General features: G+C 71.8%; 43 protein-coding genes and 2 tRNA genes (2 of these 45 cut by a window edge). 35 read left to right on the plus strand and 10 right to left on the minus strand.

Going from position 1 to position 57,671, the window contains the following annotated elements; translation table 11 throughout:
• On the plus strand, window positions 1-2,295 hold the 3' portion of the coding sequence (gene pepN, locus CUT44_RS28520; RefSeq protein ID WP_100205254.1) for an aminopeptidase N. The gene continues 276 nt to the left of window position 1, outside the view; only the last 2,295 of its 2,571 coding nucleotides appear in the window; the start codon falls outside the window, past its left edge; the stop codon is at window positions 2,293-2,295.
• Window positions 2,296-2,393: 98 nt separating this feature from the next.
• Here the strand turns inward: pepN (CUT44_RS28520) and CUT44_RS28525 are convergent, their stop codons facing one another.
• Complete coding sequence (locus CUT44_RS28525) at window positions 2,394-3,437, minus strand: TerC family protein (RefSeq protein WP_100204837.1); 1,044 nt, start codon at window positions 3,435-3,437, stop codon at window positions 2,394-2,396.
• Window positions 3,438-3,611: 174 nt separating this feature from the next.
• Entirely contained in the window at window positions 3,612-6,215 is a 2,604-nt protein-coding gene (gene pepN, locus CUT44_RS28530) for an aminopeptidase N (protein WP_100204838.1), read from the minus strand.
• Between the two features lie 242 nt (window positions 6,216-6,457).
• On the opposite strand from pepN (CUT44_RS28530), the gene CUT44_RS28535 reads away from it, so the two are divergent.
• On the plus strand, window positions 6,458-7,105 hold the full coding sequence (locus tag CUT44_RS28535; protein ID WP_100205255.1) for a mycothiol-dependent nitroreductase Rv2466c family protein: 648 nt from the start codon (window positions 6,458-6,460) through the stop codon (window positions 7,103-7,105).
• 282 nt (window positions 7,106-7,387) lie between these two features.
• On the opposite strand, the gene CUT44_RS28540 is transcribed toward CUT44_RS28535, so the two are convergent.
• A complete protein-coding gene (locus CUT44_RS28540) occupies window positions 7,388-8,809 on the minus strand; it encodes an amino acid permease (RefSeq protein WP_100204839.1) in 1,422 nt (473 codons plus the stop codon).
• 220 nt (window positions 8,810-9,029) lie between these two features.
• Here CUT44_RS28540 and CUT44_RS28545 point away from each other — a divergent pair, with 220 nt between their 5' ends.
• From CUT44_RS28545 to CUT44_RS28555, 3 genes are all read left to right on the plus strand, one after another.
• Window positions 9,030-9,638, plus strand: a complete 609-nt coding sequence (locus tag CUT44_RS28545; RefSeq protein ID WP_100204840.1) for a biotin transporter BioY — start codon at window positions 9,030-9,032, stop codon at window positions 9,636-9,638.
• Window positions 9,639-9,664: 26 nt separating this feature from the next.
• Entirely contained in the window at window positions 9,665-10,153 is a 489-nt protein-coding gene (locus CUT44_RS28550) for a ribose-5-phosphate isomerase (protein ID WP_100204841.1), read from the plus strand.
• A gap of 89 nt (window positions 10,154-10,242) precedes the next feature.
• On the plus strand, window positions 10,243-11,088 hold the full coding sequence (locus tag CUT44_RS28555; RefSeq protein WP_100204842.1) for an Fpg/Nei family DNA glycosylase: 846 nt from the start codon (window positions 10,243-10,245) through the stop codon (window positions 11,086-11,088).
• Window positions 11,089-11,108: 20 nt separating this feature from the next.
• Here the strand turns inward: CUT44_RS28555 and CUT44_RS28560 are convergent, their stop codons facing one another.
• Entirely contained in the window at window positions 11,109-12,365 is a 1,257-nt protein-coding gene (locus CUT44_RS28560) for a GNAT family N-acetyltransferase (RefSeq protein ID WP_100204843.1), read from the minus strand.
• Window positions 12,366-12,489: 124 nt separating this feature from the next.
• On the opposite strand from CUT44_RS28560, the gene CUT44_RS28565 reads away from it, so the two are divergent.
• From CUT44_RS28565 to CUT44_RS28575, 3 genes are all read left to right on the plus strand, one after another.
• A complete protein-coding gene (locus CUT44_RS28565) occupies window positions 12,490-13,644 on the plus strand; it encodes a PP2C family protein-serine/threonine phosphatase (protein ID WP_100204844.1) in 1,155 nt (384 codons plus the stop codon).
• Window positions 13,645-13,658: 14 nt separating this feature from the next.
• Window positions 13,659-14,384, plus strand: coding sequence for an endonuclease V (locus CUT44_RS28570; RefSeq protein WP_100204845.1), 726 nt, complete (start codon window positions 13,659-13,661; stop codon window positions 14,382-14,384).
• A gap of 231 nt (window positions 14,385-14,615) precedes the next feature.
• The gene (locus tag CUT44_RS28575; RefSeq protein ID WP_100204846.1) at window positions 14,616-14,810 is read left to right on the plus strand and encodes a hypothetical protein; all 195 of its coding nucleotides are present in this window, start codon (window positions 14,616-14,618) and stop codon (window positions 14,808-14,810) included.
• A gap of 63 nt (window positions 14,811-14,873) precedes the next feature.
• Here CUT44_RS28575 and CUT44_RS28580 read toward each other — a convergent pair.
• Window positions 14,874-14,947 (minus strand) — tRNA-Gly (locus CUT44_RS28580).
• Window positions 14,948-15,086: 139 nt separating this feature from the next.
• Between CUT44_RS28580 and CUT44_RS28585 the strand changes: the two genes are divergently transcribed.
• The 5 genes from CUT44_RS28585 (at window position 15,087) to clpX (ending at window position 19,825) form a co-directional block, all read left to right on the plus strand.
• Window positions 15,087-15,163 (plus strand) — tRNA-Pro (locus CUT44_RS28585).
• A 97-nt stretch (window positions 15,164-15,260) separates the two neighbouring features.
• On the plus strand, window positions 15,261-16,691 hold the full coding sequence (tig, locus tag CUT44_RS28590) for a trigger factor (protein WP_100204847.1): 1,431 nt from the start codon (window positions 15,261-15,263) through the stop codon (window positions 16,689-16,691).
• Between the two features lie 280 nt (window positions 16,692-16,971).
• Window positions 16,972-17,574 carry an ATP-dependent Clp protease proteolytic subunit gene (locus tag CUT44_RS28595; protein WP_100204848.1) on the plus strand — a complete coding sequence of 201 codons (603 nt, stop codon included), beginning with the start codon at window positions 16,972-16,974 and terminating at the stop codon, window positions 17,572-17,574.
• 64 nt (window positions 17,575-17,638) lie between these two features.
• Window positions 17,639-18,325, plus strand: coding sequence for an ATP-dependent Clp protease proteolytic subunit (locus tag CUT44_RS28600; RefSeq protein ID WP_100204849.1), 687 nt, complete (start codon window positions 17,639-17,641; stop codon window positions 18,323-18,325).
• A 210-nt stretch (window positions 18,326-18,535) separates the two neighbouring features.
• Window positions 18,536-19,825, plus strand: coding sequence for an ATP-dependent Clp protease ATP-binding subunit ClpX (clpX, locus tag CUT44_RS28605; RefSeq protein ID WP_100204850.1), 1,290 nt, complete (start codon window positions 18,536-18,538; stop codon window positions 19,823-19,825).
• 121 nt (window positions 19,826-19,946) lie between these two features.
• Here the strand turns inward: clpX and CUT44_RS28610 are convergent, their stop codons facing one another.
• Entirely contained in the window at window positions 19,947-20,882 is a 936-nt protein-coding gene (locus CUT44_RS28610; RefSeq protein WP_100204851.1) for a hypothetical protein, read from the minus strand.
• 134 nt (window positions 20,883-21,016) lie between these two features.
• On the opposite strand from CUT44_RS28610, the gene CUT44_RS28615 reads away from it, so the two are divergent.
• From CUT44_RS28615 to CUT44_RS28660, 10 genes are all read left to right on the plus strand, one after another.
• On the plus strand, window positions 21,017-23,665 hold the full coding sequence (locus CUT44_RS28615) for a valine--tRNA ligase (RefSeq protein ID WP_100204852.1): 2,649 nt from the start codon (window positions 21,017-21,019) through the stop codon (window positions 23,663-23,665).
• Between the two features lie 106 nt (window positions 23,666-23,771).
• On the plus strand, window positions 23,772-25,325 hold the full coding sequence (gene folC, locus CUT44_RS28620; protein ID WP_100204853.1) for a bifunctional tetrahydrofolate synthase/dihydrofolate synthase: 1,554 nt from the start codon (window positions 23,772-23,774) through the stop codon (window positions 25,323-25,325).
• Window positions 25,326-25,655: a DUF4233 domain-containing protein gene (locus CUT44_RS28625; RefSeq protein ID WP_100204854.1), complete on the plus strand. Its 330-nt coding sequence runs from the start codon at window positions 25,326-25,328 to the stop codon at window positions 25,653-25,655.
• A gap of 124 nt (window positions 25,656-25,779) precedes the next feature.
• Window positions 25,780-26,193 carry a nucleoside-diphosphate kinase gene (gene ndk / locus CUT44_RS28630; protein ID WP_100204855.1) on the plus strand — a complete coding sequence of 138 codons (414 nt, stop codon included), beginning with the start codon at window positions 25,780-25,782 and terminating at the stop codon, window positions 26,191-26,193.
• Window positions 26,194-26,477: 284 nt separating this feature from the next.
• On the plus strand, window positions 26,478-27,497 hold the full coding sequence (locus tag CUT44_RS28635) for a rod shape-determining protein (protein WP_100205256.1): 1,020 nt from the start codon (window positions 26,478-26,480) through the stop codon (window positions 27,495-27,497).
• A 159-nt stretch (window positions 27,498-27,656) separates the two neighbouring features.
• Window positions 27,657-28,616, plus strand: a complete 960-nt coding sequence (gene mreC / locus CUT44_RS28640) for a rod shape-determining protein MreC (protein ID WP_100204856.1) — start codon at window positions 27,657-27,659, stop codon at window positions 28,614-28,616.
• A 9-nt stretch (window positions 28,617-28,625) separates the two neighbouring features.
• Window positions 28,626-29,342 carry a rod shape-determining protein MreD gene (gene mreD, locus CUT44_RS28645; RefSeq protein ID WP_100205257.1) on the plus strand — a complete coding sequence of 239 codons (717 nt, stop codon included), beginning with the start codon at window positions 28,626-28,628 and terminating at the stop codon, window positions 29,340-29,342.
• Window positions 29,343-29,427: 85 nt separating this feature from the next.
• Entirely contained in the window at window positions 29,428-31,542 is a 2,115-nt protein-coding gene (mrdA, locus tag CUT44_RS28650; protein WP_100204857.1) for a penicillin-binding protein 2, read from the plus strand.
• Window positions 31,543-31,598: 56 nt separating this feature from the next.
• Window positions 31,599-32,732: a rod shape-determining protein RodA gene (rodA, locus tag CUT44_RS28655; RefSeq protein ID WP_199185900.1), complete on the plus strand. Its 1,134-nt coding sequence runs from the start codon at window positions 31,599-31,601 to the stop codon at window positions 32,730-32,732.
• Window positions 32,733-32,912: 180 nt separating this feature from the next.
• The gene (locus CUT44_RS28660) at window positions 32,913-34,844 is read left to right on the plus strand and encodes a TIGR03960 family B12-binding radical SAM protein (protein WP_100204859.1); all 1,932 of its coding nucleotides are present in this window, start codon (window positions 32,913-32,915) and stop codon (window positions 34,842-34,844) included.
• A gap of 93 nt (window positions 34,845-34,937) precedes the next feature.
• Here the strand turns inward: CUT44_RS28660 and CUT44_RS34335 are convergent, their stop codons facing one another.
• Window positions 34,938-35,216: a DUF6087 family protein gene (locus tag CUT44_RS34335; RefSeq protein WP_332888301.1), complete on the minus strand. Its 279-nt coding sequence runs from the start codon at window positions 35,214-35,216 to the stop codon at window positions 34,938-34,940.
• Between the two features lie 324 nt (window positions 35,217-35,540).
• On the opposite strand from CUT44_RS34335, the gene CUT44_RS28670 reads away from it, so the two are divergent.
• The 8 genes from CUT44_RS28670 (at window position 35,541) to obgE (ending at window position 44,762) form a co-directional block, all read left to right on the plus strand.
• Window positions 35,541-36,278, plus strand: coding sequence for a dienelactone hydrolase family protein (locus CUT44_RS28670; protein ID WP_100204861.1), 738 nt, complete (start codon window positions 35,541-35,543; stop codon window positions 36,276-36,278).
• 86 nt (window positions 36,279-36,364) lie between these two features.
• Window positions 36,365-36,544 carry a hypothetical protein gene (locus CUT44_RS34760; protein WP_146252316.1) on the plus strand — a complete coding sequence of 60 codons (180 nt, stop codon included), beginning with the start codon at window positions 36,365-36,367 and terminating at the stop codon, window positions 36,542-36,544.
• Between the two features lie 86 nt (window positions 36,545-36,630).
• Window positions 36,631-37,212 (plus strand): GNAT family N-acetyltransferase, encoded by a 582-nt coding sequence (locus CUT44_RS28675; protein ID WP_100204862.1) that lies wholly within the window; start codon window positions 36,631-36,633, stop codon window positions 37,210-37,212.
• Between the two features lie 110 nt (window positions 37,213-37,322).
• Entirely contained in the window at window positions 37,323-38,111 is a 789-nt protein-coding gene (locus tag CUT44_RS28680) for a TIGR03936 family radical SAM-associated protein (RefSeq protein WP_408646821.1), read from the plus strand.
• A 92-nt stretch (window positions 38,112-38,203) separates the two neighbouring features.
• Entirely contained in the window at window positions 38,204-42,250 is a 4,047-nt protein-coding gene (locus tag CUT44_RS28685; RefSeq protein ID WP_456300520.1) for an Rne/Rng family ribonuclease, read from the plus strand.
• Between the two features lie 274 nt (window positions 42,251-42,524).
• Window positions 42,525-42,848 carry a 50S ribosomal protein L21 gene (gene rplU, locus CUT44_RS28690; protein WP_100204864.1) on the plus strand — a complete coding sequence of 108 codons (324 nt, stop codon included), beginning with the start codon at window positions 42,525-42,527 and terminating at the stop codon, window positions 42,846-42,848.
• A gap of 14 nt (window positions 42,849-42,862) precedes the next feature.
• The gene (gene rpmA, locus CUT44_RS28695; RefSeq protein ID WP_100204865.1) at window positions 42,863-43,120 is read left to right on the plus strand and encodes a 50S ribosomal protein L27; all 258 of its coding nucleotides are present in this window, start codon (window positions 42,863-42,865) and stop codon (window positions 43,118-43,120) included.
• Between the two features lie 202 nt (window positions 43,121-43,322).
• Window positions 43,323-44,762 (plus strand): GTPase ObgE, encoded by a 1,440-nt coding sequence (gene obgE, locus CUT44_RS28700; protein ID WP_100204866.1) that lies wholly within the window; start codon window positions 43,323-43,325, stop codon window positions 44,760-44,762.
• Between the two features lie 130 nt (window positions 44,763-44,892).
• Here the strand turns inward: obgE and CUT44_RS28705 are convergent, their stop codons facing one another.
• Entirely contained in the window at window positions 44,893-48,498 is a 3,606-nt protein-coding gene (locus CUT44_RS28705; RefSeq protein WP_100204867.1) for a bifunctional glycosyltransferase/CDP-glycerol:glycerophosphate glycerophosphotransferase, read from the minus strand.
• Between the two features lie 21 nt (window positions 48,499-48,519).
• Window positions 48,520-50,760, minus strand: a complete 2,241-nt coding sequence (locus CUT44_RS28710; RefSeq protein WP_100204868.1) for a bifunctional glycosyltransferase/CDP-glycerol:glycerophosphate glycerophosphotransferase — start codon at window positions 50,758-50,760, stop codon at window positions 48,520-48,522.
• Between the two features lie 307 nt (window positions 50,761-51,067).
• Here CUT44_RS28710 and galE point away from each other — a divergent pair, with 307 nt between their 5' ends.
• Window positions 51,068-52,048 (plus strand): UDP-glucose 4-epimerase GalE, encoded by a 981-nt coding sequence (gene galE, locus CUT44_RS28715; protein WP_100204869.1) that lies wholly within the window; start codon window positions 51,068-51,070, stop codon window positions 52,046-52,048.
• Between the two features lie 87 nt (window positions 52,049-52,135).
• Here galE and CUT44_RS28720 read toward each other — a convergent pair whose 3' ends face one another.
• A complete protein-coding gene (locus tag CUT44_RS28720; RefSeq protein ID WP_100204870.1) occupies window positions 52,136-54,268 on the minus strand; it encodes a hypothetical protein in 2,133 nt (710 codons plus the stop codon).
• Between the two features lie 302 nt (window positions 54,269-54,570).
• Here CUT44_RS28720 and CUT44_RS28725 point away from each other — a divergent pair, with 302 nt between their 5' ends.
• The 3 genes from CUT44_RS28725 to CUT44_RS28735 all read left to right on the plus strand — a co-directional run.
• Entirely contained in the window at window positions 54,571-55,734 is a 1,164-nt protein-coding gene (locus tag CUT44_RS28725; RefSeq protein ID WP_146252317.1) for an acyltransferase family protein, read from the plus strand.
• A 178-nt stretch (window positions 55,735-55,912) separates the two neighbouring features.
• On the plus strand, window positions 55,913-57,079 hold the full coding sequence (gene proB, locus CUT44_RS28730) for a glutamate 5-kinase (protein ID WP_100204872.1): 1,167 nt from the start codon (window positions 55,913-55,915) through the stop codon (window positions 57,077-57,079).
• A gap of 237 nt (window positions 57,080-57,316) precedes the next feature.
• Window positions 57,317-57,671, plus strand: partial view of a hypothetical protein gene (locus CUT44_RS28735; RefSeq protein ID WP_233221731.1) — the 5' portion only. Its footprint extends 119 nt past the window's final position; only the first 355 of its 474 coding nucleotides appear in the window; it begins with the start codon at window positions 57,317-57,319; its stop codon lies off the right edge, out of view.

Raw genomic sequence — 57,671 nt, forward strand, 5'->3', positions numbered from 1 at the left:
CGCAACGAACTGCGGGTCGCCGCCGACTGCGCGTACACCAACACCGGTGAGGGTCTGCACCGCTTCGTCGACCCCGTCGACCAGCAGGCGTACCTCTACACCCAGTTCGAGGTGCCCGACGCCCGCCGGGTCTTCGCCGTCTTCGAGCAGCCCGACCTCAAGGCGTCCTTCGCCTTCACCGTCACCGCTCCCGAGGGCTGGACGGTGATCTCCAACTCGCCCACCCCGGAGCCGCGCGACAACGTCTGGCGCTTCGAGCCGACGCCGCGCATCTCCTCCTACATCACCGCGCTGATCGCCGGCCCGTACCACTCGGTGCACAGCAGCTGGGAGGACGGCAAGGGGCGCAGCGTGCCGCTGGGCGTCTACTGCCGCCCGTCGCTGGCCGAGCACCTCGACTCGGACGCGATCTTCGCCGTCACCCGGCAGGGCTTCGACTGGTTCGAGGAGAAGTTCGGCCTCCCCTACCCCTTCGCCAAGTACGACCAGCTCTTCGTCCCCGAGTTCAACGCGGGCGCGATGGAGAACGCCGGCGCGGTCACCATCCGCGACCAGTACGTCTTCCGCTCCAAGGTGACGGACGCCGCCTACGAGGTGCGCGCCGAGACCATCCTCCACGAGCTGGCCCACATGTGGTTCGGCGACCTGGTCACCATGGAGTGGTGGAACGACCTGTGGCTGAACGAGTCGTTCGCCACCTACACCTCCATCGCCTGCCAGGCCGCCGCCCCCGGCAGCCGCTGGCCGCAGGCGTGGACCACCTTCGCCAACTCCATGAAGACCTGGGCCTACCGCCAGGACCAGCTCCCCTCCACCCACCCGATCATGGCCGAGATCCGGGATCTGGACGACGTCCTGGTCAACTTCGACGGCATCACCTACGCCAAGGGCGCCTCCGTCCTCAAGCAGCTCGTCGCCTACGTCGGCGAGGAGGCGTTCTTCAGCGGTGTGCGGACGTACTTCAAGCGCCACGCCTGGGGCAACACCCGGCTGACCGACCTGCTCACCGCGCTGGAGGAGACCTCCGGCCGGGATCTGAAGACCTGGTCGCGGGCCTGGCTGGAGACCGCGGGCATCAACATCCTGCGGCCCGAGCTCACCGTCGGCGAGGACGGGACGATCGCCTCCTTCGCGGTGCGCCAGGAGGCCCCGGCCCTGCCCGAGGGCGCCCAGGGTGAGCCGCTGCTGCGCCCGCACCGCATCGCGGTGGGCTCCTACGAACTGGAGGACGGGAAGCTGGTGCGCACCGGCCGCGTCGAGCTGGACGTGGACGGCGAGCTGACCGAGGTGCCCGAGCTGGCCGGCACCCGCCGCCCGGCCGTGCTCCTGCTCAACGACGACGACCTGTCGTACGCCAAGGTCCGGCTCGACCCCGAGTCGCTGGCCACCGTCACCCAGCACCTGGGCGACTTCGCCGAGTCGCTGCCGCGCGCCCTGTGCTGGGCCTCGGCCTGGGACATGACCCGGGACGGCGAGCTGGCCACCCGCGACTACCTGGAGCTGGTGCTCTCCGGCATCGGCAAGGAGTCCGACATCGGTGTCGTGCAGTCCCTCCAGCGGCAGGTCAAGCTCGCCCTGGACCTGTACGCGGCCCCCGCCTGGCGCGAGACGGGGCTGCTGCGCTGGTCCGACGCGGCACTGGAGCGGCTGCTCGCCGCCGAGCCCGGCAGCGACCACCAGCTCGCCTGGGCGCGGGCCCTGACCGCGACCGCCCGTACCGAGGAGCAGCTCTACCTGCTCGCCGGACTGCTGGGCGGCAGCGAGGAGATCGAGGGCCTGACCGTGGACACCGAGCTGCGCTGGGCGCTGCTGCACCGCCTGGCGGCCACCGGGCGCGCCGACGAGGCGGCCGTCGAGGCCGAGCTGGCGCGCGACCGGACCTCGGCCGGCGAGCGGCACGCGGCCGCCGCCCGGGCGGCCCGGCCCACCGAGGAGGCCAAGGCCGAGGCCTGGGCCCAGGTCGTGGAGTCGGACAAGCTGCCCAACGCCATGCAGGAGGCGGTCATCTCCGGCTTCGTCCAGACCGACCAGCGCGAACTGCTCGCCCCCTACACCGCGAAGTACTTCGACGCGCTCAAGGGCGTGTGGGAGTCGCGCAGCCACGAGATGGCGCAGCAGATCGCGGTCGGGCTCTACCCGTCCCTCCAGGTCTCCGAGGAGACCCTGCGCGCCACGGACGCCTGGCTGGCGGCGGCCGGGCCCAGTGCCGCCCTGCGCCGGCTGGTGGTCGAGTCCCGCGCCGGGATCGAGCGTGCCCTGAGGGCACAGGCGGCGGACGCCGCCGCGGCGGTCTGACACCGGGAGCGGGAGGAGCCGGAGCGCGTACGGCGCACACGGAGAGGGGGTGGCGTCCGGGCGCCACCCCCTCTCCGCGTCCCCCTCCGCCCGGGCGGTCAGTCCGGCGCCGCGCGGCGCGGCTCGGGCCTGCCGCCCGGTGGGCCGTCCCCGCTGTCCTCCCCGCTGTCCTCACTGCTGTCCTCCCCGCTGTTCTCACTGCTGTCCCCGCCCCGGGAGCGGGTGGACACCAGGGAGGAGACGACGGAGACGGTGATGGTGACGACGATGACCCCGAGGGTGAGGGGGATGGGCAGCTTGCCCACGGGGGTCTCGGACAGGATCAGCTTGGCGCCGGCGAAGGCGAGCAGGAACGCCAGACCGTAGTGGAGGTGGACGAAGCGCCGCAGCAGCCCGGCCAGGCAGAAGTACAGACTGCGCAGGCCGAGGATGGCGAAGGCGTTGGCCGTCCACACCAGGAAGGTGTTGGTGGTGATGGCCAGGACGGCCGCGACGGAGTCGACGGCGAAGACCAGGTCGGTGGCCTCGATCGCGACGAGTGCGACGAACAGCAGGGTGACCACCCGGCGGCCGTCGAGCCGGACGAGGAACCGGCTGCCGTGGTACCGGGGATCGGTCGGGACGACCTTGCGGATCAGGCGCACCACCGGGTTGCGGTCGGGGTCGACCTCCTCGTTGTGCGAGAAGGCCATCTTCCAGCCGGTCCAGATCAGGAACGCGCCGAGGAGGTAGGCGGTCCAGAAGAAGATCTCCAGCAGCCGGGCCCCCACGAAGATGAACGCCAGACGGGCGGCGAGCGCGCCGATCACACCCCAGAAGAGGACCTTGTGCTGGTAGGCGTCGGGGACGGCGAAGAACGAGAAGATCAGCGCGAAGACGAAGATGTTGTCGACCGACAGCGCCTTCTCGATCAGGTAGCCCGAGTAGTAGGTGCCGGCCGTCTCGCCCCCCTGCCAGGCCCACAGCACCAGGCCGAAGCCCAGGCCCACGGCGATCCACACCGCGCTCCAGATCGTGGCCTCGCGTAGGCCGATCACGTGGTTGTCGCGGTGGGCGAGCAGGTCGACGGCGAGCATCACGGCGATGCCGACGGTCAGCGCGGCCCACACCCACAAGGGGGCGGTGAAAGACGGATCGTTCATTGGAACCGCGTTCCTTGCGCGGCGGCGGCCGAAACGGCTGAGGCGACCGAAACGGCCGGAACGGTCGCCGGCCTGGCGCGGTGCGTGTCACGTCGGCGGAGAGCCGGAGGAGCCGGGGGGCGGGAGACGACCTCCCGGGCGGTGCCCGCCACCCGCCGTCCCGCCCCGCCCCGGTCAGACGCGGGCGCGCGCGTCGCACTCCTGGGCGCGCAGCGCCCGGGCGGTGTCGTCGCGGGCCTCCAGCACCAGCCGGCGCAGCGCCGGGGCGGCGTCCGGATGGTCCGTCAGCCAGGCGTCGGTCAGCTCCACCACGGCCCCGGCGTCCTGCAGCGCCGGGTACAGGCCGCGGACGACCGCCATGCCGATCTCGATGGACCGCTCGGCCCAGACCCGCTCCAGCGCCTCGAAGTAGCGCGGCGCGTACGGCGCCAGCAGCTCCCGCTGCCCCGGCTGGTCGAAGCCGGAGATGGTCGCCTCCACCAGCGCGTTGGAGAGCCGGTCGGAGTCCACCACGTCCGACCAGGCCCGCTCCTTGACCCGGGCGGAAGGCCGCGCGGCCAGGCAGCGCACCTGGTGGCGCCGGCCCGAGGCGGTGTCGTCGCGCGCCAGCTCGGCCGCCAGCCGCGCCTCGTCGGCCGCGCCGTGGGCGGCCAGCGGCTCCAGGAAGGTCCAGCGCAGCTCCTGGTCGATCTCCAGCCCGTCGATCCGGCCGGTCCCCGCCAGCAGCCGGTCCAGCATCTGCAGGTCGTGCTCGTCGTGCGCGAGGGAGGCGAAGAACCGCGCCCAGGCGAGCTGGTGGTCGCTGCCGGGGGCGGCCTGCCGCAGATGCCGCAGCGCGCCCTGGGTGAGCTCCCGGGCGCTCTCCCCGCGCGCGGCGGGCGCCACGTAGTGCACCAGGGCGGTGCGCGCCCAGGCGTGCAGCATCTGCACCACGCCGATGTCGCTCTCCTCGCCCGCGAAGCGCAGCACCAGGCCCAGGAAGTCGTGCGCGGGCATCAGCGCGTCACGGGTGAGGTTCCACAGCGCCGACCAGCACAGCGCGCGGGTCAGCGGCTCGGTGACCGAGCCCAGATGGTCGCGGAGGGTGGCCAGGGAGGTCTCGTCGAAGCGGACCTTGCAGTACGTCAGGTCCTCGTCGTTGACGACGATCAGCTCCGGCCGCCCGGCCCCGGCCAGCTCCGCCACGACCGTCCGCGCCCCGGTGACGTCCACCTCCGCGCGGGCGTAGCGCTCCAGTGCCCCGCCCGCGTCCTGCCGCCGGTACAGGCCGACCGCGACCCGGTGCGGGCGCAGCACCGGGTGTTCCTCGGGCGCCTCCTGGGTGATCGCCAGCTCGGTGATCCGGCCCGCGGCGTCGCAGACGGCGTGCGGGGTCAGGGAGTTGACCCCGGCGGTCTGCAGCCAGGCCCGCGACCAGGTCGCCATGTCCCGGCCGGAGGTCTCCTCCAGGACCGACAGCAGGTCCGCCAGCCGGGTGTTGCCCCAGGCGTGGCGCTTGAAGTAGCGGCGCGCGCCCTCCATGAACGCGTCGCGCCCGGCGTAGGCGACGAGCTGCTTGAGGACCGAGGCGCCCTTGGCGTAGGTGATGCCGTCGAAGTTGAGCTTGGCATCCTCCAGGTCCCGGATGTCCGCGGTGACCGGGTGGGTGGAGGGGAGCTGGTCGGCGCGGTACGCCCAGGACTTGCGGCGGTTGGCGAAGGTGACCCAGCCGTCGGTGAACCGGGTGGCCTCCGCCAGCGACAGGGCGCCCATGAAGTCCGCGAAGGACTCCTTGAGCCACAGGTCGTCCCACCACTCCATGGTGACCAGGTCGCCGAACCACATGTGCGCCATCTCGTGCAGGACGACGTTGGCGCGGCCCTCGTAGGCGGCGTCGGTCACCTTGCCGCGGAAGACGAACTCCTCGCGGAAGGTCACGCACCCCGGGTTCTCCATCGCCCCCAGGTTGTACTCGGGCACGAACGCCTGGTCGTACTTGCCGAACGGGTACGGGTAGTCGAAGTGGTCGTGGAAGAAGTCCAGGCCCTGCTTGGTGACGGTGAAGACCTCCTCGGCGTCGAAGTACCGGGCCAGTCCCTTGCGGCACAGCGCCCCGAGCGGGACCACCAGCTCGGTACCGTCCGCCAGGACGCGCCGGTAGACGTCGGTGACATGGTGGTACGGGCCCGCGACGACCGCCGTGATGTACGTGGAGATCGGCTTCGTGGGCGCGAACCGCCACAGGGCCGCCCCCTCGCCGACCGGCCGCGGCCCGTCCTCGGGAGCGCTGTTGCTCAGCACCGTCCAGCCGGCGGGGGCGGTGACGGTGAAGGTGAAGGGCGCCTTGAGGTCGGGCTGCTCGAAGTTCGCGAAGACCCGGCGGGCGTCGGCGGGCTCGTACTGGGTGTAGAGGTAGGTCTCGCCGTCCTCCGGGTCGACGAAGTGGTGCAGCCCCTCGCCCGTGCGGCTGTACGCGCACCAGGCGTCCACGATCAGCGTGTTCTCGGCCGCCAGCGAGTCGAGTGCGAGGCGCGAGCCGTCGAACACCTTCGCCACGTGGAGCTCCCGGCCGTTGAGCGTCACGGAGGAGACCTCCGGCGCGATCAGGTCGGCGAAGGTGGCGGCGCCCGGCTCCGCGCAGCGGAAGCGGACCGTGGTGGTGGAACGGAAGGTACGGGGCCCGGCCCCGGAATGGGGGCCGACCGCGGAGCGCAGGTCGAGTGCGACGTCGTACCCGTCCACGGTCAGCAGCCGGGCACGCTCCCGGGCCTCGTCACGGGTCAGGTTCTCACCGGGCACGGCGTGACTCCCTCGTCTCGCATGTCGATACAGCGGGTGGTTCGGAAGGCTCAGGATCCCATGCGGTGCCGCACCGCCGCGCCGTCCCCGCCGTGGCCGGGAATCACCGGCCGCCGTCCGGTGTTCTGCTCCGGCGTGCCCGCCCCGGCGGCAGCCGCCGCCGGGCTCGCGCGCAGGCCGGGCACGGAACCGGTAGGCACCGGCACGGTCCCATGACGATCCCGGACGAGGAGGAGACGCACATGTCCCGGACAGCCGAGAGCACGAGCACGACCCCGGCCGACTTCTGGTTCGACCCCGTGTGCCCATGGGCCTGGCTGACCTCTCGCTGGATGCTGGAGGTGGAGAAGGTCCGCCCGGTCGAGGTGCGCTGGCACGTGATGAGCCTGTCCGTGCTCAACGAGAACCGGCTGGAGGAACTGCCCGAGGGCTACGCCGAGCTGATGAGGAGCGCCTGGGGCCCGGTGCGGGTGCTGATCGCCGCTGAGCAGAAGCACGGCGCCGAGGTGCTCGGCCCGCTCTACACCGCCCTGGGCACCCGTTTCCACCTCCAGGGCCGCCCCCGGGACCGCGAGACGCTCGTGGACGCCCTGGCGGAGGTCGGCCTCCCGGCGGACCTGGCGGACGCGGCGGACACCGACGCCCACGACGGGCGGCTGCGCGCCTCGCACGAGGAGGGCATCGGCCTGGTCGGCCAGGAGGTCGGCACCCCGGTGATCGCCGTACCGGGCACGGACGGGGAGCGGGTGGCCTTCTTCGGGCCGGTCGTCACCCCCGCCCCGAAGGGCGAGGCCGCCGCCCGGCTGTGGGACGGCACCCTGCTGGTGGCCTCGACCCCGGGTTTCTTCGAGCTGAAGCGCACCCGGACACAGGAGCCGAGGTTCGACTGAGCCCGCACCGCCGGCACCCGGGCCGGGTGCCGGCGGCGGTACGGACAGGGGGACGGCCCGCGCGCACCATGGCCGCGCGCGGGCCGTCCCCCTGCCGTTTCCCCGGATCCCGCGGTGTGTGAGGACCGAGAGAAGACGATCACGTCCGCGGGACGGGCCCCGCCGCGGGGAGGCGGAGGGTGCGGGGCCCGGCATCCATCTTGTTGCACATTAGTTGCAACAGCGCTTCCAGGGCAACAAGGCGTACGGTGTGGTGCGCCGCGGGGGCGTCTTCCTGCCCGCCTACCGGTTCCGGCGCGCCCGCTGCCGCAGCCCTCCGGCCACCGCCAGCGCCAGGGTGAGTCCGGCGGTGCAGGCGAGCTGGACCCGGGTGTCGCCCTCGCGCAGCATCAGCAGCAGCACCGCCGCCACCGCCGCCAGCGAGGCCCAGGTGAGCCCCGGGAACAGCCACATCCGCACCACCAGCCGCTCCGGCGCCTCCCGCTCCAGCCGCCGCCGGGTGCGCAACTGGGAGGCCGCGATGAAGCCCCACACCACCAGCACGGCCGCGCCCACCGTGTTCAGCAGCCAGGCGAAGACGGTGTCCGGCCACCAGAGGCTGAGCAGCACCGCGAAGAAGCCGAAGGCCGAGGAGGCCAGCACCGTACGGCGCGGCACTCCTCCCGTCACCCGTCCCAGGACGGCCGGGCCCTCGCCGCGGCGCACCAGGGAGTACGCCATGCGCGAGGCACCGTAGATGTTGGCGTTCATCGCCGACAGCAGGGCCACCAGCACCACCGTGTTCATGATCTGGGCGGCGGCCGGGATGCCCAGGTGGTCCAGCACCGCGGCGTACGGCCCCTCCAGCACCGACGGGGCGTGCCAGGGGATCAGCGTGACGATCACCGCCATCGAGCCGACGTAGAACACCGCGATCCGCCACATCGCGGTGCGCACGGCCTTCGCCACGCCCCGCACCGGGTCCTGCGACTCGGCCGCCGCGATCGTCACCGTCTCCAGGCCGCCGTAGGCGAACACGGAGGCCAGCAGGCCGACCACCAGGCCCTCGGTGCCGTTGGGGAGCAGTCCGCCCCGCCCGGTCAGGTTGGCGGCGCCGGGGGAGGCGGTGCCGGGCAGCAGGCCGAGGACGGCCAGGACGCCCAGGAGGAGGAAGAGCACGATCGCGGCGACCTTCAGGGCGGCGAACCAGAACTCGTACTCGCCGAAGTTCCGCACCGACAGCAGGTTGACGCCGCAGAAGACCGCCATGAACACGGCGACCCAGAACCAGTCCGGGGTGCCCGGCAGCCACTCCGTCACGATCGCCGCCGCGCCGATCGCCTCCACGGCGACCGCCACGCACAGCAGCGTCCAGAAGATCCATCCGGAGGTGAAACCGGCCCACGGTCCGAGCGCCCGCTCGGCGTGCACCGAGAAGGAACCGGAGGCGGGATGGGCGGCCGACATCTCGCCGAGCATCCGCATCACCAGCATCACCAGCAGCCCGGAGGCCGCGTACGCCAGCACGATCGACGGCCCGGCGGCGGCGATGCCCGCGCCGGAGCCCACGAAGAGGCCGGCGCCGATCACCCCGCCGAGCGCGATCATCGACAGGTGGCGCTGCCGCAGGCCGTGGGTGAGGGACGGGGGCGGCGGGGGGCCGGAGGCGGCCGGGGGCCTGCCGGCGGAGTCGGTGGTCAGCGGCTCTGGCGGGGTACCGGACATGGGGGGTGTGCCGTTCGGGGATCGGGGTGCCGGAACGATCTGCTCCGGATCCTGCCCAGTGTGGGCGGCGACCCCGCCCGGAGGCAAAGCGCCCGCCGGCCCGCCGCCGCCCCGTCCCGGCCGCCCCGGTGGACGCGTGTCGTCAATCTCACGGCATGACCGGCCCCGATCTCGGTTAGCGTCATGGCGTCCCGCCAACCCGTACGACACCGGAGCCATGATGACCACCCCTGCCGCGACCACCGCCACCGTCCGTCCGGGCGCCGTCCTGGCCGATGTGCTGCCCGCCTCCACCGCGGCCCGCGCCCGGGTGCGCGACGCGGCGCTGGTCCTCGGCGGCGCCGCGCTCACCGGAGTGGCCGCGCAGCTCGCCGTCCCCGTGCCCGGCTCGCCCGTGCCCGTGACCGGCCAGACCTTCGCCGCCCTGCTGGTGGGCGCCGGACTGGGCGCCCGCCGGGCCTTCGCCGCCCTGGGCCTGTACGCCGCCGCCGGCGTCGCCGGGGTGCCGTGGTTCTCGGACGGCGGCTCGGGCGCCGCGATGCCCGCTTTCGGGTACATCCTCGGCATGCTGCTGGCCGCCGTCGTCGTCGGCGCCCTGGCCCGCCGCGGCGGCGACCGCGGTGTGCTGCGCACGGCCGGGACCATGGCGGTGGGCACCGTGATCATCTACGGCGTCGGCGTCCCCTACCTGGCGCTGGCCACGGGCATGTCGGCGGGCGAGGCACTCGCCGCCGGACTGGTGCCGTTCCTGGTCGGCGACGTCCTCAAGGCGGCCCTGGCCATGGGGGCCCTCCCCGCGGCCTGGAGGCTGGTCGGCCGGAACTCGTGACCGCGGCCGCGAATAGACTCACCCCCATGCGCGTCTACCTCGGCTCCGACCACGCCGGCTACGAACTGAAGAACCACCTCGTCCAGTGGCTGAAGGAGGCCGGGCACGAGCCCGTCGACTGCGGCCCGCACATCTACGACGCGGAGGACGACTACCCGCCCTTCTGCCTGCGCGCCGCGGAGCGCACGGCCGCCGACGGCGCGGCCCTGGGCGTCGTGATCGGCGGCTCGGGCAACGGCGAGGCCATCGCCGCCAACAAGGTCGCGGGCGTACGGGCCGCGCTGGCCTGGAGCCTGGAGACGGCGAAGCTGGGCCGGGAGCACAACGACGCCAACGTGATCGCCGTCGGCGCCCGGATGCACTCCACCGAGGAGGCCGTCTCCCTCGTCGAGGCGTTCCTGGCCACCCCCTTCTCCGGGGCCGAGAGGCACGCGCGCCGCATCGCGATGCTCGCGGAGTACGAGCGCACCGGCGAGCTCCCGCCGATCCCGCCGCACCACCCGCGGCACGACTGACCGCCGCGGCCCGGCGGCCCGCACGACGGAAACCGGCCGACGGCGGCCGGCGGCGACCGAGGACGACAGGAACAGGAACGGCCCCACCCGTGCCAGAAGGCCACACCATCCACCGGCTGGCCGCCGACCTCGGCGAGAGGTTCGGCGGCCGGCCCGTGCGGGCGTCCAGCCCGCAGGGCAGGTTCGCCGCCGGCGCCGCCCGCGTCGACGGCCGGACGCTCGGCGGCGCCGACGCCCACGGCAAGCACCTCTTCCTCGGCTTCCCCGGCTTCCCCGGCTCCGGCGATCCGGCGGGCGGCGACTGGATCCACATCCACCTGGGCCTGTACGGCGGCTTCACCCAGGGCGACGGACCGCCGCCCGCCCCCGTCGGGCAGATACGGCTGCGGCTGGCCACCGAGGAGGCCCCCCGCGTATACGCCGACCTGCGCGGCCCCAGCACCTGCGAGCTGATCACCGACGAGGGCAGACGGGCGGTCGGCGAGCGGCTGGGCCCCGACCCGCTGCGCGCCGACGCCGACCCCGGCCGGGCCTGGGCGCGGATATCCCGCAGCCGCACCACGATCGCCGCGCTGCTGATGGACCAGAAGGTCGTCGCGGGCGTCGGCAACGTCTACCGCGCCGAGGTCCTCTTCCGACACGGCATCGACCCCTACCGGCCGGGAAAGGACCTCACCCGTGCCGAGTGGGACACGATCTGGGCGGATCTGGTCGAGCTGATGCGGGAGGGGGTGCGCAACAACCGCATCGACACCGTGCGCCCCGAGCACACCCCCGAGGCCATGAACCGCCCGCCGCGCGTGGACGACCACGGCGGCGAGGTGTACGTCTACCGGCGTGCCGGGATGCCCTGCCACCTGTGCGGCGAGCGGGTGCGCACCGCCCCGCTCGCCGCCCGCAACCTGTTCTGGTGCCCCGCCTGCCAGAAGGGCTGAGCCCGAGCCCGGAACAGGCCCTAGAAGCCGTGCGGCAGCCACGGCGCCACGGGCCAGGAGAACGCCGCGTCGGCCCGCTCCAGCGCCCCCGGCCGCAGCTCCCGCACCCGCCCGGCACCGGCCAGCGCCGCCAGGGACGTCCCGCCCAGGTACACCTCGCCCAACTCCCGTACGCCCAGCACCAGCTCGGCCGGATCGCCGGTGCGCTCGCAGACGGCGCCGCCGGTGTCCCCGGCCAGCCGCCAGCGCCCGGCGTTCCACGGGCAGAAGTCGTCCCCGACCTCCAGCACCACGTCCACGGCCGTGGTGTACGTCCGCGCCGCCAGCGCCGCGCCCACGTCCACCGGGCGCAGGTGGAGCGTGTCGCGTACCCGGAGGCCGCAGCGCCGCAGGTTCGAGACCAGATGGCGCAGCGGGTCGTCCACGGGGCGGGGGCCGAACCGCACGGCCGAGGTCAGGTCGATCCCGAACAGGTAGCGCCACAGCGCCGCGTACGCCGCCGGATCCAGCGCCTCCACGTCGCGCACCACGACCGCGCCCTTCGGACCGGACAGGTCCCAGTCCGGCTTCACCGCGTACCGCGCGTACCCCCGCAGCTCACCACCGGACTCGGCCAGCACGCACCGCAGCGGCGAGGCGCCGTCCCGCTCGCCCGCCGGGTCCAGCACCCCCAGCCGCTCCCAGTGCGGCAGCCGCCGGATCATGCCCGGCCGGGCGGTCAGGCGGCGGGCGTACAGCGCCTCGCACTCCGCCAGCGACTCCTCCGGGTCCGCCAGCCGCAGCCGGACCCCGCCGGTGTCGCCGTCCGGGCCGTTGTCCGTCCCCGGCGATGCCGCCAGGGACACCCGGGCGGTGTCCGCCTCGCCGAACAGGGCGTACGCGGCGGGACCGTAGCCGAAGCGCCCGTAGATCTCCGGCTCGGAGGCGCACAGCACCGCCAGCGGCTCGCCGGCGGCGCGTACGTCGTCCAGCTGACGCCGCATCATGGCGGTGAGGATGCCGCGCCGGCGGTGCGTCGGGGCCACGCCCACCGCCGACACCCCGGCGGCGGCCACCAGCGCGCCACCGGGCACCGACAGCCGGAAGGGGTGCGACAGGGCCGTACCGGCCACCTGATCGCCGTCCCAGGCGGCGAGCGTCCGCCCGAAGTCGGTGACATCCCGCCACAGCGCCCGCTCCTCGTCGGACTCCGGGACTCCGCCGAAGGCCAGTTCGAAGGTCCGGTACCAGGTGTCCCACTCCTCGGGGCGCAGTACCCGCAGATCCGTGCTCGTCATGTGACCCTCCCTATCAGGACGGCGGGACGGAGGCGAGCCGATATCGAACGGCGGTGCGCAACCGGTGCCCGCGGCCGGGCCGGGGAATCGACGTGCGCCCGAACGGGTGGATAAGGTCCAGGACATGGCAGGTCGTACGGGCAGAATCCCTCCGGCGGCCCGGTGGTCCCAGGTTCGCAAGGCCGTGCACCGGGTCCGCACCGGTCTGCGCCGGTCCGCCGTGGACTACTTCCGCGGCGACGGCTCGGACTGGATCGCCTTCGCCGCGCTGCTGACCCTCGTGCCCGCACTCACCTACGCCACGCTCGCCGAACCGCTGTGGTTCGCGCCCGAGAGCCTGGTGCTGCCGATCGTCGCGGGCGGACTGCTGCTGCGCCCCGCCAACCTGCTGATCCTGTACGCCACCGCGGCCGGCGCGCTGATCGTGGAGGCCACGGTGCTCGGCCCGTACACGGCCGGCCCCGGCCGGGTCACCCCGGGCACCATCCTGGTGGTCGCCGCGACCGGGCTCACCGGGCTGCTGGTCGCCCAGTTCCGCAGCCGGGTCGGGGTGCCCTGGCGGCGCGGCGGCACCATGCTGTTCGACCTGCGCGAACGCATCCGCGTCCAGAGCCGGCTGCCCAAGCTGCCGGCCGGCTGGCACCACGAGATGGCGCTGCGCCCGGCGGGCGGCCAGTCCTTCTCCGGCGACTTCGTCGTCGCCTCGCGCACCGGTCCCGACCGCCGCGTCCTGGAGGTCGTCCTCACCGACGTCTCCGGCAAGGGCATGGACGCCGGCTCCCGCGCGCTGCTGCTGTCCGGCGCCTTCGGCGGTCTGCTGGGCTCGCTGCCGCCGCACGCCTTCCTGCCGGCCGCCAACGACTACCTGCTGCGCCAGGACTGGCAGGAGGGCTTCGCCACCTCCGTGCACCTCGTCCTGGACCTCGACAGCGGCGACTACGAGCTGTTCTCGGCGGGGCATCTGCCCGCCCTCCAGCTCAGCGCGGGCAGCGGCCGCTGGGAGGAGAAGGCCGCCGAGGGACCGCTGCTGGGCGTCTACGACGGGGCGCAGTTCGACGCGGTCAAGGGGAGTCTGCGCTCCGGCGACGTGCTGATGCTCTTCACGGACGGCCTGGTGGAGACCTCCGACCGCGATCTGAGCGAGGGCATCGACCGGCTGACCGGCGAGGCCGACCGCTATGTCGTCACCGGGTTCGAGGGCGCGGCCTGGCATCTGATCGAGGCCGTCGCCCGGGACGTCAACGACGACCGGGCCCTGCTGCTGATCCGCCGGGACTGAGGGCGGCTGAGGAGATGGCGGCCGAGGCGGCCGGGGGCACGGCGGCGGGGGAGTGGCCGGCGACCGAGGCGGAGGCGGTGGCCGAGCAGGAGCGGATCCGGGCGGCGGCGGACCTGACGAGTGCGGGTCCCGCGCCCGGAGCGGTGCGCAGGATTGCCGGGGTCGACGTCTCCTACGCCTCCTCCGGCACGGCGGACGGCCTGCTGGTCGCGGCGGCCGTGGTGCTGGACGCCGACACGCTCGACGTCGTCGAGGAGGCCGTCCACGCCGACCGCGCCCGCTTCCCGTACGTCCCGGGCCTGCTCGCCTTCCGGGAGCTGCCGCCGGTGCTGGCGGCCCTGGAGGGCCTGCGCACCACGCCCGATCTGGTGGTCTGCGACGGCTACGGCGTCGCCCACCCCCGGCGGGCCGGACTGGCGGTGCACCTGGGCGTGCTGACCGGGCTGCCCTGCTTCGGGGTGGCCAAGACGCCCTTCGCCTTCACCCACACCGAGCCGGGACCGCGCCGCGGCGACACCGCGCCGCTGCTGGACCCCCGGCGGGACCCGCCCGAGGTGGTGGGCCGCGCCCTGCGCACCCGGCCGGGGGTCAGGGCGGTGTTCGTCTCGGCGGGCCACGGGATCGGCCTGGACAACGCCTGCGCCCACACCCTGCGCCTCGCGCCGCGCCACCGGCTGCCCGAGACGACACGCCGTGCCGACGGGCTCAGCCGCAGGGTCCTGCGGGAGCTGGGGGAGTAGCGGCGGGCGCGGCGGGGCGCCCGCACCGGCGGCCCCGTACCGGCCCCGCATCGACCCGGTACCGGCGGGCCCCGCGCACCGCACCGGCGGGCGTCCGGCCACACCGATCCGCCACCTGATGCCTATCGCCCGGCAGTTGGTGGCACGATGATGCCCAGGGGGACACGCCGGAGGGTCCCCGGACCGGTGTGGCCGGTACAGAGGTGTTGCGACCGTAGGGTGTGATCAGTTGTGGCCATTTCCCTGTCAGTGGTGCTGCTCTTGGCGATCATCATGGTCGTGTTGATCCGGGGCGGCTCCCTCAAGGCGGGCCCGGCGCTCGTCGCCGTCCTCTTCGGCTTCTTCCTGGCCTCGACCGGCATGGCTCCGGCGATCAACCGTTTTCTCAACTCGCTCGCCGACTCGATCAACCAGATCGCCTTCTGACGGATCGCCTTCCGAAAAGCGCGAAGCGGCCCGGCTCCCTCGGGAGCCGGGCCGCTTCGCGTATGGAGCGGGCGACGGGAATCGAACCCGCGTAGCCAGTTTGGAAGACTGGGGCTCTACCATTGAGCTACGCCCGCGGTGCCCCGCCGGTCGCGGGGCAGATGCAGATCATAACCACCCGGTCACGGCCGGACAAATGATTCCGGCTGTGTGGTGACCGTGACGGCGAGCCGCACGCTCCGCATCGTACGGCATGTACGCTACGTGTCGCACGGACGGGGTGTGGCGCAGCTTGGTAGCGCGTCCGCTTTGGGAGCGGAAGGTCGTCGGTTCGAATCCGGCCACCCCGACCACGTACTATGAAAAACGCGCCTGCCGGTGTCGTGTCTGCGTACGGGGCGCCTCTCAAAGAACCGAAGTTCCCAGCAGTCAGCCCCAAGGAGACCGACCGTGAAGAGCGCCGTGGAGACCCTGAACCCCACCCGGGTTCGGCTCACTGTCGAGGTGCCCTTCGAGGAGCTCAAGCCCAGCCTCGACGCGGCGTACAAGAAGATCAACCAGCAGGTCACGGTGCCCGGCTTCCGCAAGGGCAAGGTCCCCGCCCGGGTGATCGACCAGCGCTTCGGCCGGGGAGCGGTCCTGGAGGAGGCGGTCAACGACGCGCTGCCGAAGCTCTACCAGGACGCGGTCAACGAGGGTGAGATCAACCCGCTGGGCCAGCCCGAGGTGGACATCACCGAGCTGAAGGACAACGAGGTCCTCGCCTTCACCGCCGAGGTGGACGTCCGCCCCGAGGTGGAGATCCCGGACTACTCCGGCATCGAGGTCACCGTCGACGCCGTCGAGGTCGGCGAGGAGGCCGTCGACGAGGCGATCGAGCAGCTCCGCGAGCGCTTCGCCACCACCAAGACCGTCGAGCGGGCCGCCGCCGAGGGTGACGTCGTCAAGATCGACCTGGAGGCCAGGGTCGACGGCGAGGTCCTGGAGGACGGCGTGGCCGAGGGCATCGACTACGTCATCGGCTCCGGCGAGCTGCTGGACGGCATCGACGAGGCCGTCACCGGTCTGGAGGCCGGCGGCTCCGCCACCTTCACCTCCGAGCTCAAGGGCGGCTCCGCCGCGGGCCGCGAGGCCGAGGTGAAGGTGACCGTCAACTCCGTCTCCGCCCGCGAACTGCCCGAGCTGGACGGCGACTTCGCCCAGCTCGCCAGCGAGTTCGACACCGTCGAGGAGCTCCGCGCCGACAGCCGCCGGCGCCTGGAGCAGACGAAGAAGTACGACCAGGCCACCCAGGCCCAGGAGAAGGTGCTCGACGCGCTGCTCGGCCTGGTGGAGGTGCCGATCCCCGAGAAGCTCCTCGAGGACGAGATCAACACCCGCAAGCACAACCTGGTCAACCACCAGCTCTCGCAGCTCGGCATGGACCTCGAGACCTACCTGAAGATGCAGGAGAAGACCGAGGAGGAGTTCGAGGCCGAGCTCAGGGAGCAGGCGGAGAAGGGCATCCGGACCCAGTTCGTCCTCGACGAGCTGGTCAACAAGGAGAAGGTCAACGTCAACCAGGAGGAGCTCACCGAGCACCTGGTGCGCCGTGCCCAGTCCTCCGGCATGAGCCCCGACCAGTTCGCCCAGGCCGTCGTCGAGAGCGGCCAGGTGCCGGTGCTCGTCGGCGAGGTCGCCCGGGGCAAGGCGCTGGCGATCGTCGTCGAGGCCGCCACGGTCACCGACACCAACGGTGAGACGGTCTCCCTGGAGGACGACGAGGACGAGTCCGAGGGCGGCGAGACCGGCGAGACCGAGGCCGCCGCCGAGACCGCCGCGGAGTCCGGTGAGGGGCCCGCCGAGGAGTCCGCCGAGCGGGACGAGAAGACCGAGGGCTGAGACCGGAACGGGCCGCCGCCCCCCGGGGCGCGCCGGCCCCGCCCGTTCACCCGGCTGCCGCGGGCCCGCACACGACACCGTGTGCGGGCCCGTTCGCGTACGGCGGAACGCACCGACCTCACCTGCGGGAACGCCCCCTGCGCTCACAGCGAACAGTTCTCGGACCGGGATGGCTCAGTCGGACCCGCGCGTTAGGGTCCCAAGTACACGAAGACTCAGAGACGGCCTTGTGAGAGACGAGCCGTCCGTTACCCGAGCAGGTGGACACGTGACGCTTCCGATGCCCTACGCCGCCACCGAGCCGACCATCGGTGGCCTCGGCGACCAGGTCTACAACCGGCTGCTCAACGAGCGGATCATCTTCCTCGGCCAGCCGGTCGACGACGAGATCGCCAACCGGATCACCGCCCAGCTGCTCCTGCTGGCCGCGGACCCGGACAAGGACATCTACCTCTACATCAACAGCCCGGGTGGTTCGATCACGGCCGGCATGGCGATCTACGACACCATGCAGTACATCAAGAACGACGTGGTGACCATCGCGATGGGCCTGGCCGCCTCGATGGGCCAGTTCCTCCTCAGCGCGGGCACCCGGGGCAAGCGCTTCGCACTGCCCAACGCCGAGATCCTCATCCACCAGCCGTCCGCGGGTCTGGCGGGCTCGGCCTCGGACATCAAGATCCACGCCGAGCAGCTGCTGCGCACCAAGAAGAAGATGACGCGCCTGTCCGCGCTGCACACCGGCCAGAGCGAGGAGCAGTGGAACCGCGACGCCGACCGCGACCGCTGGTTCACCGCCGAGGAGGCCAAGGAGTACGGCCTGATCGACGAGGTCTACGGCTCCGCCGAGCAGCTCCCGGGCGGTGGCGGTACGGGCGCGTGAGCGCCGCACGCCCCGCAGCCCGACACCGCAGCCAGTCCATCTCTCCAGAACGGTGTACAGCCCCATGAACAGTCAGCAGTCCTTCCCCGGCGCCGGGCTCCACGACCGGTTCCAGGCCCGCTACGACGGGCCGGCGGCCGAGGCCCGGTACGTCATCCCGCGCTTCGTGGAGCGCACCTCGCAGGGCGTGCGCGAGTACGATCCGTACGCCAAGCTCTTCGAGGAGCGCGTGATCTTCCTCGGCGTGCAGATCGACGACGCCTCGGCCAACGACGTCATGGCGCAGCTGCTGTGCCTGGAGTCGATGGACCCCGACCGCGACATCTCGGTCTACATCAACTCGCCCGGCGGCTCCTTCACGGCGCTCACGGCCATCTACGACACGATGCAGTTCGTCAAGCCGGACATCCAGACGGTGTGCATGGGCCAGGCGGCCTCGGCCGCGGCCGTACTGCTGGCGGCCGGCACCCCGGGCAAGCGGATGGCGCTGCCCAACGCCCGGGTGCTGATCCACCAGCCGTACACCGAGACCGGCCGCGGCCAGGTCTCCGACCTGGAGATCGCCGCCAACGAGGTGCAGCGGATGCGGACCCAGCTGGAGGAGCTGCTCGCCAAGCACTCCAACAAGCCGATCGAGCAGATCAACCAGGACATCGAGCGTGACAAGATCCTCACCGCCGAGGAGTCGCTCGAGTACGGCCTGATCGACCAGATCATCTCCACCCGCAAGACCTCGGTGGGGCTGGGCTAGGACCGCACAGGTCCGCGGGCAGGCCACGGAATCCGCGGGAATCTCCCGAACATTTCCGCCCCCCTCGGGTCGAGTCGGTCCGAGGGGGGCCCACCCGGGGGCCCGGGCAAGGTACCGTCTTAGGGGGTCCGGGGCCGCCCCCGCCAAGGCCCAGAGCAAGCACCCGGGTTCGTGGAACTCGACGGATCCCATGCGAAGGAGAAGCACCTCGTGGCACGCATCGGTGACGGCGGCGACCTGCTCAAGTGCTCGTTCTGCGGCAAGAGCCAGAAGCAGGTGAAGAAGCTCATCGCGGGACCGGGCGTCTACATCTGCGACGAGTGCATCGACCTCTGCAACGAGATCATCGAGGAGGAGCTCGCCGACTCCTCGGAGATGCGCTGGGAGGAGCTGCCCAAGCCGCGCGAGATCTACGAGTTCCTGGAGGGGTACGTCGTCGGCCAGGAGGCCGCGAAGAAGGCCCTCTCCGTCGCCGTCTACAACCACTACAAGCGGGTGCAGGCGGGTGAGAACGGCGGCTCGCAGAGCCGGGACGACGGCATCGAGCTGGCCAAGTCCAACATCCTGCTGCTGGGCCCCACCGGCTCCGGCAAGACACTGCTGGCGCAGACCCTCGCCCGGATGCTGAACGTCCCCTTCGCCATCGCCGACGCCACCGCCCTGACCGAGGCCGGTTACGTGGGCGAGGACGTCGAGAACATCCTGCTGAAGCTGATCCAGGCCGCCGACTACGACGTCAAGAAGGCCGAGACCGGGATCATCTACATCGACGAGATCGACAAGGTCGCCCGCAAGAGCGAGAACCCCTCGATCACCCGGGACGTCTCCGGCGAGGGCGTGCAGCAGGCGCTGCTGAAGATCCTGGAGGGCACCACGGCCTCGGTGCCTCCGCAGGGCGGTCGCAAGCACCCCCACCAGGAGTTCATCCAGATCGACACCACCAACGTGCTGTTCATCGTGGGCGGCGCGTTCGCCGGGCTGGAGAAGCTCATCGAGTCCCGGGCGGGTGCCAAGGGCATCGGCTTCGGCGCGACGATCCGCTCCAAGCGCGAGATCGAGGCGAGCAACCAGTTCGAGGACGTCATGCCCGAGGACCTGGTGAAGTTCGGCATGATCCCGGAGTTCATCGGCCGGCTGCCGGTGATCACCTCCGTCCACAACCTCGACCGCGAGGCCCTGCTGAAGATCCTGGTCGAGCCGCGCAACGCGCTGGTCAAGCAGTACCAGCGGCTCTTCGAGCTCGACGGGGTCGAGCTGGACTTCGACCGCCCGGCCCTGGAGGCCATCGCCGACCAGGCGATCCTGCGCGGCACCGGTGCCCGCGGGCTGCGGGCGATCATGGAGGAGGTGCTGATGTCGGTGATGTACGAGGTGCCCTCCCGCAAGGACGTGGCCCGTGTGGTGGTCACCGCCGACGTCGTCCACTCCAACGTCAACCCCACGCTCGTCCCCCGCACCCGCGGCGAGACGGGGCAGGGGCCGCGCGAGAAGAGCGCGTAGCGCGCCGACGCGCACAGACGCACACCTGGGGGTGCCCCGGCGGTTTCCCGCCGGGGCACCCCCAGGTGTGCTTCGCCCCGGCCGCCGTGCGCGTAGGGCGGGGGCCGTGCGGGCGCGGCGGCTACTCGATCTCGACGCGCACGTCGTTGCGGAGCCTGGCCGCGGCCTCGGCGGCCTCGTCGATCGAGAAGTTCTCGCCGGTGGTGAATGCGGTCATGTCGTTCAGGGCCGAGTAGGCGATGGTGCTGTGGTCGCCCCAGATGCAGAAGGGCATGGTGAAGGCGCCACCGCCCAGCTCGGCGGTGCCTTCGCCGGAGAGCTTCATCTCCTGGCATTTCATGACGGCGTTCTCCAGCCCCGGGGGAGACACCTCCCTGGGCTCGCCGACCAGTTCAGCCGTGCCCTCGGCCCCGTCCCCGCCCGCGCCGGAGTCCTCCCGGATCCCCTCCTCCGCCTTCGCGAACATCGCGTCGACGGCTGCCTCGGGGTCCTTGATCTCGCCCCAGACCCCGCTGAAGCTCAGATGCTTCTGGGACAGGACGTCGTCTCCGGAGGTGTAGGTGGCGGAGACGCTCGTGGGGTCGCTGACCCCGAACTGCTCGAGCTCCTTGAGGTCCTCCGACTTGAACGGACCCTCGTCGTTCTCGTTCGGGTTCTTCCGGTACTCGCCGTCCAGGACCGTCTCGGACGCGACGAGCTTGTAGTTCTTGCCGTCGTCGGCGACCGTGCCGCCGTCGTCGCCCCCGAAGACGACATAGCCGCCGATCGCCAGGCCCACGACCGCCAGCGCCGTCACCAGGACGCCGATGGTCCTGCCCTTGTTGCCGCCGCCCGGCGGGGGCGGCGGCAGGTACCCGCCAGGCTGCTGCGGGGCGCCGTAAGGTCCGGGCTGCTGCGGGTAGCCGTAACCGGGCTGCGCCGGGGGGACTCCCATCCCGGGCTGGGGCGGTCCGGGCTGCTGCGGTGGGTAGCCGTAACCGGGCTGGGGCGGGGTGCCGTACGGGTTCGGCTGACCGCCGTACGGACCGGGCTGGGGCGGTGGCTGGTGGTGGCTCACGGACGGGGCTCCCCCTCATTCGGACAGGTGCGTGAAAAGCTGTGCCCCATCCTGGCGGACCGCGCCGCTTCCCGTTGCCCTGGCCCCCTAAACCGATTCGAGACCGCTACACAGCGGCCCGTACACTGGCGGTCGTGACCGACAACTCTCAGCAGAGCCCGACCCCCGCCGGGGCGGAGCCATCGAACAGCGCCCATGCCAGCCTGCCGACTCAGTACGTTCCGGCCGAGGTAGAGGAGAAGCTGTACGAGCGCTGGGTGGAGCGCGGTTACTTCGAGGCGGACGCCAAGAGCGACAAGCCGCCGTACACGGTCGTCATCCCCCCGCCCAACGTCACCGGCAGCCTGCACCTGGGCCACGCCTTCGAGCACACGCTGATCGACGCCCTCACCCGCCGCAAGCGCATGCAGGGCTTCGAGACGCTGTGGCAGCCGGGCATGGACCACGCGGGCATCGCCACCCAGAACGTGGTCGAGCGGGAGCTGGCCAAGGAGGGCAAGTCCCGCCACGACCTGGGGCGCGAGGCGTTCGTCGAGCGCGTGTGGCGGTGGAAGGCGGAGTCCGGCGGGCGGATCTCCGGCCAGATGCGGCGGCTGGGCGACGGCGTCGCCTGGTCGCGGGAGCGCTTCACCATGGACGAGGGGCTCTCCCGCGCCGTCCAGACGATCTTCAAGCGGCTCCACGACGACGAGCTGATCTACCGCGCCGAGCGGATCATCAACTGGTGCCCGCGCTGTCTGACGGCCATCTCCGACATCGAGGTGGGGTACGCCGACCAGGACGGCGAGCTGGTCTCCATCCGCTACGGCGAGGGCGAGAACTCCATCGTCGTCGCCACCACCCGCGCCGAGACGATGCTCGGTGACACCGCCGTGGCCGTCCACCCCGACGACGAGCGCTATGCCCACCTCGTCGGCACCGAGGTCGAGCTGCCGCTCACCGGCCGCCGTATCCCCGTCGTCGCGGACGAGCACGTCGACCGGGAGTTCGGCACGGGCGCCGTCAAGGTCACCCCGGCCCACGACCCGAACGACTTCGAGATCGGCCGCCGCCACGACCTGCCCTCCGTCACGATCATGGACGAGCACGCCGTGATCACCGCCCACGGCCCGTTCCAGGGCCTGGACCGGCTGGAGGCCCGCTCGGCGGTCGTGGGCGCGCTGCGCGCCGAGGGGCGGATCGTCGCCGAGAAGCGGCCGTACAGCCACTCGGTCGGGCACTGCTCGCGCTGCAGGACCACCGTCGAGCCGCGGCTGTCGATGCAGTGGTGGGTGAGGGTCGGCCCGCTGGCGAAGGCGGCCGGCGACGCGGTGCGCGACGGCCGGGTCGCCATCCATCCCAAGGAGATGGAGAAGCGCTACTTCGACTGGGTGGACAACCTCCACGACTGGTGCATCTCCCGCCAGCTGTGGTGGGGCCACCGCATCCCGGTCTGGTACGGGCCGAACGGCGAGACGGTCTGCGTCGGCCCGGACGAGGAGCCCCCGTCCGGCGAGGGCTGGTACCAGGACAGCGACGTCCTGGACACCTGGTTCTCCTCCGGTCTGTGGCCCTTCTCCACGCTCGGCTGGCCCGAGCGGACCGAGAGCCTGGCGAAGTTCTATCCGAACTCCGTCCTGGTCACCGGCTACGACATCCTCTTCTTCTGGGTCGCCCGGATGATGATGTTCGGCCTGTACGCGATGGACGGCACCCCGCCGTTCCACACCATCGCGCTGCACGGCATGGTCCGCGACCAGTTCGGCAAGAAGATGTCGAAGTCCTTCGGTAACGCGGTCGACCCGCTGGACTGGATGGACAAGTACGGCTCCGACGCACTGCGCTTCACCCTGGCGCGCGGCGCCAACCCCGGGGTCGACGTGCCCATCGGCGAGGACTGGGTCCAGGCGTCCCGCAACTTCGCCAACAAGGTCTGGAACGCCACCCGCTTCGCGCTGATGAACGGAGCCACGGTCGAGGGCGGTCTGCCCGCGCCCGAGGAGCTGACGGCCACCGACCGCTGGATCCTCTCCCGGCTGAACACCGTGGTGACCGAGGCGGACGCGTACTACGACGACTACCAGTTCGCCAAGCTCTCCGACCTCCTCTACCACTTCGCGTGGGACGAGGTCTTCGACTGGTACGTCGAGCTGTCCAAGACCACCTTCGCCGAGGGCGGCGCCGCGGCCCGGGCCTCCGCCCGCGTCCTGGGCGAGGTGCTGGACACCACGCTGCGGCTGCTCCACCCGGTGATGCCGTTCGTCACCGAGACGCTGTGGACGACGCTGACGGGCGGGGAGTCCGTGGTGATCGCCGACTGGCCGGCCGACTCCGGTTTCCGCGACGCGGACGCCGAGCGGGAGATCGCCACGCTCCAGCAGGTGATCACCGAGGTCCGCCGGTTCCGTGCCGACCAGGGCCTCCAGCCCGGCCAGCGCGTTCCGGCCCGGCTCGCCCTGGACGGCACCCCGCTGACGGCGCACGAGGCGGCCATCCGCTCCCTGGCACGGCTGACGCCGGCCGGTGCGGGCTTCACGGCGACCGCGTCCCTGCCGGTGGCCGGGGCGACGGTCGAGCTGGACCTGTCCGGCGCGATCGACTTCGCGGCCGAGCGCAAGCGGCTCACGAAGGACCTGGGCGCCGCGCAGAAGGAGCTGGCGCAGACCACCGCCAAGCTGGGCAACGAGGCGTTCCTGGCCAAGGCGCCCGACCAGGTGGTGGCGAAGATCAGGGGCCGCAAGGAGCAGGCCGAGGCGGACATCGCCCGGATCGCCGCGCAGCTGGAGGCCCTGCCCCAGGGCTGAGCGGCGGGCCGGGGCGGATTCCGGCGGCACGGGCCGGCCCCGCTCCGGGGGGCCGCGGCCACCCCCGGAGCGGGGCCGGCCGCGGCCGTCTCCGTACACTGGAACGGTGAGCGAGCACCCCCCGCACGATCCCCACGGCGGCCCCGGCGATTCCGGCGATCCCGGTGACGGACCCGATCTCGTGGAGAGGTTCGACGAGATCATCGACGCCGAGACGGACCGTGACCCCGATCTCGCGGTGATCGAGGCGGGCAGCCGCACCCTGCGCACCCAGGCCGGACCGTCCCCGGACGGCCTGCCGTCCCGGCCCGGGGACCCGGAGCTGGACCGGGCGCTGCGGGAGGTGGAGAACGAGCTGCTGGGCCGCTGGCCGGAGACGCGGCTGGAGCCGTCGCTGGAGCGGATCAGCGCCCTGACGGACCTCCTGGGCGAGCCGCAGCGCTCCTACCCGGCCGTCCACATCACCGGCACCAACGGCAAGACCAGCACCGCCCGGATGATCGAGGCGCTGTTCGGCGCGTTCGACCTGCGCACCGGCCGCTACAGCAGCCCGCACGTCCAGGCTGTGACCGAGCGGATCAGCCTGGACGGCGCGCCGATCAGCGCCGAGCGGTTCATCGAAACCTACCGGGACCTGGAGCCGTACGTCGGAATGGTGGACGCCGCCTCCGAGCACCGGCTGTCGTTCTTCGAGGTGCTCACCGGCATGGCGTACGCCGCCTTCGCCGACGCGCCCGTGGACGTGGCGGTCGTCGAGGTCGGCATGGGCGGGAGCTGGGACGCCACCAACGTGATCGACGCGACAGTCGCCGTCGTCACCCCGATCTCCCTGGACCACACCGACCGGTTGGGCGGCACACCCGCGCGGATCGCGGAGGAGAAGTCCGGCATCGTCAAGCGGGACGCCACCGTCGTCCTGGCACAGCAGCCGGTGGACGCCGCCTCGGTCGTGCTGCGCCGGGCCGCGGAGCTGGACGCCACCGTCGCCCGCGAGGGGCTGGAGTTCGGGGTGCTCTCCCGCGAGGTCGCCGTCGGCGGTCAGCTGCTGACCCTGCGCGGGCTGGGCGGGGAGTACCCGGAGATCTTCCTGCCGCTGCACGGCGCGCACATGGCGCACAACGCCGCCGTGGCGCTGGCCGCCGTCGAGGCGTTCTTCGGCATCGGCGCGCAGCGGGTGCGCACCCTGGACGTCGAGGCCGTCCGTACCGCCTTCGCCTCCGTGACCTCGCCCGGACGGCTGGAAGTGGTGCGCCGCAGCCCGACGGTGGTGCTGGACGCCGCGCACAACCCGGCGGGCGCCCGTGCCGCGGCCGAGGCGGTCACCGAGGCCTTCGGCTTCAGCCGGCTGATCGGGGTGGTCGCGCCCAGCGCGGGCAAGGACGTGCGGGGGCTGCTGGAGGCCTTCGAACCGGTCTTCGCCGAGGTCGTGGTCACCCGCAACGCCACCGCCCGCGCCATGGACGTGGACGAGCTCGCCGCCGTGGCGGTGGAGGTCTTCGGGGAGGAGCGGGTGCAGGTCACCCCGCGGCTCGACGACGCCCTGGAGGAGGCCGTCACGCTGGCCGAGGAGGAGAGCGAGTACGCCGGCGCGGGCGTGCTGGTCACCGGTTCGGTCTTCACCGTCGGCGAGGCGCGGCTGCTGCTCGGAAAGGACCGCTGAATGCGTACGCTCTGCGCCTCCACGCTCATCGGGGAGTTCCTCGTGATCGGCTTCGCCGCCCTGGTGGCGACGCGGCTGGACGGGCTGCCCGCTTCGACGGTGTGGACGGTGGCCGGGGTGGCGATGGCGCTGTGCCTGGTGCTGTGCGGCGTGATCACCCGGCCCGGCGGGGTCCAGCTCGGCTGGGCGCTGCAACTCGGCCTGATCGCCTCCGGGTTCGTGGTCCCGGCGATGTTCCTCCTCGGGGTCGTCTTCGCCGTCCTGTGGTGGGCGTCGGTCCACTTCGGCCGCAAGGTGGACGAGGCGAAGGCCCGCGCGGCGGCCTCCTGAGCGACGGCCTCCCGAGCGGCGGCCCGGTACGGCCGGGTGCCGCCGGGCCGCGGCCGGCCTGCCTGTAGCCTCTGAGCACTTGTGAAACGCCGTCGTCCCGCCGCACTTCAAGGAGCCGCCGACCATGAGCCAGCGCACCCTCGTCCTCCTCAAGCCCGACGCGGTCAGGCGCGGTCTGATCGGTGAACTCGTCGGCCGTGTCGAGCGCAAGGCCGGCTGGACGATCAGCGCCCTGGAACTGCGCACCCTGGACCGCGACACGCTGGAGCGGCACTACGCGGAGCACGTCGGCCGGCCGTTCTACGAGCCGCTGCTGGAGTTCATGACCTCCGGCCCCGCCGTGGTGATGGTGGTCGAGGGGGAACGGGTGATCGAGGGGGTGCGCGCCCTGGCGGGGCCGACCGACCCGATCGCCGCGCCGCCCGGCTCCATCCGGGGGGACTTCGGCACGATCGTGCGTGAGAACCTCATTCACGCGTCGGATTCGGAGGAGTCCGCCGAACGGGAGCTGAAGATTTTCTTTCCTTCGCTCTTCTGACGGCGTGTCATTCGTGCAAACCTCTTGACCTGGGGCGATCGATGGAATTCGATCGCCCCTACGTGAACTCGCCTCCACTCGGGGGAACGAATCACCCGGACGCGACGTCAGCACATAAGGGGATGACCCGCGTACCGCCGACAATGACGGAGGAGGAGCCCTCTGGCCCGCGCCGGTAAGAGCGCGACTACGATGGAAACCTCTCCGGATCCCGCAGCGCACGCTGTCGTCCTCCCCTCACACGTTCCAGTTGGAAGGCCTGACGTATCCTCATGGCGAACAACATGTCGTTCATCGGCCGTGACATGGCTGTCGACCTCGGGACCGCCAACACGCTGGTGTACGTCAGGGGTCGCGGGATCGTCCTCAACGAGCCATCGGTCGTCGCCATCAACACCAACACCGGCGGAATCCTCGCGGTCGGCGCCGAGGCGAAGAAGATGATCGGCCGCACCCCGGGCAACATCGTGGCGGTCCGTCCCCTGAAGGACGGTGTCATCGCCGACTTCGAGATCACCGAGCGGATGCTCCGCTACTTCATCCTCAAGATCCACAAGCGGCGTTATCTCGCGCGCCCCCGGGTGGTCGTCTGCGTCCCCTCCGGCATCACGGGTGTCGAGCGCCGCGCGGTCATCGAGGCCTCCACCCAGGCCGGTGCCCGGCAGGTGCACATCATCGAGGAGCCGATGGCCGCCGCGATCGGCTCGGGGCTGCCGGTCCACGAGGCGACGGGCAACATGGTCGTCGACATCGGCGGCGGCACCACCGAGGTCGCGGTGATCTCGCTCGGCGGCATCGTCACGGCGCAGTCCATCCGCGTCGCGGGAGACGAACTGGACAACGCGATCATCCAGTACGTCAAGAAGGAGTACAGCCTGCTCCTGGGCGAGCGCAGCGCCGAGAGCATCAAGCTCACGATCGGCTCGGCGTACGAGATGGACGACGACGAGCACACCGAGATCCGCGGCCGCGACCTGGTCAGCGGGCTGCCGAAGACGGTGGTCATCTCCTCCGCCGAGGTCCGCAAGGCCATCGAGGAGCCGGTCAACGCCATCGTGGACGCGGTGAAGACCACCCTCGACAAGTGCCCGCCCGAACTCTCCGGCGACATCATGGACCGCGGCATCGTCCTCACCGGCGGCGGCGCCCTGCTGCGCGGCCTGGACGAGCGGCTGCGCCGCGAGACGGGCATGCCCATCCACATCGCCGAGGACCCGCTGGACTCGGTGGCGCTGGGCTCCGGCAAGTGCGTCGAGGAGTTCGAGGCGCTCCAGCAGGTGCTCGACTCCCAGCCGCGCCGGTAACCGGCCCGGCCGCCGGCCGCGCGGCCCGTACCGCGCGGCCGGGCACCACGCGGTCCGGCGCCGGGGCCGGACGGGACCGAGAGGTCCGGCAAGCCCAACAAGCCCAACAAGCCCAACAAGCCCGGCAAGTCCGACAAGGGGAAGGCACGGCCGTCGCACGTGAGGGATACACGAGAGAGCCGGCTGCTGCTCGTCCTGCTGGTCGCCGTCGCGTTCGCGCTGATCACGGTGGACCTCCGCGGGGATGAGCGGTCGCCCCTCGACGGGGCACGACGGGTCACCGCGTCCGTCCTGGGCCCGGTGGAGAACACCGTCGCGGGCGCGGTCGACCCGGTCGGCAACGCCGTCGCGGCCGTCCGGGACTCCGGCGAGCGCCACGACCGGATCAGCACGCTGGAGCGGGAGAACGCGGAGCTGCGGCAGCGGCTGGCCGCCTCCGGCCGCGACGACGCCCGGGTCCGGCAGTTGGAGAAGCTCCTCAAGAGCGCGGGCGCCGGGCAGTACGGCGTCAAGGCGGCCCAGGTCATCGGGATCGGCGCAGCCCAGGGCTTCTCCTGGACCGTCACCGTCGACGTCGGGGAGCGGGACGGCATCGAGCGCGACATGACCGTCATCAACGGCGACGGACTCGTCGGCCGGGTGACCACCGTCGGACCGACCACCTCCACCGTGCTGCTCGCCAACGACCCCGACTTCACCGTCGGCACCCGGCTGGAGGGCACCGGCGAACTGGGCTTCGCCAACGGCCGCGGCGACAGTGCCCTGACCGTCCAGCTGCTCAACAGCAAGGCCAAGGTCGCCAGGGGCGACCGCCTGGTCACCTTCGGCTCCAGCAACGACCGGCCGTTCGTCCCCGGCGTGCCCGTCGGGGAGGTCATCCAGGTCGATCCGCACAGCGGCGGCCTCACCAGGACGGTACGGGTGCGGCCGTACGTCGGTTTCACCCGGCTCGACCTCGTCGGCGTCGTCGTCAAGGCGCCGCGCACCGACCCGCGCGACGCGGTGCTCCCGCCGAAACCGGAGCGGGCCGGGGACGCCGAGAAGGCCGGGGCGTCCACGGAATCCGCCGAGAACGCCGAGAACGCCGAGAACGCCGACCCCAGCACCTCCAGGGACTGACCGATGCCGATGCACCTCAACCGGATCCTGCTGTCGACCGCGCTCGTCGTCACCGCCCTGGTCGTGCAGGTCAGCGTGCTGGCCCGGCTCCAGTTGCCCGGCGCCGTCCCCGATCTGCTGCTGCTGACCGTCCTCGCCCTGGCCCTGGTGTACGGCCACACCGCCGGCGCCCTGATCGGCTTCGGCGCCGGACTGCTGGCCGACCTCGCACCGCCGGCCGACCACGCCGTGGGCCGCTACGCACTGGTGCTGTGCGTCATCGGCTACGCCGCCGGGCTGACCAGACCGGAGACCGGCCGGCACCGCAGTGCCACCGTCCCGATGCTGGTCGTGGCGGGCGCCGCGCTCTCCTCCACCCTGCTGTACGCGGGCGTGGGCGCACTCGTCGGGGACACCGCCGCCCGCCATGTGGGGCTGGGCGGACTGCTGACCACGGCCACCGTCTACGACCTGCTGCTCGCCCCGTTCACCGTGCCGGTGATCATGGCGCTGGCCCGTCGCGGCGAGCACGATCCGCTCGCCGAGGCGGCGGGCAGCGCGAGCGAGAGCGCCGGCGGACTCGGCGGGTACGGCGGGACGCTCGGCTCCGGCGGCCTCCTCGGCAGGACCCGCGCGAGCCGGCTGGGCGGTCGGCGGCCCCGGACTGCCGGAGCCCGCCGCGGCGGGCCGCTGGTGCGCGCACAGCGGAGCAGGGCGGAGCGGATCAAGGGGGTCAAGCGGCTGTGACACGGATCCCGGAACAGAGCACGGCACCCGGGCCGGCACCCGTCCCGGCGCCGGGGCCGGCCAGGACCGCGGTGGAGGCGTACCGGTGAGCAACATCCCCGAGACCGGGCGCACCACCCGGGTCACCATCCGGCTGGTCGCCATCCAGATCCTGGTCTTCTCCCTGGTGCTCACCCTCGGCGGGCGGCTGTGGTACCTGCAGATCCGCAACGGCGAGGAGTACGCCGAGAAGGCCGCGGGCAACCACGTCCAGCAGGTCGTCCAGCCCGCCGTGCGCGGCGCCGTCCTCGACGCCCGCGGTGTCCCGCTGGCCGACAACGAGACCCGGCTGGTGGTCTCCGCCAGTCGCACCGAGCTGATGAAGATGGACGACGGCGGCAAGGCGGTGCTCACCCGGCTCGCCGGCGTCCTGGACATGACGTACGAGGAGGTGGCCCAGAAGATCCGGCTGTGCGACGCGGAGACGCCGCAGCCCTGCTGGAACGGCTCCCCGTACCAGCCGATCCCGGTCACCGACGAGGCCACCACCCAGCAGGCACTCCAGATCCGCGAGCGCGCCGAGGACTTCCCCGGCATCACCGCCGAACCCACCGCGGTGCGCCGCTACCCGTCCCCGTACGGCGCCGGCACCTCGCAGGTCCTGGGTTACCTCTCGCCCGTCACCGACGAGGAGATCGAGCAGGCGCGGGACAGCGACTCGCCGCTGCTCAGCTTCGACCAGATCGGCCGCTCCGGACTGGAGCGCCAGTACGACGCCGCGCTGCGCGGCGACGCCGGTGTGACGCGCTACCGGGTGGACAACCTCGGCCGCGTCATCGGGGAGGCCGACAGCGACGAGGCCCGGCCCGGCTCCTCCCTGGTCACCAGCATCGACGCCCGGATCCAGGCCATCGCCGAGAAGGAACTGGCGGCGGCGATGAAGGACGCCCGCAAGGTGTACGACGACAACACCGGCGAGAACTACAAGGCGGACTCGGGCGCGGTCGTGGTGATGGAGGCGAAGACCGGCCGGGTGGTGGCGATGGCCTCCCTGCCGGACTACGACCCCAACGCCTGGGTCGGCGGCATCTCCGCCGGGGACTACGCGAAGCTGACCGGCAAGAAGTCCAACTACCCGCTGCTCAACCGGGCCATCCAGGGGCAGGCGGCACCCGGCTCGATCTTCAAGGTGATCCCGACCGCCGCCGCCGTCAAGGCGGGCTACCCCTTCGACGGGCGCTACCGGTGCTCGTCCTCGTACAGCATCGGCGGCCAGGTCTTCAAGAACTTCGAGTCGCAGGACCACGGCATGATCGACCTCGGCCGGGCGCTGGAGGTCTCCTGCGACACCGTCTACTACGCCCTCGCCCACCAGGAGTGGAAGAAGGACGGCGGCAACAAGCCCAGGAAGAACGCCAAGGACTGGTTCTACGAGACGGCCCACGAGTTCGGCCTCGGCGAACACACCGGGATCGACCTGCCCAACGAGGTCACCGGCCGGGTGCCCGACCGGAAGTGGAAGCGGGAGTACTGGGAGGCCAACAAGGACTCCTGGTGCAAGTACGGCAAGAAGGGCGGCGACTACGTCGAGCAGATCGCCTACGAGAACTGCCTGGAGGGCAACAGGCTGCGCGCCGGTGACAGCGTCAACTACTCCATCGGCCAGGGCGACACCCTGGTGACGCCCATCCAGATGGCCGTCATCTACGCGGCCCTCAGCAACGGCGGCACCATGTACGAGCCCACCGTGGGCAAGGCGGTCATCAGCCCGGACGGCGGGACCGTCGAGGAGATCAAGCCGAAGAAGCGGGGCAGGCTCCCGATGGACCGCAAGACCCTCCGGCAGACCGACAAGGCCCTCGAGGGCGTCGCCACCCGCGGCACCGCCGCCTGGCGCTTCGCCGACGCCGGCTGGCCCCAGGACAAGATCCCCATGCACGCCAAGACCGGTACGGCCGAGGTCCACGGCAAGCAGACCACCTCGTGGTTCGCCACCTACACCGACGAGTACGCCATCGTCATGACCATCTCCCAGGGCGGCACCGGCTCCGGCGCCTCCGGCCCGGCCGTGCGCAACATCTACGACGCGCTGTACGGCGTGGACGAGGAGGGGAAGGTCCGCCCGGACCGGGCGCTGCTGCCGAAGCCGCAGAAGCAGCTCCCGAAGATCAACCCGGACGGCACGATCGAGGCCCAGCGCCAGAAGGGCTTCAAGCCGTGAGCACCCACTCCTACAGCGGGCGGCCCTGGCAGGAGCGGTCGGCCTGGAGCAGACTCATGGCGCGCGACTCCGTCGTCCGCCGCCTGGACTGGACACTCCTGCTGGCCTGTGTGGCGCTGTCCGTCCTCGGCGCGTTGCTGGTGTGGTCCGCCACCCGCAACCGCACCGAGATCAACGAGGGGGACCCGCAGCACTTCCTCTGGCGCCACCTGCTCAGCCTCGGCATCGGTGTGACGCTCGCCGTGGCCACCGTCTGGCTCGGCCACCGCAGGCTGCGCGGCGCGGTCCCGGTGCTGTACGCGCTGTCGGTGCTGCTGACGCTGCTGGTGCTCACCCCGCTCGGCGCGACGATCAACGGTCAGCGCGCCTGGCTGGACCTGGGCGGCGGCCTCTCCCTCCAGCCCGCCGAGTTCGCCAAGATCACCATCATCCTGGGCATGGCGATGCTGCTGGCCGCCCGGGTGGACGCCGGCGACCGGGAGTATCCCGACCACCGCACGGTGGTGCAGGCCCTCGCCCTGGCCGCCGTCCCGATCGGGATCGTCATGCTGATGCCCGACATGGGCTCGGTGATGGTGCTGGCCGTGATCGTGCTGGGCGCGCTGCTGGCCTCGGGCGCCTCCAACCGCTGGATCCTCGGCCTGCTCGGCGCGGGCGGCCTCGGGGCGGTCCTGGTCTGGCAGCTCGGCATCCTCGACGAGTACCAGATCAACCGCTTCGCGGCCTTCGCCAACCCGGCCCTGGACCCGTCCGGCGCCGGCTACAACACCAACCAGGCCCGTATCGCCATCGGCTCGGGCGGGCTGTACGGCAAGGGCCTGTTCGAGGGCAGCCAGACCACCGGCCGGTTCGTCCCCGAGCAGCAGACCGACTTCGTCTTCACCGTCGCGGGCGAGGAGCTGGGCTTCCTCGGCGCGGGTCTGATCATCTTCCTGGTCGGCGTGGTGCTGTGGCGGGCCTGCCGCATCGCCCTGGAGACGACCGAGCTGTACGGCACGGTCGTCGCCGCCGGGATCATCGCCTGGTTCGCCTTCCAGTCCTTCGAGAACATCGGGATGACCATGGGCATCATGCCGGTGGCCGGCCTGCCGCTGCCCTTCGTCAGCTACGGCGGCACCTCGATGTTCGCGGTGTGGATCGCCATCGGGCTGCTCCAGTCGATCCGGGTGCAGCGTCCGGTCTCCGCCTGACCCGCGCACCGGTCCGCGCACCGGCCCGCCGGCGGGGACCGGCCGCCCGGCGGAACGGGTTACGCTGGATGGTCACTCCCGCCCGCCGTCGGCGCGGCGGGCGGAGACCCGGCATCCGCACCAGCACCACTCCAGCACCACTCCAGCACCACGCACCCCAGCAGCCAAGGACACCCACCCATGCCTGTCGAGTCGGTCTTCCCGCGCCTGGAGGCCCTCCTCCCGCACGTCCAGAAGCCGATCCAGTACGTCGGCGGTGAGCTGAACTCCACCGTCAAGGACTGGGACGCCTGCGATGTCCGCTGGGCGCTGATGTACCCCGACGCCTACGAGGTCGGCCTGCCCAACCAGGGCGTCATGATCCTCTACGAGGTGCTCAACGAGCGCGAGGGCGTGCTCGCCGAGCGCACCTACAGCGTCTGGCCGGACCTGGAGAAGCTCATGCGCGAGCACCGGGTCCCGCAGTTCACCGTGGACGCCCACCGCCCGGTCGGCGCCTTCGACGTGTTCGGCGTCTCCTTCTCCACCGAGCTGGGCTACACCAACCTGCTCACCGCCCTGGACCTGGCCGGCATCCCGCTGGAGGCGAAGGACCGCGACCTGGACCACCCGGTGGTCGTCGCCGGCGGCCACGCCGCCTTCAACCCCGAGCCGATCGCGGACTTCGTGGACTGCGCGGTCCTCGGCGACGGTGAGCAGGCCGTCCTGGAGATCACCGAGATCGTCCGGGCCTGGAAGTCCGAGGGCCGCCCGGACGGCCGCGACGGACTGCTGCTGCGCCTGGCGAAGACCGGCGGCGTGTACGTGCCGAAGTTCTACGACGTGGAGTACCTGGAAGACGGCCGGATCGCCCGGGTCGTCCCGAACCGCTCCGGCGTGCCGTGGCGGGTGACCAAGCACACCGTCATGGACCTCGACGAGTGGCCCTACCCCAAGCAGCCCCTGGTGCCGCTGGCCGAGACCGTCCACGAGCGGATGAGCGTGGAGATCTTCCGCGGCTGCACCCGCGGCTGCCGCTTCTGCCAGGCCGGCATGATCACCCGCCCGGTGCGGGAGCGCTCCATCACCGGCATCGGCGACATGGTCGACAAGGGTCTGAAGAACACCGGCTTCGAGGAGGTCGGCCTGCTGTCGCTGTCCTCGGCCGACCACAGCGAGATCGGCGACATCGCCAAGGGCCTGGCGGACCGCTACACCGAGGACAAGATCGGCCTGTCGCTGCCCTCCACCCGGGTGGACGCCTTCAACATCGACCTGGCCAACGAGCTGACCCGCAACGGCCGCCGCTCCGGACTGACCTTCGCCCCCGAGGGCGGCAGCGAGCGCATCCGCAAGGTCATCAACAAGATGGTCTCCGAGGACGACCTGATCCGCACCGTCGCCACCGCCTACGGCAACGGCTGGCGGCAGGTGAAGCTGTACTTCATGTGCGGCCTGCCCACCGAGACCGACGACGACGTGCTGCAGATCGCCGACATGGCCGCCAAGGTCATCTCCAAGGGCCGCGAGGTCTCCGGCGCAAACGACATCCGCTGCACCGTCTCCATCGGCGGCTTCGTGCCCAAGCCGCACACCCCCTTCCAGTGGGCCCCGCAGCTCTCCGCCGAGGAGACCGACGCCCGGCTGGAGAAGCTGCGCGAGAAGATCCGCGCCGACAAGCGGTACGGCCGCTCCATCGGCTTCCGCTACCACGACGGCAAGCCCGGCATCGTCGAGGGCCTCCTCTCCCGCGGCGACCGCCGGACCGGAGACGTCATCCGGGCCGTCTACGAGGCGGGCGGCCGCTTCGACGGCTGGCGCGAGCACTTCTCCTACGACCTGTGGATGGAGTGCGCCGGGCGCGCCCTGGCCCCGCACGGCGTGGACGTCGACTGGTACACCACGCGGGAGCGCTCCTACGAGGAGGTCCTGCCCTGGGACCACCTCGACTCCGGTCTCGACAAGGACTGGCTGTGGGAGGACTGGCAGGACGCCCTCGACGAGACCGAGGTCGAGGACTGCCGCTGGACCCCCTGCTTCGACTGCGGGGTGTGCCCGGCGATGGACACCTCCATCCAGACCGGCCCGACGGGCAAGAAGCTGCTGCCGCTGACCGTCGTCAACAACGGCTGACGCCAAGACCACGGCGGACCCCGGCCTCCGCCGCCGGTGCGCCGGTGCCCGGACGATCCGTCCGGGGGCCGGCGCACCGGCGCGTCAGCCCGTTCACCGCGGCCTGCGATGCCGGCCGCGCCCGGGGGCCAGGGGGTCGGGAGCAGGCCCCGGCGTCTCCTCCCCGGGCACCGGCTCGGCGGGCGGCCGGACGATCCTGCGGGCCTGCTCCAGATCATCCGCCACCGCGAACAGCTCCCAGGACGATCCGTTCCATCGGTCTCCTGGCGAGGGGACCACCGGCTTCAGCCGGTGGTGGGGTTGCCCCTGGCGTAGCCAAGGGGAGAATCGCTTCCGTGGCTTGTGGTACTTTCCGTTCGTCCCGAAAGGGATCGGTTCGGGCTGGACCGCAACCTTTGGGTTGGAAGCCCCCCTCCTTCAGGTGGGGGAGCGGAGTCACTTCGCCTTCCTCATCGACCAGGCGGAAGCGCTGGGCACGGGGTGCGGCGAGCTGCGCGACGAACCGGAGGGGACGTGGCGCCCGCTGGCGGAGTAGCCGACGGGTTGGGGTGTGACCGAGGTACGCGCCAAAGGGGCAGCGATATGATCTTGAAACCCTGAGGGCTCGGCCCCCACATTTCAGAGGGACACGCGCGCTGTTCCGCCAGCGGCGGAACAGCGCCGGGCCGGGCTCGACGATCATTACAGTCCAGACTCATGACGGCGATCACGACGCGTACGGTCGAGTACCCGGCGGACGGTTTGACGATGATCGGGCACCTCGCGCTCCCGGCCGGTGTCGACCGCCGGCCCGCGGTGTTGCTCGGACCAGAGGGCATGGGGCTCAGCGACGTCGAGCGTCGCCGGGCCGATGCTCTCGCCGAGCTGGGATATGTAGCGCTGGCCTTCGACCTTCACGGCGGGCGCTATTTGGGCGACCCCGAGGAGATGTTGGCCCGTTGCATGCCGCTGCTCGCTGATCCCGACCGGATGCGGGGCATCGGTCATGCGGCGCTCGACGTGTTGCGCACCGAATCGCGGACCGACCCCGACCGAATCGCCGCCGTCGGCTACGGCACCGGGGGTGCCATCGCGCTGGAACTCGGGCGCGGCGGCGTCAACCTGCGCGCGATCGGGACAGTCAACGCACTGACCACGGGGCGACCGGGCGAGACGGCGCGCATTCGCTGCCCGGTGTGGGCCGGGGTCGGGTCGGAAGACCCGATCATGCCGCCCGCGCAACGGAACGCGTTCACCGCCGAGATGCAGGCCGCGGGCGTCGACTGGCGCCTCGCGGTCTACGGCGGCGCCTTGCACGCCTTTCATCACCCGCCGGTCGACCACCCCACGGTCCCCGGCGTCGGCTACCACCCGCAGCACGCGCGGCGAGCCTGGCGCGACGTCGTCGACCTGCTCGCCGAGTGCCTGCCCGTGACGGAGGATCTGGGGGCATGACCCGGGCAAACAGCCTTGCGCCAGGAGGCGAAGAACTCCGTCGTCGCCCACTTCTGCGGCGGGATCCGCAGGCCGACCCCCCCACGATGCCGTGGCTGGTCGAACGGGTCGACGGGCGACTCGACGGCCGCTCCGAAAGGCCGCAGGATCTCGCCCGCACACCGCTGCTCCAGGAAGGCGAAGAAGCCGTCGATCCGGACCATCGTCTGCCGGATGGTCCTGTGCGCCCGCTTGCCGGGGCCGGCGAAGTAGCGGTCGACCTGTAGGGAGCGGCCACGGGCCCTGCCCCGGCAGGGGGCCGACCGGTGGATCCCGTTGGCCCGGGGCGGAGACGCGCTGCCACACTGCGGTCATGCCGGAACTGATCGTTCCCACCGTCCGCGTCCACGCGTCCTTCGTGGCCGCCATAGGGGAGTTCGAGGCGGAGGGCCGCGGGGCCGCGGACGACAACTCGATCCTGGGCCAGGACATCCGCCGGTACGGCGGCCGCTGGGACGCCCCGGAGGTCTTCGCCCGGTACGTCGCCGCCGTCCGGGCCGACGCCGAGGAGGACGGCCCGCGGCCGGCGGGCCACGTCCCGTGCACCACCCGGTGGTGGGCCGACGGCGACACCTACCTCGGCCGCATCGCCATCCGCCACCGGCTCACCACCTTCCTGCTGGACTACGGCGGGCACATCGGCTATGACGTGCGTCCCTCCGTCCGCCGCCGCGGCCACGCCACCGCCATGCTGCGCGCGGCACTGCCGGTGGCCCGCGCCCTGGGCATCGAGAAGGCCCTCATCACCTGCGACGACACCAACGAGGCCTCCCGGCGGGTCATCGAGGCGTGCGGCGGTGTCTTCGAGGACAGACGGGGGAAGAAACTGCGGTACTGGGTCGCCACGGGGCCGGTCCGGGACCGCCCGGGGGTGGCCGGGACCACCGGCGAGTAGGCTGGTGGGAGGTACGGGCCGCACCGGGCCCCGCACCGGTGGGGACGGCCCGGCCGCCAGTGTTCGACCGAGGTGCGCTCGGCGCGTCACCCCGCAGCAAGGAGAAGATTCTGGGCAAGCGACAGCCCGAAGGCCCGCCGCCCGCACCCGTGGCGCAGCGCATCCGTCTGCGCTACACCAAACGCGGCCGCCTCCGGTTCACCAGCCACCGCGACTTCCAGCGCGCCTTCGAGCGGGCACTGCGCCGGGCCGAGGTGCCCATGGCCTACTCCGCGGGCTTCACCCCGCATCCCAAGGTCTCGTACGCGAACGCGGCACCGACCGGTACGGGCAGTGAGGCCGAGTACCTGGAGATCGCCCTCACCGAGCGGCGTGATCCCGAGGTCCTGCGGAGGCAGCTCGACGACTCGCTGCCCGACGGGCTCGACGTCGTCGACGCGGTGGAGGCCCGCACCGCCGGTTTCGCCGACCGGCTCACGGCCTCCCGCTGGGAGCTGCGGCTGGACGGCGTGGAGCCGCGGGAGGCGGAGAAGGCCGTGGCGGTCTTCCTCGCCGCCGAGTCGGTCGAGGTCCGGCGGCAGACCAAGAAGGGCATCCGCACATTCGACACACGCGCCGCGGTGGCCGCGCTGGAGGCCGTACCCGCCGGGTCCGATAGGCCCGGGGACGGTCCCTGTGCGATACTGCGGCTGGTGGTACGGCACCTGACACCTGCCGTACGACCCGACGACGTCCTGTCCGGCCTCCGAGCTACGGCCGACCTGGCGCCGCCGGTCCCCGCAGCGGTGACCAGGCTGGCGCAGGGGCCGCTCGATGAGGAGACCGGCACGGTGACCGATCCGTTCGCGCCCGACCGCGACGCAACCCTCGTCGCGACGGCGCCGGACGGCACCGCGTAAGGCCGACGCCGCCGCGCCGCCGATGTACGAGGTACCAGGGAGCCACCCGGGTCCGGCCATCAGGCAGGCGCACCGACCAGCAGACTTTCGCCGTGACCGGGCCGGAGGGCACGGACACGGCGAGCGAGACAACAGCTCCTGTGCGGCGCCCGCGCCCCGGACGGCGGCCCGCGCACCTCATGTGCGGCCCGGCCGGACCGAGGCCCGGCGCCCGGGAGCGTGACGGGAGAACCGCCCGCATGCGCGAACCCACGGAATCCACGGAAATCGCTGAAACCACGGAAACGACCGCGGAGAACACCGCGGAGAACACCGCGGAGAACACCGAGGCGAACAACGGCACGCCCAGCGACACCCTGCCGCCGCGCCGCCGTCGCCGGGCCGTGTCCCGTCCGGCCGGACCGCCCGCGGTCAGCACCTCCGAGCCGGAGATCGTCGCCCCGACCGTCGCCCAGGGCGAGCAGGGCGACCGGAGCGAGCAGGCCGGGGCACCCGTCGCGGCCGCCGGGAGCGAGCAGCCCGCCGAGGAGGCGAAGCCCGCCCGTACGCGGCGGCGTGCGACGCGCCGGGTGTCGGCTCCGGCGGGGGCGCCGGAGGGTGCCGCGGAGGCCGCCGCTGTGGTGCCGGCCGCGGAGCCGGTGGCGGAGGTGCCGCCGGGGGCCGCCGGGAGTGAGCAGCCCGCCGAGGAGGCGAAGCCGGCCCGTACGCGGCGGCGTGCGACGCGCCGGGTGTCGGCTCCGGAAGGTGCCGCGGAGCCGGTGGCGGAGGTGCCGGCGGAGGCCGCTGTGAGTGAGCAGCCCGCCGAGGAGGCGAAGCCCGCCCGTACACGGCGCCGCAGTCGGAAGGCCGTCGAGCCGGAGCCCGCCGGGCCCGAGGCCGCCGGGCCCGCCGAACCCGCGGAATCCGCCGCCGAGGCCGCCACGGAGAGCACCAGGGCCGATGCCGGGCAGCCGGCCGCCGAGTCCGGGAGCTCGCGCCGCCGGGCGAAGAGGCCGCCGGTGGCGGTCTTCCAGCCGCCCGTCTTCGCCGAGCCGGTTTTCCAGACCCCCGAGACGGCGGCTGCGGCGGCCGCGGCCGGGGAGCCGGACGAGGACGAGGACGAACTCGAGGCCGGGTACGACGGGGAGTCCGAGGACACCGGGGCGGCGGAGGAGCCGGAGCGGGCCGAGTCCGCCCCGGCGCGCCGCCGTCGCCGTCGCCGCCGCACCGGCGACGTCGCCGGTGAGGAGGGCGCCGAGGACACCGGGACCGTCCAGGACACCGGCGGCACCGCCGACGCCGGTGAGGACGAAGAGGAGACCGAAGGCCGGACCGGAGAGGCCGACGAGTCCGAGGAGCGGCCCTCGCGCCGCCGCCGGCGCGGTGGCCGCCGCCGTCGCCGCGGCGGGGACGGCGAGAGCTCCGAGGAGGCCCGGGAGGACGGCGACACCGGGGATGACGACGAGGAGGCCGACAGCGCCGCCGACGCCGGCCGGGAGCAGGCCGGCGAGGAGAGCGACGCGGAGGAGTCCGGGTCCGCCTCCAGCAGCAGCTCGCGCCGTCGCCGCCGCCGTCGCCGCCGCGGCGGGGACACCGAGCCGGTGGCCGCGGAGGCCGCCCCCGACGACCCGGAGCGCACGGTCGTCAAGGTCCGTGAGCCGCGGAAGCGGAGGGACGAGCCGTCCGAGAGCTCGGACGGCGTGCAGTCCATCAAGGGCTCCACCCGGCTGGAGGCCAAGAAGCAGCGCCGCCGCGAGGGCCGCGAGCAGGGCCGCCGCCGGGTCCCGATCATCACCGAGGCCGAGTTCCTCGCCCGCCGCGAGTCCGTCGAGCGGGTGATGGTCGTCCGCCAGAGCGGTGAGCGCACCCAGATCGGCGTGCTGGAGGACGACGTCCTCGTCGAGCACTTCGTCAACAAGGAGCAGGCCACCAGCTACGTCGGCAACGTCTACCTGGGCAAGGTCCAGAACGTGCTGCCGTCGATGGAGGCCGCCTTCGTCGACATCGGCAAGGGGCGCAACGCCGTCCTGTACGCCGGTGAGGTGAACTTCGAGTCCCTGGGCATGTCCGGCGGGCCGCGCCGGATCGAGAGCGCGCTCAAGTCCGGCCAGTCCGTCCTGGTCCAGGTGACCAAGGACCCGATCGGCCACAAGGGCGCCCGGCTGACCAGCCAGGTCTCCCTCCCCGGCCGTTACCTGGTCTATGTGCCCGAGGGCTCGATGACCGGCATCAGCCGCAAGCTCCCGGACACCGAGCGGGCCCGGCTGAAGCAGATCCTCAAGCGCATCGTCCCCGAGAACGCGGGCGTCATCGTCCGCACCGCCGCCGAGGGCGCCAGCGAGGACGAGCTGCGCCGCGACGTCGAGCGGCTCCAGGCGCAGTGGGAGGACATCCAGCAGAAGGCCCGCAAGGGCAACGCGCCGACGCTGCTCTACGGCGAGCCGGACATGACCGTCCGGGTCGTCCGCGACATCTTCAACGAGGACTTCTCCAAGGTCATCGTCAGCGGCGACCAGGCCTGGGAGACGATCCACGGGTACGTCGCGCACGTCGCGCCCGACCTGGCCGACCGGCTCCAGCGCTGGACCGGCGAGACCGACGTCTTCGCCACCTACCGGATCGACGAGCAGCTGATGAAGGCGCTGGACCGCAAGGTCTGGCTGCCGTCCGGCGGCTCGCTGGTGATCGACCGGACCGAGGCGATGGTCGTCATCGACGTCAACACCGGCAAGTTCACCGGGCAGGGCGGCAACCTGGAGGAGACGGTCACCAGGAACAACCTGGAGGCGGCCGAGGAGATCGTGCGCCAGCTCCGGCTGCGCGACCTCGGCGGCATCATCGTGATCGACTTCATCGACATGGTGCTGGAGTCCAACCGAGACCTGGTGATGCGGCGCCTGCTGGAGTGCCTGGGCCGGGACCGCACCAAGCACCAGGTGGCCGAGGTCACCTCGCTGGGACTGGTCCAGATGACCCGCAAGCGGGTCGGCCAGGGGCTGCTGGAGTCCTTCTCCGAGACCTGCGTCCACTGCAACGGACGCGGTGTCGTCGTCCACATGGACCAGGTGCAGGTCCAGGGCGGCGGTGGCGGAAAGCGCCGGAAGAAGGGCAAGGGCGCACAGCAGTCCGAGCCCGACTCCGCGCCCGTGACGTTCCCGGCCGCCGGGGAGCCGGCGGCCGAGGCGCCCGCGGAGGCGCCGGAGGCCCCCGCCGCCGGGCGCCCGGCCGCGGAGCCGGCGGAGAGGGCGGAGGCCACCGGGCCCGTGGCACTGCCGGAGCCGGAGTTCGTCCCGGACGAGGAGCTGTACAGCAGCGTCGCCGAGGCCGAGGAGGCCGCCCGGCGCGGTCGCCGGCGGCGGCGCACGGCGCGGAAGGCGTCGGCTCCGGCGGGTCCGCCGAAGGCGGTTGCCGAGACGGAGGAGGCGGCCGAGGCCGCGGTGACGGTGGTTCCGGCCGTCCCTGAGCCCGTCACCGAGGCCGCTCCCGAGCCCGCCCCCGAGGCCGCCGTCGAGGCCGCCCCAGCGGTGGAGACGGACGAGAGCGCGGAGGAGCCGCGGCCGCGCACCCGGCGGCGTGCGACGCGGAAGGCGTCGGCTCCGGCGGGTCCGCCGAAGGCGGTTGCCGAGACGGAGGCGGCGGTCGAGGCCGCGGTGACGGTGGTTCCGGCCGCCGAGGAGACCGCCCCCGAGCCCGCCGCCGAGCCCGCCGCCGCAGGTGCGGCGGAAGCGGGGGACGAGCCGTCCGGAGAGCCCGGGCCTCCGGCCCGCCCCCGTCGCCGGGTGGTGCGCCGGGCGGTCGCTCCGGCGGGCTCCCCGCAGGATGCGGAGATCGTCACCGAGTCCGCCGCCGTCTCCCCGGAACCGGCCGCCGAGCAGGAGGGCGCCGACGTGCCGGAGGCGGAGCCGGCGAAGAAGACGGCCCGCAAGACGGCCAAGAAGACCGCCGCCAAGTCCACCGCCAAGAAGTCGGCGGCGCGGAAGACCGCCACCAAGGCCACGGCCAAGACCGCCACCAAGGCCACCACCAAGGCCGCCGCGAAGAAGACCACCGCGAAGAAGGCGGCGGCCAAGAAGTCCACCGCCAAGAAGTCGGCGGCGCGGAAGACCGCGGCGGCCGAGCAGCAGAGCCCGCCGTCCGTCTCGGCCCCGGCCGAGGACTGACCGGGGAGCCGGTACCGGACCGGTCGCTCCGGCCCCGGGCGCCGCACGGCGCCCGGGGCCCGGTTTGACCCCTCCGCACCGGGCCCCGTAACCTTGACCGTCGGCGTGTCGGTGGACACGCCGCGCTCCTGAGCAACTCCCTCCACGCGCTCCGCGAGGTGTCGCGGACGAGCGCGAGGAGAGGCCGCTCAGTCCCACCGGACCGGTACGGGCCCCAGGGCCCGGCGGGCGGCTGGCATCAGGGGTTCCATCCACGAGCGAGAGAGAGTTCCGCGTGTACGCGATCGTGCGCACCGGTGGCCGCCAGCAGAAGGTGTCCGTCGGAGACGTGATTGAGGTTGACCGTATCCCCACCAGCAAGGTCGGCGACAGCGTCGAGCTCTCGACCCTGCTCATCGTCGACGGCGACGCTGTCACCAGTGACCCCTGGGTCCTGGCCGGTGTCAAGGCCCACGCCGAGGTGGTGGACCACCACAAGGGTGCCAAGATCGACATCCTGAAGTACAAGAACAAGACCGGGTACCGCAAGCGGATCGGTCACCGTCAGCTGCACACCGCACTGAAGATCACCGGCATCGACGCCCCGGCCAAGAAGTAAGGGACTGAGAAGACATGGCACACAAGAAGGGCGCATCGTCCACCCGGAACGGTCGCGACTCCAATGCCCAGCGGCTCGGCGTGAAGCGCTTCGGCGGCCAGGTCGTCAACGCGGGTGAGATCCTGGTCCGCCAGCGCGGCACCCACTTCCACCCGGGCACCGGTGTGGGCCGCGGCGGCGACGACACGCTGTTCGCGCTGGCCGCCGGCGCGGTGCAGTTCGGCACCGCCCGTGGCCGCAAGGTCGTGAACATCGTCCCGGTCGCCCGGTAACACCGGCCCGGCACGTCCCGCACCACCTTCCGAGGGCGGACCGCCTTCCGCCGTACGCGCACCGCGCGGACGGCGGGGAAGCGGTTCCGCCCTCGGCGCGTTGTACGAACACGGGGCATGGACGCGCCGCGACGGGCCCGCGCCCGCCCGGCCGTCCGCCACCGTCAGCACATCACCGCACACCAGCCTGGAGGCATCCGTCATGACCACCTTCGTGGACCGCGTCGAGCTCCACATCGCCGCGGGTAACGGAGGCCACGGCTGCGCCTCCGTGCACCGGGAGAAGTTCAAGCCGCTGGGCGGCCCGGACGGCGGCAACGGCGGCCGGGGCGGCGACGTGGTCCTCGTCGTCGACCAGTCCGTGACCACACTGCTGGACTACCACCACACCCCGCACCGCCGGGCGGGCAACGGAAAGCCCGGCGAGGGCGGCAACCGGTCCGGCTCCGACGGCGGCGACCTGGTGCTGCCCGTCCCCGACGGCACCGTCGTCCTCGACAGGCGGGGCGAGGTGCTGGCCGACCTGGTCGGCCAGGGCACCACCTTCGTCGCCGGCCGCGGCGGCCGCGGCGGCCTGGGCAACGCGGCACTGGCCTCGGCCCGCCGCAAGGCGCCGGGCTTCGCGCTGCTGGGCGAGCCGGGGGAGACCCGGGACATCGTCCTGGAGCTGAAGACGGTGGCGGACGTGGCGCTGGTCGGCTACCCCTCGGCGGGCAAGTCGTCCCTGATCTCCGTCCTCTCCGCGGCCAAGCCGAAGATCGCCGACTATCCCTTCACCACCCTGGTGCCCAACCTGGGCGTGGTGACGGCCGGGGAGACCGTCTACACCATCGCCGACGTCCCCGGCCTGATCCCCGGCGCCAGCCAGGGCAAGGGGCTGGGCCTGGAGTTCCTGCGCCATGTCGAGCGCTGCTCGGTCCTGGTGCACGTACTGGACTGCGCGACGCTGGAGTCCGACCGCGACCCGGTCACCGACCTCGACGTCATCGAGGCCGAACTGGCGCAGTACGGCGGGCTGGACGACCGGCCGCGGATCGTGGTGCTCAACAAGCTGGACGTCCCCGACGGGCAGGACCTCGCCGACATCATCCGGCCCGACCTTCAGGCCCGCGGCCACCGGGTCTTCGAGGTATCGGCGGTGAGCCGCAAGGGACTGAAGGAACTGTCCTACGCGCTGGCGGGGATCGTCGCGGAGGCGCGCGCCGCCCGGCCGCAGGAGGAGGCGACCCGCATTGTCATCCGCCCGAAGGCCGTGGACGACGCGGGCTTCACCGTCACGAAGGAGACCGACGGCCTGTACCGGGTGCGCGGCGAGAAGCCGGAGCGCTGGGTCCGCCAGACCGACTTCAGCAACGACGAGGCCGTGGGCTACCTCGCCGACCGGCTCAACCGCCTCGGTGTCGAGGAGGAGCTGATGAAGGCGGGCGCCCGCGAGGGTGACGGGGTCGCCATCGGCTCCGAGGACGACGCGGTCGTCTTCGACTGGGAGCCCACGGTCATGGCCGGCGCGGAGATGCTCGGCCGCCGCGGCGAGGACCACCGTATGGACACCCTCCGCCCGGCCGCCCAGCGCCGCCGCGACCGCGATGCGGAGCGCGACGAGGCGGCACAGGCGTACGAGGGCTTCGACCCCTTCGCGTGACATGACCCTACGCCCGTCTGTCCTGTCCATTCCCGGTTGGACGGGTGCGGGGCGGGAAAGGCCCGAAGGGGGGCCGCGCCTCTCTTGGCGCGGCCCCCCTTCGGGCTGCCGTGGTGTATGAGGGAGACGCTCAGTCCTCTTGTTCGGCCGTTTTCAGCATCTGGTCCACCACACGCTCCGATGCGTGTCCGTCGTCCAGGTCGCAGAAGAGGCTCTGAAACCGTTCGTAGCGCTCCTGGTATTCCTCCATGACCTGGTCGATGTCTCTGATTGCGGTGACCAGCTCCTCCGATGTGCGGATCAGAGGGCCGGGCGCATCCTGCTCGAAGTCGAAGTAGAACCCACGCAGAGTGTCCCGGTAGTGCTCCAGGTCGTAGGTGAAGAAAAGCATGGGACGCTTCAGATGGGCGTAGTCAAACATCACCGAGGAGTAGTCGGTGATCATGAGGTCTGCCGCTAGGTACAGGTCGACGATGTCCGGGTACTCCGAGACATCCCATACGAACCCGTTCCCGGCTCCGGGAACGGCGTCCACCACATTCGAATGGCGCCGGACGAGCAGTACGTGATCGTCGCCGAGTCGGCGACGCGCGTCCTCCAGGTCCAGGCGCAGGCTGAACTGGAAGTGGCCGCGGCGATGGGACAGATCGTCCCGCCAGGTCGGCGCATACAGTACGACCTTCTTGCCGGAAGGTATACCCAGGCTTTCCCTGACCTCCTTCGCCCGGACCTCCGCGTCTGATGCGTACAGGTAGTCGTTGCGAGGATATCCCGTCTCCACGATCGGCCCGCTGAACCCCATGGCTCGCTTCAGGATGGGAGTGCTGAACCGGTTGGAGGAGACCAGCATGCTCCAGTTCTTCGCCTCTTCCCGGAGCTGGTCGTGGTAGTCGGGGTTGAATTTCGGGACTTCGATGTCCAGACCTATTTTCTTCAACATCGTGCCGTGCCAGGTCTGTACGATCACTTGGCCCTCACGGCGTTCCAGCCAGTGCGGGAGGTGGGCGTTGGTGACGATGTACCGGCAGCGTGCCAGTGCCTCGTACCACTCGGTGCCCCACATCCGGACCCTCTTCACCGTGGACGGCAGCTCCACCTGTCCGTCCCTGACCAGCCACAGGTGCTCCACGTCCAGTCCCCGCCGGAGGATCTCCTCGTGGATGGCGCGAGGGCTGTCCGAGTACTGCTTGCCGTTGTAGCTGATGTACAGCACGGAGTCGCGCAGCGGCTTACGACGTCCGGCCTCGTAGACCTCGCGCCGGAGTTGGTGCTGGCGGTACGGGCCCTGCTCCAGCAGGCCGAGTTCCGACAGGCAGTGCAACTGCGGAAAGTCGTGCCAGCGCGCCTCCAGGGCGTACTGACGTTCGCGGTGCTCGCCCTCCACCGGGAACTGGGGAATGGCCAGCCGGTCGATGACGAAGGGCACGTCCGCCGAGCCGTCTGCGGGAGCGTTCACGGGACGGAGGAAGAAGTTCCAGCGGCCGGTCTTCAGCGGGAGCGAGTTCTTCGGACCGGACATGGCGCTGGGATCGAAGTCGGCTTCGAAGGAGCCGTCCTCCCCCTGGCGCACGGCCACGGTCTTCTCCTCGAAGCGGTCACGGGCCCGGATCACCAGGACCGGCTCGGACAGCTCCAGGGGGACACGCCCGGACAGGAAGATCCGCCCGTCCTGCCAGCGGGCATCGGTGATCTTCGCCTGGACTGGACGGCCGCACAGCTTGAGGTAGCCGTTGTACCCGGCGAGCAGGGCGAGCTCGTTGCGGTCCGCGTACTCCCCCAGCGAGGCCGGAAGCCTGATCTGCCCGTCGGCGAGCCCTTCGCGGACCACTGTGGAGAAGCGGCGCTCTTCCCCCTGGTTGCTGGTGGCCACCAGTTCCGTGCTCCACAGGCGTTTCGCCGACCGTGCGCGCTCGGCGGAACCCGGGTCGGAGTCCTCGTCGGGCTCGTTGTGGTGCCAGGGCAGGAGGGCGACATCGAGGAGCGGCACACGGACCTGGAAGGAAGTACGTCCGCCAGTGGGCGTTCCCAGGGCGACGGGGTAGGCGTGCTGCTCACCGCTCTTGCGGTTGGTGACACGAAGCACCACCGTCTCCGAGGCGGACAGCGGCTCGCGTATCTCGCCCTCGACGAGGACGTGCTCGCCATCCGAGCGGTGGTTCGTGATCAGTGCCCGGACCTTCTCGATGCGGAGCTTCAGAGAGCCCTTCTCAATGGTCGGCAGGAGCCGGAACTCACTGTTCAGCCACTGGTACGGCGGATGGTTGGCACGGCCCGCGCCACTCGCGTGGACGGAGCGCTTGCGAAACAGTCCGGAGGAGGCCATACCGATGCCGACGTGCCAGGTGGCCTCCTCCCATTGCTTGCCCCTACGCAGCTTGGCGGGGTCCAGCAGCAGTTCCCATCCGGCCCAGTCGTAGTTGTACTGCTTCTGGCCCGAGAACGTGGTGCACTCGGGGCGGTGGATGCTACGGACCGGAATGACCACGCGATGCCGGCTTCCGTCCTTCTTGAGCTGAAGGGCCTTGATCGCGCTGCGCTTTGTCGGCTGGTCGATGCGGTCGATCCAGGCGTGTCCCAGCAGCCGGAGCTTGCCGCTTTCCCAGGAGAGGTCCTGCAGGGGGGCTTTCAGCCCGAGGTCGGTGTCGATTCTCAGCGCCCGCTTGGGGACACCGGCCCGCTGCACCTCCACCCCGGAGAAGCGCGCGTACTTGCGGAGCAGGCCGCGCAACTCGACACGGTCACCGCGCCGCTCGGCGGCCATCATCTCCAGCAATTCGTCCATGGCGTGCTTGCGGACCAGCAACCACTTCACCCGCGCAGTGGTGGGCAGCCCCATGACGACCTCAGGGTCCACGGCATCCAGGTACCGGTTGACGACCTTGAGGAACTCGTCTCGGAACGCCTGGTCGCCCCGCGGCAGCACATTGATGAAGATGCGCAGGTCACCGGTCAGAACGGAGCGGTCGTACTCACGCTTGAGGTCGGAGTAGTCCGGCCGGGAGGCGAGGAAGCGGCTGACGGACTCCACAGCCGCAGCCCGGTCGCGCACGGCCTTGGGCTCGGTGCGTCGCTGTGTGATGGACGGTGCGGACTCCCCCTCGCGCAGCCGCCAGTAGTACGTGGGCTCGCTGATCACGTCCACCGATTCGGCGAGGACGTGGGCCGGGATGATGACCGGGACGTCCTCGTAGAGCACGCCTTCGGGAAAGGACAGCTCGTGGCGCTCCCAGAAGGAGCGCCGGAAGACCTTGTTGCAGGCGATGCGATCGGTGAGCAGCTTCCGGTAGTGCTGTACATGGGTGCGCTTGCGGGCTCCGCTCGCCAGGATCCGGTGCATCGGAGACTGCCACACCTTGGTGGACTTGATGTGCTGCACGTTCCCGGTGGCGAAGTCGGATCCGGTCTCGTCGAGGCTGGCCACCATCAGCCGGTAGGCGTCCGGCGGGATCAAGTCGTCACTGTCGACGAAGGCCAGGAACTCCGATTCCGGAGAGACGTTCTCGATCCCCGTGTTACGGGCGGCCCCCAGCCCGGCGTTCTCCTTGCGCACGAGTTTGAAGCGCTGGTCGCGGGCAGCGTACTCGGCCGCGACGGCGGCCGAGCCGTCCGGCGAGCCGTCGTCCACCATCACGACCTCGATGTCCCGCAGGGTCTGTTTGGCCAGTGAGTCGAGACAGGCCGGAAGATACTCCTCCACGTTGTAGATGGGGACGATGATGCTGAGCCGCGGAGCCATGTGCGCGGTTTTCCTTTCGGTTCAGACTGCCCCGACCGACGCGGCAGCCTGCTCGGGGGTAGGTGCCGGGCAGCGCTCGCTCAGGGGAACGACGGGGGGGAGATCGGCGAGGTCCTCGCTGAGGAAGATGCTGCGGACCAACCGCTCCGCTGCGCGACCGTCGTCGAAGTCGCAGAAGCGCCTTCGGAATTCGGCGCGGAGCTTGGCGGACGCCTCGTCCTTCCAGGCGCCCGAGGTCAGGACCTCGGCCAGTTCGTCCTGGTCGGCGGCCACCGCGCCGGGGGGCTCGTTGAGCAGGTCGAAGTAGGTGCCGCGGACCGTTCGGTAGATCTCCCAGTCGGGGGCGTAGATCACGATCGGGCGGTCCAGGTTGGCGTAGTCGAACATCGCCGAGGAGTAGTCGGTCACCAGGGCGTCCGCGGCCAGGTAGAGCTTCTCCACCACGGGATGCGACGAGACGTCGACGATCCGGCCGCCGGCCCGGAGAGCGGCCAGTTCCGGCGAGGAGTCGTAGAAGTAGTGGCCGCGGACCAGCAGTGTGGTGTCCGGGCCCAGCTGCCCGGCGAACCGGGCCAGATCCAGGCGCGGTACGAAGGCCGACTCGTACTCGCGGTGGGTGGGGGTGTAGAGGAGGGCGGTGGTGCCGTCGGCTATGCCGAGCTCCCGCCGGGCGGCCAGGACATCTTCCGCGGTGGCGTTGAGCAGGACGTCGTTGCGCGGGTAGCCGGTCTCCAAAGTGGTGTAGGAGCAGGGGTAGACGCGCTCCCAGACAGCCGTGGAGTGGCGGTTGGAGGAGAGGCTGTAGTCCCAGCGGTCGCAGCGCTCCAGCAGCTTCTTGAAGTCCATGCCGTGCGCGGAGCCGGGGTAGTCGCGCTGGTCCAGGCCCATCGACTTCAGCGGTGTGCCGTGGTGGGTCTGGATGTGTACCGACCCCTCGCGCTTCACCACGGCGTCGGCGAAGTTGACGTTGTTCACCAGGTAACCGGCGCGGGCCATGGCCGTCCAGTACTCGTGGGACCCCAGCCGGACCGTCTCGACACCGCTGGGTATTCGGTGCCGCTCCTCGGGCCGGACCACCCACACCCGGCGGATGTGCGGGGCCAGCCGGGCCAGTTCGGCGTCGATCGCCGCGGGGTTGCACGCGTAGCTGCGGCTCCAGTAGGCGGAGAAGACAGCCAGGTTTTCGTCCAGCGGCAGCCTCAGCTGGGTGCGGTAGTGGGTGCCCATGAGCCGGCGCTTGGTCAGCTGGACCTGCCTGCGGCCGCTTCTGCGCAGCGCCGTCCGGGCCCTGCTCACAACCTTGGCGCCGGCCAGTGCCGGATGGGCGCCGAGGTCGAGCAGATGGTACTTCCGGCCGCGCGGACCACCGGGCCGGACGAAGCCCGCGGGCTTCCGGAGGCGGTAGTCGGCGGAGGCCCTGCGGACGAATTCGGCCCGGCTGTCCTGCGGGAGCCGGTCGGGGCGGTCCAGCACGGTGATGTAGTGGTCGGCCATCTTCCGGAACAGCGGCGGCCGCCAGCGGTCGAGCTCGGGGTGCTCGTCCAGGTACCGGAAGACCCGCTCGTACTGGTCGAAGACGTCGAAGTGCTTACGGCTGCGGGTGCGCAGGATGTTGCCGCCCTGCCGACGCTGCCGGTAGTACACGCACACCCGGTCCAGTACCGCGATCCGGCGGGCCGTGATGAGTGTGCAGAAGGTCCAGGGGGCGTCCTCGTAGTAGCCCGGGGGGAACTCGAAGCCGTGCTCCTCGACGAAGTCGCGCCGGTACGCCTTGTTCCAGACTATCTGGAGCAGATCGAGCAGTTCGGGGCGCTGGTCCAGCGAGAAGCTCGTGGGTTCCGCCTGCTGCAGCATGTGGGCCAGCTGGTTGCGCACGACCCGGCCGTCCCAGTAGGTGCGCGCGTAGTCGTAGACGAGGACATCGGGATCGTGCGTGTCCGCCAGCCGTGCGGCGACGGCGGACAGGGAACCGGGAGCCAGGGTGTCGTCGCTGTCGAGGAACAGCACGTAGTCGCCGCGGGCTTCCCGCAGCCCCGCGTTGCGCGCACGCCCCAGACCCACGTTCTCCGGCAGGTGGAGGACTCGGACCCGGCTGTCCTGGGCTGCGTAGCGATCGAGGATGGCGCCGGAGTCGTCGGGGGAGCAGTCGTCGACCGCCACGATCTCGAAGTCGTCGAAGTCCTGCGCCAGGACCGAGTCCAGGCATGCCCCCAGGTATCCCTGCACCTTGTAAGCGGGCACGACAAGCGTGAAGCGCGGCAAAATTTCCCCTTTTGAGCAGAACTGCACCTTCGGGTGGTGTCGACGGTGAACTGCCGACAAACCCGGACGGCCCCTGAAGATGAACAGTTGTCATGTGTTATTCGATTGTGATGTCAAGGTCGCCTGGACGGTGTCGCCAGGACTCCCGGGGCACGGCGTGTCATGATATCCCGCCGCGCTCGCCCGCCTCCCGGGCTGTGCCCCGGCTCACTGCCGGTATCGTGCATGGGGCATTCAGCCGTCCGTCCGGCACCGTGTATCGGTCCCCCGGCGGGAGGCCCTGGCGGAGAACTGGGAAGAGACGCGCATGACGTGGATGGTGACGGGCGGAGCCGGCTACATCGGGGCTCACGTCGTACGGGCGATGGTGGCTGACGGGCAGTCGGTCGTGGTGTACGACGACCTCTCGACGGGGGACGCCACCCGGGTGCCGGAGGGCGTCTCCCTGGTGGTCGGCGATGTCCTGGACCGGCAGAAGCTCGACACGGTCATCCGGGAGCACGGGGTGACGGGTGTGATCCACATCGCCGCGAAGAAGCAGGTCCCGGAGTCCGTCGCCCGTCCCCTCCACTACTACCGGCAGAACGTGACCGGCCTTCGGACCCTGCTGGAGGCCGCGGCGGAGGCGGGTGTGCGCCGCTTCGTCTTCTCCTCCTCCGCCGCCGTCTACGGCATGCCGGACGTCGACCTGGTGACCGAGGACACTCCGTGCGTACCGCTCAGCCCCTACGGGGAGACCAAGCTGGTCGGGGAGTGGATGGTGCGGGCGGCCGGGCAGGCGCACGGTATCGGCAACGTGTCGCTGCGCTACTTCAACGTGGCCGGCGCCGGCGCCCCCGAACTGGGGGACACGGGCGTGTTCAATCTCATCCCCATGGTCTTCGAGAGGCTGGAGAAGGGGGAGCGGCCCCGGATCTTCGGGGACGACTACCCGACCCCGGACGGCACCTGCGTACGGGACTTCATCCACGTCCAGGACATCGCCTCCGCCCACCTCGCGGCCGCCCGTCGGCTGGTGGAGGAGGACGGTGCCGCCACCCCCGTGTCGCTGGTCCTCAACATCGGCCGCAGTGAGGGAATCTCGGTCAGGGAGATGGTCGAGCGGGTGTGCAAGGCGACCGGCCACGAGCAGTTGCGGCCGGAGGTGCTCGGCCGGCGCCCCGGGGACCCCGCGCGGGTGGTCGCGGCGGCCGACCGGATTCGCGCGGAACTCGGCTGGTCGGCCCGCTACGGTGCCGAGGAGATGATCGAGTCCGCCTGGGCGGGCTGGCGGGCCCGCCACCCGTAGCGGGGAATGCCCGGAGCGCGCGACGGCCGCCCGGCGCCGAGCAGCCGGGAGAACCCCGGACTCCTCCACTTTGTGAGCGGACGACGGTCAGGTGGTGACGGGATCCGGTCCGTCGACCGGGCTGCCGCTGGTGGTGCCGTCCAGTTCCGGCCCTTCGGGGGCGTCGGCGGCCGCGTGCTGCCCCGGAGCCTGCTCGGCCCGCCGGGCCATCCGCTCGCGGCGCCGGTCGGCCTCGGCGCACAGCGCCGCGGTCGCCTGCCGGAAGCGGACGACCGACGGCGGTTCGGCCGGGCCCAGTAGGTACTCCTTCAGCTCCGTCCGGGCCCGGACCAGGGTGTCCCGGTCCGGGTCGCGTACCGAGGCCAGCAGGTCGGGAACGCCCGAGGCGTCGGGTGTGAGGATCGCCGCCGCCCGTACGGTCGGGAAGACGGCCCGGAACTCCTCCTCCGGCAGTCCGCTGGTGTTGGCGACCGCGTACGGCTTCTCGCCGGCCAGGTAGTCCGAGATCACGCTGGAGACATCGCTGACCAGCAGATGCGCCTGGTTGAAGCAGGAGTAGAGGGCGGGCCGCGGGCCGGTGACGACCTGGTGCTCCCACTCGGGGAGGGAGGCCCAGTAGGCCTCCTCCCAGGCGGCTGTCGCGGCGGCCACCCGCGCCGCCTGCTCGTCCTCCGGGGCCGACTGGTGCAGCATCCGCTCCACCTCGTCCGCGGAACGCCGGAACGCCGCGGTGGTCAGCCCGTCCAGTTCGGCGGTACGGCGCTCCAGTTCGGCGGCCGCCTCCGGGCCGGGGCGCGGGCCGGAGCGGGCGGCGTTGGCCTCGGTGATCAGCCGCCGGATGCGCTCGTCGGCGCGGGCGGCGCGCGGATCCACCGAACCGGTCATCGGGTGCGGTTTGTACAGCAGCCGCACCTTCGGGTCCGCGAGCAGCGCGCGGACGATGTTCTCACCCGCCAGGACGATCGAGGTGTTGCCCGGGTCCTCGGTCCAGCCCTCCCAGGTGGGGGCGTACAGCACGGTGGTGAGACCGTCCGGGGCGGGCGGTCCGGCGTACGGGCGGATCGGCGCGAGCTGGGGGCGGCCGATCTCGAACACGTCCCGGTCGTCGACGCCGATGTCGGCGAGCCGGTAGCGCTCCCGGGCGGCCGGGCCCGCCACCCACACCTCGTCGTACGCCTTGGCGTAGGGATTGCAACTGGAGAGCTTGTCGCTCTCGCCGTGGTTGACGAAAGCGTGCTTGATCGTCGGAATGCGCAGCACCTGTGAGGTCTTGCCGGAGTTCGACGGATGCAGCATCACCTTCAGCGACGAGTGCTCCAGCCGCATCAGGTGGGCGACCTTCGGGATGCACACGATGGGCAGGTCGGTGGCGTCGAGTCGCTGGACCATGAACCGCTCGCGGAGCACGATCAGCGGGTTGCCGTCCAGTGCCGCCAGTGGTGCCAGCCACATGTTCGCCTGGTACGCGGACGAGGCACCGCCGGAGAAGTACATCGCCACGGTCGGCCGGTACCGTGCCAGCCAGTCCTCCAACCAGGCCAGGGCCTGCTCGTCGCCGACCGGACGTCGCTTCGGCAGCAGCCAGCGGGCCAGATGCACCGTGCCGCCCAGGTACAGGAGCAGGGAGGCGCTTATGCCGACGGCGCCCCAGCGGGCGTCCGCGGTCGCCACGGTGGTCAGCAGGCACACCGTCGCGGGCAGGGAGAAGACCAGCAGCCGACGGCTGGGCTGCCGGGCCAGTATGCGCGGTGGCGCGGGGGACAGCCGCAGCGCGGAGGCGTCGATGTTGCGGGTGAGGAACGGCAGGGTGCGGGTGCGCCGCACCAGCAGCGCGACCAGCTGGCACCCGAAGTGCGCCGCGTAGCAGCTGAGCAGCGCGAGGGAGAGCAGCCGCTCAGCGGTCGGTTCCACGCCGGGGACCCGGACCAGCGCCACGACGAGGAGCATGTCGCGGAGCAGCTGACGGGCGGTGACGTCGAAGCGGAGCCTGCGCAGCCATGAAAGAGCCTGCGGCTGGGCGCGGACGAGGTACAGCTCGGTCGCCGCCCCCACCGTCCAGCCGACGGCCAGCGGCGCGGCGTGGGGGAGCAGAGCACCGGCGAACTGGACGAGGAACGCCGCCAGCAGCACACCCCACGCCGCTGCGACCCGGACGGAGGAGGGCACGGCCGAGGAGGGCTGCCCGGCCGTCGGGGGCCGCCGGCCCAGACGTCGCAGCATGGCGAATCCTCCCCGGAGTGGCGCAGTGCGGAAGAAACTCACTGCGGTGAACGAGCCAGACCTCATGCGGGTCACGATATGGGACACCTGCCGGGGAGCCCGGCGGGAAACGGGCTCCCCGGCCCTCCGGGTGCCCGGAACCACATCGGCCGACTCGCCCTGGTTCCTCCCGGGGGGCGTCCCCCGCCGGCCCCCGTGCAGGGCCGGTCCCGCCCCGGCGCCGGGCCGGGCGAAGCCGTCGGGCCACGGGGGAGGGGGTCACTCCGTTATGAATCCGTGTCCATGTGGTTATGATGCGAAGGATGATTTTCGCCAGCCACGGACGTGCCCTTCCCCCCACGGCCCCCGATGGTGCGCGCGGGCCGGTGTTCGAGGCGTCCGCTCCCGGAGGTGGTGCCCGGCCCCGGGACGCGTTCCTGGACAACACCAAGTACCTGGCGATCGTCCTGGTCGCGGTCGCTCACGCCTGGGAGCCGCTGCGTGACACCTCGCGTGCCACGGAGGCGCTGTACCGATTCGTCTACGTCTTCCACATGCCGGCCTTCGTCATCGTCTCCGGCTACCTCTCCCGGGGCTTCGAGGGGCGGCCGGGGCAGCTCAGACGCCTGGTCACCGGGATCGCCCTCCCGTACCTGGTCTTCGAGACGGCCCTCACCCTGGTGCTGCGCTGGGCCGACGCACCGCAGCGGCCGTTCACCCTGCTCGACCCCGGCTACGGACTGTGGTTCCTGGTCGCCCTGTTCATCTGGCGGCTGACCGCTCCGCTGTGGGCGCTGCTGCGCCACCCGCTCGCCGTCAGTCTGGTGATCGCGGCACTGGCCAGTGTCAGCCCCGCCATCGGCGGGGATCTCGACCTCCAGCGGGTGCTGCAGTTCCTCCCCTTCTACGTGCTCGGTCTCCGGCTGAGGCCCGGGCACCTCCGGGCGGTGCGGTGCCGCACGGTCCGGCTGCTCGCGGTACCGGTCGCCGCCATGGTCCTCACGGTGGCCTACTGGAGTACCCCTGTGATCGACCGGAAGTGGCTCTTCCGCAGTTCCGCCGCGCAGGAACTGGGCGCCCCCTGGTGGAGCGGCCCGGTGATGACCGGGCTGCTCTTCGGCGGCGCCGTGGTGCTCACCGCCTGCTTCCTGGCCTGGGTGCCGTCGCACCGGACGTGGTTCACCACGCTGGGCGCCGGGACCATGTACGGCTATCTGCTGCACGTGTACCCCGTCCAGCTCTCCCGGGTCTGGGACTGGTACGGGCCCGGGTGGGTCGACTCACCCGTCGGCCGGGTCACGGTCACCCTGGCCGCCGCCGCGACGGTGACCGTGCTGTGCACGCCGCCCGTCAGACGCGTCTTCCGGTTCGTCGTCGAGCCGAGAGCACAGTGGCTGTTCCGGCAGGACGCCGCCGACGCCGCACGGAAGCGCCTCGCCGCGGAGCGCCCGGTCCGCGCGGAGGAGCTCGTCCGGGTGGCCCGCTGACTCCTGCCGGCCACCCGCCGCTCCCGGTGGTCCCGAGTGCCCTGCCGCCGCCCGCGCGCGAGGATGGGGTCCGACGGGCGGAACGGCCGCGCCGACGGGTGCGCGGTTGGCATAGATTGCCGCCTTGACCGGTGCGGACGCACCCGGACGGCACGAGGAAGAGCAGGGGGCGGCACGGGTGGCCAGCGCAGGGACCGGCACGGCACGGGATCTCCGGCAGGACGTACGGGACGCCCGCAGGGTCGTGGTGAAGATCGGGTCCTCCTCGCTCACCACGGCCGCGGGCGGCCTGGACGCGGACCGGGTGGACGCCCTGGTGGACGTGCTCGCCAGGCATGTCGCCCCGGCGGGCGGCGGGACGGCGGGCCGGCAGATCGTCGTGGTCTCCTCCGGTGCCATCGCCGCCGGGCTGGCCCCGCTGGGCCTGGCGCGGCGCCCCCGCGACCTGGCCCGCCAGCAGGCCGCCGCCAGCGTCGGCCAGGGCCTGCTGGTGGCCCGCTACACCGCCTCCTTCGCCCGGTACGGCCTGCGCGTCGGTCAGGTGCTGCTGACCTCGGACGACACCAGCCGCCGCGCGCACTACCGCAACGCCTACCGCACCCTGGACCAGTTGCTGGCCATGGGCGCGGTGCCGATCGTCAACGAGAACGACACCGTCGCCACCGACGAGATCCGCTTCGGCGACAACGACCGGCTGGCCGCGCTGGTGGCCCATCTGGTCCGCGCCGAGCTGCTCGTCCTGCTCTCGGACGTGGACGGCCTGTACGACGGGAACCCGGCCACTCCCGGCACCTCCCTCATCGAGGAGGTGCGCGGGCCGCGGGACCTGGCGGGGGTCGAGATCGGCAGCATCGGCCGGGCCGGGGTCGGCACCGGCGGCATGGTCACCAAGGTCGAGGCGGCCCGGATCGCCGCCGCGGCCGGGATCCCCGTGGTACTCACCTCCGCCGTCCGGGCCGCCGACGCCCTCGCCGGGCGGCACACCGGCACGTACTTCCACCGCACCGGCCGCCGGTCCGCCGGCCGGCTGCTGTGGCTGGCCCACGCCTCCACCCCGCGCGGCGCGCTGGTCCTGGACGACGGCGCGGTACGGGCCGTGGTGGAGCGGCGCACCTCGCTGCTGCCCGCCGGGCTGGCCGGGGTCGAGGGCGAGTTCTCGGCGGGTGACCCGGTCGAGCTGCGGGACGCCGCCGGGCGGGCCGTCGCCCGCGGACTGGTCAACTTCGACGCCCGCGAGATCCCCCGGCTGATCGGCCGCTCCACCCACGACCTCGCCCGCGAGCTCGGACCCGCCTACGAGCGGGAGGTCGTCCACCGCGACGACCTGGTGCTGCTGCGCCCCTGAGGTCCCCGGACGCCTCCGGTGCCTCCGGTGCACCCGGCGTCCCCGCCCTCCCGGGCGCCTCCGGCAGGGCGTCATACCCGTGCGAGATCGGCAAAAGCTCAGTCTTTCCACGGACACCTTCCCGAAAACCGCCACACGCCGGGCCGGAGCCTGGTCAACTTTGCTTCGTGGGCCGTGCCGGGACGGCGGCCCGCGGTACGGGCGAACGGAAGCGGAACATCACACGGGAGGCCGCCGGTGAGACGACTGACCAGCGTCGGCTCGGGCACTCCCCGGCGGAGCGAGGGTCCGGGGAACCCCTCGCGGAGCGGGGAGCGCAGACCCTGGACCGGACCCGGCCGGGGCGAGGGGAGCGACCGGCACCGCGGGGTGTCCCGGCTGTGGCACGTCACCCTGAGCGTCTCCGGGGCGGAGGTGCCCCTGAAGGAGGTCAGGCGGTCGCTCGAACAGCTCGCCCACGACCACCCCTTCCTGCTGACCAGCCGCTACGCGAACGACCACGCCGAGATCCGCTACTGGGAGGAGGCCCGCGACCTGCAGGACGCGGCGGCCGTCGCACTGCGGCTGTGGGGCGAGCACCGGGAGTCGGCCA

The organism is Streptomyces carminius (assembly GCF_002794255.1).
GTDB classification, from domain to species: Bacteria; Actinomycetota; Actinomycetes; order Streptomycetales; family Streptomycetaceae; genus Streptomyces; species Streptomyces carminius.

Bases quoted from the DNA above. Each gene is read 5' to 3' on its own strand.
- CUT44_RS28535 (WP_100205255.1), top strand. From the start codon at position 6,458: ATGTCCCGGACAGCCGAGAGCACGAGCACGACCCCGGCCGACTTCTGG.
- CUT44_RS28560 (WP_100204843.1), bottom strand. From the start codon at position 12,365: ATGACGAGCACGGATCTGCGGGTACTGCGCCCCGAGGAGTGGGACACC.
- CUT44_RS28540 (WP_100204839.1), bottom strand. From the start codon at position 8,809: ATGTCCGGTACCCCGCCAGAGCCGCTGACCACCGACTCCGCCGGCAGG.
- CUT44_RS28550 (WP_100204841.1), top strand. From the start codon at position 9,665: ATGCGCGTCTACCTCGGCTCCGACCACGCCGGCTACGAACTGAAGAAC.
- CUT44_RS28545 (WP_100204840.1), top strand. From the start codon at position 9,030: ATGACCACCCCTGCCGCGACCACCGCCACCGTCCGTCCGGGCGCCGTC.
- CUT44_RS28625 (WP_100204854.1), top strand. From the start codon at position 25,326: ATGCGTACGCTCTGCGCCTCCACGCTCATCGGGGAGTTCCTCGTGATC.
- CUT44_RS28675 (WP_100204862.1), top strand. From the start codon at position 36,631: ATGCCGGAACTGATCGTTCCCACCGTCCGCGTCCACGCGTCCTTCGTG.
- obgE (WP_100204866.1), top strand. From the start codon at position 43,323: ATGACCACCTTCGTGGACCGCGTCGAGCTCCACATCGCCGCGGGTAAC.
- rodA (WP_199185900.1), top strand. From the start codon at position 31,599: ATGGCGCGCGACTCCGTCGTCCGCCGCCTGGACTGGACACTCCTGCTG.
- CUT44_RS28705 (WP_100204867.1), bottom strand. From the start codon at position 48,498: ATGGCTCCGCGGCTCAGCATCATCGTCCCCATCTACAACGTGGAGGAG.
- CUT44_RS28670 (WP_100204861.1), top strand. From the start codon at position 35,541: ATGACGGCGATCACGACGCGTACGGTCGAGTACCCGGCGGACGGTTTG.
- CUT44_RS28595 (WP_100204848.1), top strand. From the start codon at position 16,972: ATGCCCTACGCCGCCACCGAGCCGACCATCGGTGGCCTCGGCGACCAG.
- CUT44_RS28660 (WP_100204859.1), top strand. From the start codon at position 32,913: ATGCCTGTCGAGTCGGTCTTCCCGCGCCTGGAGGCCCTCCTCCCGCAC.
- CUT44_RS28635 (WP_100205256.1), top strand. From the start codon at position 26,478: ATGTCGTTCATCGGCCGTGACATGGCTGTCGACCTCGGGACCGCCAAC.
- CUT44_RS28720 (WP_100204870.1), bottom strand. From the start codon at position 54,268: ATGCTGCGACGTCTGGGCCGGCGGCCCCCGACGGCCGGGCAGCCCTCC.
- CUT44_RS28725 (WP_146252317.1), top strand. From the start codon at position 54,571: ATGATTTTCGCCAGCCACGGACGTGCCCTTCCCCCCACGGCCCCCGAT.
- CUT44_RS34760 (WP_146252316.1), top strand. From the start codon at position 36,365: ATGCCGTGGCTGGTCGAACGGGTCGACGGGCGACTCGACGGCCGCTCC.
- CUT44_RS28525 (WP_100204837.1), bottom strand. From the start codon at position 3,437: ATGAACGATCCGTCTTTCACCGCCCCCTTGTGGGTGTGGGCCGCGCTG.
- mreD (WP_100205257.1), top strand. From the start codon at position 28,626: ATGCACCTCAACCGGATCCTGCTGTCGACCGCGCTCGTCGTCACCGCC.
- CUT44_RS28600 (WP_100204849.1), top strand. From the start codon at position 17,639: ATGAACAGTCAGCAGTCCTTCCCCGGCGCCGGGCTCCACGACCGGTTC.
- CUT44_RS28565 (WP_100204844.1), top strand. From the start codon at position 12,490: ATGGCAGGTCGTACGGGCAGAATCCCTCCGGCGGCCCGGTGGTCCCAG.
- rpmA (WP_100204865.1), top strand. From the start codon at position 42,863: ATGGCACACAAGAAGGGCGCATCGTCCACCCGGAACGGTCGCGACTCC.
- galE (WP_100204869.1), top strand. From the start codon at position 51,068: ATGACGTGGATGGTGACGGGCGGAGCCGGCTACATCGGGGCTCACGTC.
- ndk (WP_100204855.1), top strand. From the start codon at position 25,780: ATGAGCCAGCGCACCCTCGTCCTCCTCAAGCCCGACGCGGTCAGGCGC.
- CUT44_RS28570 (WP_100204845.1), top strand. From the start codon at position 13,659: ATGGCGGCCGAGGCGGCCGGGGGCACGGCGGCGGGGGAGTGGCCGGCG.